Raw genomic sequence first — 57,671 nt, forward strand, 5'->3', positions numbered from 1 at the left:
GACCAGGCGCGCACCACCCTGGGCGACCGGCTGGTCACGGATGCGCCACGGCATCCGCGTGATGAGGGCGGCCAGGTTGCGCCCGTCAGCACGCGCTTCCGGGGCCGCGCGGTCAAGCAGGTCGATGACGTGTTCGGGGCGCACGCGATTCCAGCTGCAGATCGCCGAGGTCTCGCGCCCGGCGCGACCGAGCGCGAGGCTGTCGCAATGCGCCACAGCGGCGGCGCGGTCGAATCCGTAGAAATCCATTTCCATCTCCTTGTGGTCGATCTTCCGTGTGTCAGGCCACTTTGTACCTGAAATCGCCGTTGCGCCCGGCGGTGACCCTGATGCGGTTGATCTTACCGCCTTCGGCCATGCTTGCCAGTACCGTGTCGGCGATTTCCGGCAGCAGGGTGCCATTGAGGATGTGGTCGACGTTGCGGGCGCCCGAGTCCACCTCGGTGCAACGCTGCAGCACGGCCTCCACCAGCCCGTCGTCCCAATGGAAGCTGGACCTGTGGTTGGCCAGCACGCGATCGCGGATGCGCTGCAGCTTGAGGGCAATGATCGAGGCGAGCACCTCGTCGCTGATCGGGTAGTACGGCACCACCTTCAGCCGGCCAAGAAACGCGGGCTTGAAGTGCTTCATCAGCACCGGCCGCAGCGATTGCGTCAGCGCGTCGGCGGCCGGTACCTCTTCGGCCGGCTTGTTGAGGCAGGCCTGCATGATCTGCGGCGACCCGACGTTCGACGTCAGGATGATCAGCGTGTTGCGGAAGTCGATCTCGCGGCCTTCCGCATCGTCCATGGCGCCCTTGTCGAACACCTGGAAGAACATCTCCAGCACATCCGGGTGCGCCTTCTCCACCTCGTCGAGCAGCAGCACGCTGTAAGGATTGCGGCGCACCGCTTCGGTGAGCACGCCACCCTCGCCATACCCGACGTAGCCCGGCGGCGAACCCTTGAGCCCGGAGACGCTGTGGGCCTCCTGGTACTCGCTCATGTTGATGGTGACCAGCTTCCTCTCGCCGCCGTAGAGGATGTCGGCGAGTGCGAGCGCGGTCTCGGTCTTGCCCACGCCCGACGGGCCAACGAACAGGAAGACGCCGCGCGGCTTGTTCGGATCCTCGAGGCGCGCGGTCGCGGTGCGCACGCGTTGTGCGACCGCATCGAGCGCATGGTCCTGGCCGATGACACGCTCCGCCAGCAGCGGCTTCAGGTTGCGAACGGTACGGATCTCGTCCTTGACCATGCGCCCGAGCGGAATGCCCGTCCACGCGGAGACGATCTCGGCGACGACCATGCCGTCGACCTGCAACGGCACCATCGGCGAGTCCCCCTGCAGTTCGCGCAGTTGCGCCAGCAGGCTCTCGAGTTCGCTGGGCCGTTCCGCAACGGCAGCCCTGGATTTGCCGCGCGCGGTCTTGTGCCGCGTCGCGACTGCAATTCCGGCCTCTGCCACATCGGGCTGGCCGGCGTCCGCGAACTCCGCCGCGGCCTGACGTGACTCAAGCCCGGTACGCAGCGTCTGGATCCGTCCGGCCAGTTCCTGCTCCTGTCGCAACCTCGCTTCGAGCATTTCGAGCTGCGCCTTCATCTGCGCCTGCGCGAGCTCGAGCGCGGCGATGCGCTCGGCATGACCCGCCGCCCCACCGGCGGTTTCGCGCGAAAGCGCGGCGAGCTCCGCCGCCATGCGCTCGAGGTGACGCCGGGTGTCCTCGATGGCCGCGGGCGTCGCGCTCTGCCCCAGCGCCACCTTCGCGCATGCGGTATCGAGCACGCCGACCGCCTTGTCCGGCAACTGCCGTCCACTGATGTAGCGGTGCGACAGCCGCACTGCCTCGGTGACCGCCTCGTCGAGCACGCGGATGCCGAAGTGCCGCTCCATCAGCGGCACGATGCCGCGCAGCATCGCCGCCGCGATCGGCTCGCTCGGCTCTTCCACCTTGACCACCTGGAAGCGCCGCGCCAGCGCCGCATCCTTCTCGAAATACTTCTTGTATTCGCTCCAGGTCGTGGCTGCGATGGTGCGCAGCTCGCCGCGTGCCAGCGCCGGCTTGAGCAGGTTGGCCGCATCGTTCTGGCCGGCTGCACCACCGGCACCGATCATGGTGTGCGCTTCGTCGATGAACAGGATGATCGGATGCGGACTCTTCCTGACCTCGTCGATCACGTTCTTCAGGCGATTCTCGAACTCGCCCTTGACGCTGGCGCCGGCCTGCAGCAGGCCCATGTCGAGCACATGCAGCTCGACGCCATGCAGCACGGCGGGGACGTCCGCATTGGCGATGCGCAGCGCCAGGCCTTCGACCACCGCGGTCTTGCCCACCCCGGCCTCGCCAGTAAGGATCGGGTTGTTCTGGCGACGCCGCAGCAGGATGTCCACCAGCTGGCGGATCTCGCCATCACGGCCGATGACCGGATCGATATGGCCATCGCGTGCGCGCTGGGTGAGGTTGGTGGTGAACTGGTCCAGCGCCGGCGTTCTCGACAGGCCACCGTCCGCCGCCGGGGTATCGGCTGCGGCCGTGCCCCCATCCGTCGCACCCGCGAAGCGCACCCCTTCGCCGGCTTCCCGCGAGCCCTCCGCCAGTGCAGCGAAGTTGTGCTTGAGATCGTCACGCTTGAAACGCGCGAACTCCTTCGAGCCGCGCATCGCGAGCTGCGACAGGCCCGGCTCGGTCAGCAGCGCCAGCAGCAGGTGCCCGCTGCGGATGCGGGTGGTGCCGGAATCGAGCGATGCGATCAGCCACGCGTGCTCGAACAGCGTTGGCAGGTGCTGCGAGAACACCGGCGTGCGGGTATTGCCGCTGCGGAACCGGCCGATTTCCGCCTCAAGGTCGCGCTGCAGGATATCGGGCGAGATGCCGCTGCGGCGGGCGATCAGCACGAAGTCGCATTGCGGATGCTCCAGCAATGCGAGGAACAGGTGTTCGAGATCCACCTCGTAATGGCCCCGCGCCATGCACAGGTTGGCGGCGCGCTCGGCGGCCTGCCGACAGGTGGTGTCAAGCTTTCCGATCAGGGTCTTCAGGCTGATGCTCATTGGTGTGCGGTCCTTGCGCGACGCGTTCCGTGTCGTGGGTGAGTTGGCTAATGGACGGTATGAAGTTCGTAGTGGGTGTCATCGCGGGGCGCGGACGCCGGCCGCGTGCACAGGTAGCTGTCCCAGCCCAGCCGCACGCCGTCACCGCCGAGGCCTGTGCCGCGTACATCCTCGGCACGCAGCAGCAGGCGCACCTCGTACTCGAGCGAAGAGCCGAGCAGCAGCGTGAGCCACTTCGCCAGCGCCGTTGCAGCGGCGCGACCGGGCAGGAAGGTGTCAAAGCGGCGGCGGTCGAGTGGCCCCAGGCGCACGCGCATGCGCAGGTCGCGCTGCCAGACGCGGTCACCGGCGAGCGCGGTGGACCCGAGACGGGCGTTGCCCGCCCCAAGCAGGGTGCGCTGCGCAGCCGGCACCCGGTACCACGCACCGACGAATTGCTCGGCGCGCACGGGGATTCCGAAGTAATCGCCCAGGATCCTCTGCACGGTGATCGCCGACACCGGCCGCTGGCGGATCGCGCCGGCGTGGTATGCCACCGCCTGGTCGAAGACATCGCCTTCGCCGTCCACCATCCGCTCGCGCAGCCCTGGCAGGCCCAGTCCGGCCAGCGACAGCACCAACGGCAGGAAGCGCTCGCGGCGGTCCAGCTCGTACTGCAGTGCGAGCCGGTATTTCTTCCACGCGCCGTAATGCAGCGCGACCATGCGGGTGGTGAAGATGTCCAGGAACGCGCGGGCCGCGCGGTCGCGCCGATAGAGCTCGCGATCGGCGAGGGTTTCGGTGTAGTGCAACGGCAGCGCACCGGTGCTGCCGAGCAGGCCCATGAACGCCGGCGTGAGATGCACTTGGCCAACGCTCAATCCGGCCAGCGCCTGTTCAAGGGCTTCGCTGTCCTGCAGCTCGGCGCCATCGGCGTCGAACAGCGCCAGGTCTCCGAATTCGCTGGGCGGAAACCCCAGCGACAGCGAGTTGCGGAAGCGCACCCGCAGCGGCAGCGCATCACCGGCCCTGACGCCCTGGCGGTGGAACAGCTGCTCCAGCAGCCGCATCGCCTGGAAGAATCCGAAACGGTGCGGGTGCTCCGCCAGCTGCTGGATCAGACCAGGGTCGATTCGCCGCCGCGCGCGTCGCATCGCACCAGCTCCTCCCCGTTGCGGGCCGACAGCAACACCAGGCGGGTGAAGCTGTTGGCGTGGACATACAGACCGAAGAAGCGGTCGAGAACCTGGGCGAAGCCGGCGATGCCGCTGCCGACGAAGTCGCTCTCCTCGATGGTCAGGCGGATCTCGATGCCGCGCACCACGGAGGCGAAGTGCCGCCCCGGCATCCACTCCGTCGCGGCCGCATGCTCGATGGCGACGATGCCGTCGATCTGCCGCCGTGACACGTCGCTCGACGCGAGGTCATACAGGCGCAGCATTTCCTTGAGCGCCGGCAGGCCTGCCTGGGTCAGCGACAGGTGGTTCAGCGCCAGGTGCGAGATCAGCCGCCATTGCGCACCACGCCCGCGGCGGAACCGCAGCGGCGACGAGGGCTTGCGCAGCAGCGCGATGCCGCGGACCGGCGCGCCGCCTTCCATGCTGAGATCGCCGCCGGTGACGCCGAACGTCAGCTGCGTCGGCAGATCCCGGTTGCTGCATGTCAGCTCCACGCTGACCACGTCGGTCCGGGGCACGACCGGGTTGAAGTCCAGATCGACGAAGGACAACTCGGTCTCGTAACCCGGGCTCACGCGCTCGACGTCCTCGTTGCGCTGCGACACCCAGTAGTGCCCGCTGCGCTCCGGATCCTCGCCATGCTGCAGCGAGTAGAACGGACGGAACGCCTGCACCTGTTCGCCCTGGGGTGTCTGCCGGATGCGGACCACCGACTCGATCGCATGGACGTCATAGGCGAACGCACGCCGCGCATCGGCAAGGACCGGATAACTGTCGGTGCGCTGGGTGGCCCGGATCGGCTCGCCGCGCTGCCGGAACAGGTTGACCACCGGCGTGCAACCGGCGAGTAGATGTTCGGGTGCGAGGCCTTCCAGTGCCCGCGCGCCGGCATGTTCCGGGCCCGCACCACGCAGCACCAGATGCAGGGTGAAGCGCTGCCGGGCACCGGCCGACACGTCACGCAGCGGAAGATCGAAGAACCCGAACTTGTCGGGGAACGCGAAGAACTCGGTCAACAGGCGATACGCCGGATGTGAACGCGCCGGAAAATCGATCAGCGCCTCGGTCTCATCGAAGCCCGCCGGCTGCAACGGGTTCCGCTCCAGCCGCCGCCAACGCCCCGCCCCATCCGCTTCCACGTATGCGGCCATGACCTGCAGCGCCAATGCATCCCGGAGCGCGGCACGCAGCGAAGGCTCGCCATCGGCGAACAGGCGCAACACGGCGCCCTCGAGCTCGGCGAACGAGGCTTGCGCCGATGCGAGCTGGAAGGTCAGTGAGATCTGGGCGCCGCTGCCCTGCGGCAGGGCGACGGCAAGCGGCGCATCCGCCACGCCGCGATAGCGTGCGGACACCAGCGCCAGCGGCAACAGGTCGACATCGAAGGTGGTGCGAAACCTGCACGGCACGCCGCGCACCGGACGGGACTGCAGCATGCTGCCGCGGGGGATCCGCACCGGCGCGCTCATCCGGGCGGCACCGGGGCCTGCGTCGAAGTGGGCGATCGAACACGACGGAAAGCTGCGCAGGTAATGCGGGTACATCACCTCCAGCAGCGCATCGGTGAATTCCGGATAGTCGTCGTCGATCTTCTTGGAGACGCGCGCGCTCAATAAGGCGAACGATTCGATCAGACGCTCGACATGCGGGTCCTCGCTGCCCTCCGCCGACAGCAGCAGCCGGTTGGCGATCTTGGGATAGCGCTCGGCGAACTCGCGCCCGTAGCGGCGCAGGTAGCCGAGTTCGCGCTCGTAGAAGGGCAGCAGGTCCTGCACGGATCTTCCTCAGGCCGCCTGACGACGCAGGCGACTGACGGAGTACTGCAACGTCGTGGGTTGCAGCATGGCGTCGAAGCTCACCGGCTCGCGCGCAGGCTGCACGTCCAGCAGTGCGTGGATCGAGAAGTGCAGACCGGTGCCGGCGCGATTGCCGCTGTCGAGCTGCACCTGGACATGATGCAGGCGACGCTCATGGCGGGCGATCGCCTGCTCGAGCGAACGACAGATCGCCGCCCGGTCATAGGCATTGGCGAGGCTCTTCGCCGCGAAGTCGCACAGCCCGTAGGTCATCAGCGAGCGCTGGCACTCCGGAAACGCCGCCAGCGCCTCATCATCGAACGCGCAGCGGCTGTTGAGCAGCCCCTCCAGGTCGCGCGCCACCGATTCCTTGTACTGCTCGAGCGATACCGGGCGCACCACGCTCGCGATCGCGCTGCTACGCGGTGAATCATCGAAGAGCTTTTCCAGCAGGCTCGGCTCGAGTCCTTTCATGTCATGGCGTCCTGGCGCAGCAGTCGCTGCGCGTGTCCTGGCCGTCGGCAGGCGACGGAGCTGGCGGGCGCATCCGTGGCCCGCATGTCAAATGCGGTGGCACCTTCCGGCACCACCGCGAACCACCGCGGGTTACGCGGTGTAGTTGGGCACGTTCTTGATGGCGCTCCACTGCGCAACCGTCTTGCCGCCAACCCCGCCTTCCGGCTTCTGCTGGTTGTAGGTCCAACGGATGGCGCCGTAGCTCAACTGCACCACTTCCTGCGGCATGCCTTCGTCATCGACCGTGGTGGTCACGCGATGGACGAGAACATTGAGCAGTTCGACGGCGTAGTAGTTGATGGCATTGCCATCCTTGTCGGCACGCATGAACTCGATGCGGGCCTTGGGGAAGGTGGTGCCGTTGGCGCACGCCTGGTTGAGCGCGGTCGTGGAGAGATCGATCGATTTGACGACTTCGACCGGCGACAGGTTGACGCGCGCGGCGGTGGATCCACCGGACGTCGATGCCGTGGCCGAACGCGGCTGGAGCAGGTCCTGCGAGAAGGACTTGATCTCGATCCAGTCGCGGTGCTTGTCGTCGCGGGACTCGCCCTTGATCGTGTCGATGCTGAGGAACGCGTGTTGCATACCTGATTTCCTTGTTCCGTTCTTCCGTGAGTAGGACGCCGGGCGCGGCCCGACGCGTATCTGGCCGCCGCCCATGGGCAGACTGCGGCCTCACTGCGAAATCGGGATCTCCGCCCCTTGACGCATCAAAAACCGCTACGACTTCTTGGCGCTGGCAGGCAGCTCGGCCACCAGCCGCAGCGACACCGACAGCTCGTCGAGCTGGAAATGCGGCCTGATGAAGGCCACCGCGCGGTAGACACCGGGCTTGCCCGGCACTTCCGAAACCTGGATGGATGCCTCGCGCAATGGATACTGCGCCTTGGCCTCCTGGCTGGCGTTGTCGTCCAGCAGTACGTACTGGGCGATCCAGCGGTTGAGGAACTCCTCCACGTTGCCGACCGAAGCAAAGCTGCCGATCTTCTCCCGCATCATCGCCTTGAGGTAATGGGCGATGCGCGAGACCGCAAAGATGTACTGCAGCTGCGCGGACAGGATCGCGTTGGCGTTGGCCGCGTCGGTGTTGTACTTCTTCGCCTTCTGCACCGACTGGGCACCGAAGAACGCCGCGTAGTCGGTGTTCTTGCAGTGCACCAGCGGGATGAAGCCGAGATCGCTGAGCTCCTTCTCGCGTCGATCGGTGATGGCGATCTCGGTCGGGCACTTCAGCGCCACTTCGCCGTCATCGGTGCGGAAGGTGTGTGTTGGCAGGTCCTCGACCAGGCCACCGCCCTCCACGCCGCGGATCGCCGCGCACCAGCCGTAATCCTCGAACGCGCGGGTCAGGCGCGCGCCCATCGCGTAGGCGGTGTTGCACCACAGGTACTTGCTGTGGTCGCTGGCCTCGACTTCCTCGACGAAATTGAATCCCTCGACGGTGGTGCCGTCCTTCGGGTTGTACGGCAGCCGACCGAGGAAGCGCGGCAGGGTCAGGCCCACATAGCGGCTGTCCTCGGCATCGCGGAAGGACTTCCACTTGGCGTATTCGACGGTATCGAAGATCTTCGCCAGATCACGGGGCTTGCCGAGGTCAGTGAAGCTCTCGAGCCCGAACATGTCCTCCGACGCGGCGCTGATGAACGGCGCATGCGCTGCGGCCGCCACGTGCGACATCTGCTCGATGAAGTACATGTCCTCCGGCTGCCGCCCGATCGCGTAGTCGCCGATCAGGGCGCCGAACGGGGCGCCACCGAAGGTACCGAATTCCTCTTCGTAGACCTTCTTGAACAGCGCGCTCTGGTCGAAGTCGATCGCCGACTTGAAGTCACGCACGATGTCCTTCTTCGGCGCGTTGAGCACCTTGACCTTGATCATCGGGCCGGTGGAAGTCTGCTGGCAGAGGTAGTGCAGCCCGCGCCAGGTGCTCTCGAGCTGCTGGAACTCCGGTGCGTGCATCACAGCCGAGAGCTGTTCGGAGATCATGCGGTCGAGTTCGGCGACGCGTGCGTCCAGGGTCAGGCTGAGGTTCTCCGAGACCACCACGGTCCCTTCCATGACCTCGCGCGCGAGCTCCGAAATGATGTCCTTCGCCCGCCGGTGCTCCACGTCGGTCTTGGCGACCTTGCTCTGCTCGACGATCTGGTCGAGCAGCCCGTCGACCTCGATGGTAGGCGCCGCGGCCGACGCGGCAAGTGCCTCTGCGTTCATGCGTCCTGCTCCTGCGGGTTTTCGGCGCCCAGGCGGGCCAGCTGCTCGGTGTTGTTGAGCACATCGGTCAGGATGTCCTCGAGTTTCTCGTTGCCCGCCAGCTTGTTGCGCAGGTCGGCCAGCTTGGATCGCGATTCCAGCAGTCGACGCAGGGGCTCGACCTGCTGCACCACGGATTCGGGCCGGAAATCATCGATCGACTTGAAGTTCAACTCCACGCCGAATTCGCCGCCCTGGTCGCCGATTCTGTTCTGCACGCGATACGTGGCACGTGGCGCGACGCCTTCCATCACCTCGTCGAAATTGTCGAGGTCGACGTTGACGAACTTGCGGTCTTTCAGCCGCGGCAGTGGCTGCTCGGGATTGCCGCTGAAATCGCCCAGTACGCCGACGACGAACGGAAGCTCCTTCTGCTCGATGGCGTCGCCCTTCTCGACGTCATAGGTGAGCTGGACGCGCGGGGGCCGGATCTTCTGCAGCCGCTTCTGGACGCTATCCTTCTTGGACATGATTCGTCTCCTGACGATGTGAGGCGGTGGCTGCGGTCAGTTCCCGCCGATGTTCTTGAACGGGTCGGCGCCGCTGCGTGCCGGTGCAGGCGCTGCCGGTGCACGCTCCTCCTGCGCCGGCGCGCTTGTGGCGGGCTGGCTCCGCTGCGGGGTCCGTGCGTTGCGTCGGGATGCGCGCGCAGGCTCCGGCTCGGCCAGGATGGCCGGGCCCATGGTTTCGCGCAGGGTATTGGCGAGGGTCTCGGCTTCGCGGCGCGCCGTCTCCGACGCCAGTGCCCCGCGGCCCTGCAGGCGCTGCAACGCGTGGTTGGCGATGCGGAAGCCGCTCACGGTGAGGATGCCGTCGGCGACGATGTCGTCCGGATCGCGCTGCATCGCCTCCTCGGCGGCCACGATCGCTCGCGCGTAATGGGTGCGATCGAACTCGAGCTGCGCGGTGCGCACCCAGGGCTCTTTCTGCGTGGGATCCGCGGTCGCGGCGTCGCGGAATGCGATCAACGCGTTGTCGACCTGACCCCCCCGCACCGAACTCTCGGCCTGGCCCATCAGGGCCGCGTAGTCGGGGGTGTTCCTGTTCCCGGAGGTCGAGGCACAGGCGCCAAGCAGCGCCGCCAACACAACCACGGACAGGCCGCGCACGGCCTGCTTACCGTTCCATCTCGTCATCATGACCGTCCCAAATCAATCCTGATTCTTTCCTTGTGTACGCACATCCCGTGCGCCACGTGGTGTGGCCCGGCACGCCGGCTCCACTCCTTCTCCCCACCCGGGGAGCCGGTATAGTAGCCCGCAGACGGCGCGTCAATGCAAGCATCAATTTCGCCCCGCCGATCGGCGGGCAGGATGCCGGTGCGACCAGATCCCCACCATGGACGATGAGCTTTCGTATGGATACGAGCCTGCCTGCGCGGCTTCCACCCCGCTTCCTTCCGGCCCTAACTCTGCGTGCAGCGGCGGGTGCACTGTGCATCGCGCTTGCGGTGGGCGGTTGCGCCAGCAGCGGAGGCCTCGTCGACCGCACCCTGCAGACGGTCGGCCTCCGTGACACCGCGGCGCAAGGCCCGAAGCTGGTCGCGGTCGAGCTGATGGCCGGCGGCAACCTCAACGCCGGCAACGGCCCGCGGGGACTCGCACTGGTAGTGAAGACCTACCAGTTGCGCGACACCCGTCGTTTCGAACAGGCCCCCTTCGAGGCCTTTCTCGACGAAGCCCGCGAACGCGCCGCGCTGGGCGAGGATCTCGTCGCTGTAAACGAAGTCGTGCTCGCACCCGGGCAACGCGAGGTGTTGCAGGAGCGGCTGGTCGACGATGCCACGGTGCTGGGCGTGGTGGGCCTGTTCCAGGCACCTGCCGCCGGTCGCTGGCGGCTTGCGTTCGATCCGGAGGACCCGGGTGCGCGCCGCGACGGGATCCGCATCGGCCTGCATGCGTGCGCGATGACCACCTCCAGCACCGCGCTCACCACCCGGCTGCCCGGTGACGCCTCCAGCCTGGCGTCGGTGCGCTGCCAGCCATCCGGGCGCTGACCGGGATTGCCGACCCCCGACGGGCTGGTTACTCTGCAGCAGGCGCCGAGCGCGCCACCATGCATGCGTCCGGCATGCCGCACCGAAGGAACGGCGCGAAGACGCATGGAGTTTCACCCCGCCAAAGGATTGCAGCGTGTCGCATGTCAGCCGGATGTCGAAGGTGTTCTGGGGCGAGGGCCTGTTTCTCCGGCCGCAGCATTTCCAGCGTCAGGATGCGTACCACGAAGCCCGCATCCAGGATCTCGCACGCAGCCTGCACCCGTACCCGTGGGGCGTTCGCAGGCTGAGGTTCGATCCGCAGAGCCTGGCCAACGGCAGCGTACGTGCACTCGAGCTCTCCGCCGTGTTTGCCGACGGCGAAACCTATGACGCGCCCGCACACGACCAGTTGCCCGATGCGCTGTCGCTGTCCGGGCTGCCGGCGGGCGTGCAATCCACGACGATCCACCTCGGACTGCCGCTGTTGCGCGACCACGGCGGCAACTGCGGCAACGGCCAGGACGACACCCAGGCGCGTTCGCCGCGTTATCGGCAGGCGGACCGCGCCACGCCCGACCTCTATACCGACGCCGCCGAAGCCGAACTCGCCTATCTGCACAAGGTCGTGCGCCTGCTCACCGACGACCAGCCACGCGACGCCTACACCACCCTTCCGGTCGCGCGCGTGCGGCGTACGCCCACCGGTGGCTTCGAGTTCGACGACAGCTTCATGCCGCCGGCGTTGCACATGCAGGCCTCCGCGCCGCTCAACCTGCAACTGCGGCAGTTGCTGGATGCCCTGCAGGCGAAGGTGGACGCCCTCTACGGCCTGCATCGCGAACCATCGCAGAACATCATCGAGTTCCGCTCCGGCGACATCGCCTCGTTCTGGCTGCTGCACACCGCGTCGTCGGCGTATGCCGCGCTGTCGCACCTGTTCCGCAATGGCGACTTCCACCCCGAGCGACTGCACCAGGAGCTCCTTCGCCTCGCCGGCGCACTGCTGACCTTCACCAAGGCGTACGGTCTCGCCGACCTGCCGCACTACGACCACGCACGACCGGAAGACGGGTTCGGGCAGCTGTTCGCGATCATCCGTGAATTGCTCGACACGGTGATCTCCGCGCGCTATTTCCAGATCGCGCTGTCGGAGATCAAGCCGTCGTTCCACCTCGGCCGGATCGATTCGCAGCGCATCGACGACCATTCCACGTTCTACCTCGGCGTGGGCGCGGACATGCCGGGCCAGGAACTTGTGCAGACCGTGCCGGTGCGGTTCAAGGTCGGCGCTCCCGACGACGTCGAGAAATGCGTGCTCTCCGCGCTCCCGGGCGTGAAGCTCGTGCACGCCGCACAGGTGCCGGCCGCGATCCCGGTGCGGCCGGGTAACCACTACTTCACCGTCGAGGCACGCGGCCCGCTGTACGAGCGGATGCTCAAGGCGCAGTCGATGATGATCTACGTGCCCGCGGGCATCCAGGAGCTCAAGCTCGAACTGATTGCGGTGGCGCCATGAACACGCTTCCTCCGGTCCCCGGCGCGATGCCCTCGCTGACGCCGCAGCACGCGGCAACGACGTCGACCACCGCGTCGGCGACTCCGCGCAGCCTGCTCGACCTGATGTCGGACGGCTTCTACCTGCTGGTACTGATCAAGCGCGGGCAGTTGCCGCAGGACACCGAAGCGTTCGTGCAGTCCATCCAGCGCTTCCTTGCCCAGGTCGAACGCGGCGCGGCACGGCTCGGGATCGCTTCCGAGGACGTGTATGCGGCGAAGTACGCATTCTGCGCCGCGGTCGACGAGGCGGTGCTGTCGCAGCCTTCGACACTGCGCGACAGCTGGGAACTCAACCCGCTGCAGTTGCGCCTGTTCGGCGAGCACCTGGCCGGAGAGCACTTCTTCGACCGGCTGGACGAACTGCGTGCCCAGGGCGCAGTGCGGCTGCCCTCGCTTGAGGTCTACCACTACTGCCTGCTGCTCGGCTTCGAGGGCAAGTACCGGCTGGAGGGGCCCGAGAAGCTGGGCTACCTCACCGCCCGGCTCGGCGACGAAATCGTCTACCTCAAGGGCAAGCGCACCGGCTTCGCGCCGCACTGGCCGCCGCCCGACAACGTGCGCCACGCACTGCGCCGCGTGGTGCCGCTATGGGCTCCCGCCGTGGTGGTCGCGTGCTTCGGATTGATCGGCTGGTTCGGGTTGCGGGCATGGAACGGCCAGCAGACCGAGCAACGCCTTGCCGCGTACAACCAGGTCGTGCAGATGCCCGAGCGCACGGCCCACATCACCATCACCCTGCCGTGAGCCCCATATGGACATGCCCGCTCTGGCCCGGGAAGCGCTTGCCGCGCTCTCGGTACCGTCGCAACACGCCCGCCTTATCCAGCTGACCGCACCTGTCGACGGCCTGGTCGTCGAACGCTTCCATGGATCGGAAGCCGTGTGTGCTCCGTTCCGCTTCGAGGTGGACGTGCTCTCGACCTCGGCGTTCGTCGAACCCGGGGCACTGCTTGGCGAGACGATTTCGCTGCACCTGCGCCGTGCCGATGGCGGGATGCGCGACTGGCATGGACTGTGCGCGGAAGTCGCACCGCTGGGCGGCGATGGCGGCATGGCGCGATACCGCTTGACCCTTGTGCCATGGACCGAATGGTTGCGCCATCGCCGCAACGCACGCATCTTCCAGGACATGGACGTGCGCGCCGTCATCGAAGCGCTGCTTGGCGAAGTGTCGTGCGCGGCATGGCGCTTCGATGTCACCCGCAGGCTCCCGGTGCATGCGATCACAACACAGTACCGTGAGAGCGACTGGGACTTCCTCGTCCGCCTGCTCGCGGATTCCGGGCTTGCCTGGCGCTATGAACATGCGCAACGCGGGACCGACGCCGGCACCGACAGGAATGCCGGGCATACCCTGGTGATCTTCGATTCCGATGCGGAACTGCCGCGACCGCTGCGCTTGCGGTTCCACCGCGCCGATGCCAGCGAAGCGGAGGATTCGATCACCGCACTGGGCGAGCAACGCGAACTCGTCCCCAACCGGAGCGTGGTGGGAAGCTGGCACAGCGAGCGCGTGGAGGCCGTCAGTGGCGAGGCCACCGGTGCCCACAACGAAGCGACCCCCGCACTCGAGATCTTCGTGCAGCCGCGCGCCGGGCGCTTCGCCGACGCGGCGCATGCCAGCGACGAGGCGACGTTCCGGCTTGACGCCGCGCGTCTGCGTGGATGGAGGCTCGATGGGGCCGGCACCGCCCGGACACTCGCGGCCGGACATCCCATCACGATTGGCCAGCACCCTCGTCACGAGGGTGCCACGCTGACGCCGCTGGCGGTCGAGCATGTCGGCGCCAACAATCTCGGCTCGGGCATCACCGCCCTGCTCGCGCGACCCGATCTCGAGCAAGGAAGCTACCGCAACCGCTTCATCGCCACGCCCGTGGAGGTCCCTGTCGCGCCGCTGCCGGGCGACCGGCCGCGTGTCCACGGGCCGCAGACCGCACGCGTCGTCGGCCTGCCCGAGGCGGCGGTCACCCCGAACCGCGACCACCAGGTGCGCATCCAGTTCGCATGGCAACGCGGCGAGCGCCCGAACCCCGGCGGCCTGTCTGCAGAGTCGCACGCGCCCGGTGACCACACTTCGGGCACCTGGGTCCCCGTAGCCGAATGGCTGGCTGGTCCGAACTGGGGCAGCCACTTCCTGCCGCGAATCGGCGCCGAAGTGCTGGTCGAGTTCCTGCACGGCGACATCGACCAGCCGCGCATCACGGGCCAGCTCTACAACGGCGAAGCGGGACTGCCGTTCGCCGCCGGCATCGATGGCTCGACCAACCACCGGGGCACGCTGAGCGGCTTGCACACGCAGGGTCATGACGGCGATGGCACACAGCAGTGGGTGATCGACGACACCCCCGGGCAACTGCGTACCCGCCTGCACACCACGCTGGCCGACAGCCGGCTGGAACTCGGCTATCTGATCGCGCACGGCGATCAGCACCGCGGCGCGCTGCGGGGGCAAGGTGTGGAGCTGGCCACTGCAGGCTGGGGCAACGTGCACGCGGCGCAGGGGCTGCTGCTGTCCACCACAGCCCGCCCGGATGGCGCGTCAACCCAGATGGACATGGCCGAGTCAGTGACGCAACTGAAGGGCGCCGAGCGCACCGCCGAGGCCCTGCACGACACCATGTGCCAGCAGGAGGTGCCGGGGCTTGAGGCCAACGGACGGCTCGTCGCGATGCGCGAGGCCGTGGATCCCGAGGTCGACTGCGCCTATCGCGCCGACGTGGCCGGGCAATCCGCGATGAAACCCGCCGCGGGCGGCCGCGAACCCGGAGACGCGCCGGTGGAACGATTCGCCGATGCCAGAGTCATCGCGGAATCACCGGAATCGATTGCTTTCGTGACCCCGAAGAGCGCCATCGCGTACGCCGGTGGCGCAATGCACCTCACCGTGCAGGACGACGCCCACGTCGCCGCAGGCCACACCGTCTCCTGGGTCAGCGGCCAGCACACCGCGCTTTACGCGCATGCAGGCCCAATCCGGGCGATTGCCGCCAATGGACCGGTGAGCCTGCAGGCACACACCGGGGAACTCGAAGTACTGGCCGACCAGTCAGTCACCCTAACTGCGACCGACGATCGCATCGACGTCCTCGCGCAGCAGAAGATCGTGCTGCAGGCGGGGCATTCACGCGTGGTGCTGGAGGGCGGCGACATCACGTTCGAATGCCCCGGCGAGTTCACGGTGAAGGCGAGCCAGCATCCTTTTCGGGGTGGGGAAAGCGTCGCTCCGGGGATCGAATCCCTCCCTCAGGGGACCGTCAGCACAACGAGTCCAAGGAAGTTCTCTTTCTCGCGCTAAGGATCTGCGAATGCTCATCAGCCCGCCGTTTCTTCCACCTCGCGGCGCGACGCAAGACGATGCCGCCTATCTAAATGCCGCCATGCCCCTCGCGGACCACGGTCGCTTCCCCGTCAGCAACAAACTGTCCTGGCACGGCGGCTTGCACCTGCTGGCACCGCGGCGCGGCAATGGCCGGGAACCGGTGCGCGCCATCGCCGATGGCACCGTCGTCTACGCCCGTCAACCCACGGCACGTCCCCCAACCCGGAACAGGCCAACGCGCACGCACTTGGTTACAACGGCTGGAGCGACGATGGCTGCGTGGTCATCCGCCACGACACCACCATCGGCAGCAACGGCGATGCCGAAACCGAAGTGCGCTTCTACTCCATCTACATGCACCTCAACGACATCCGCAGTGCCAACGTCGTCGAAGGGCAGCTGATCCACCGCAAGACCGAACTTGGCACCGCAGGCATGTTCGAGGGCAGCGCCAACCTCATCCACTTCGAAATCGTCTGTGACGACGCCAACCTGCAACGGCTGATCGGCCGCAATGTCGGCGTTCTCGACCTCAATGCCGACGGACGCACCGACGCGGTGTTCGGCGAGATGTACTTCAGGCTTCCCGCAGGTGCCTTTATCTATTCCGACCGGCCCGCATTGAACCAGCCCACCGGCACCGGCGGCGAGGCATTGGGCGACGCCCTGCTCGTCGGAATCCGCTATGAGCGCGGCAATGCCCAAGTCACCACCTACCGCGCCGATGGCGCGCCATTGGGCGCATCGCTGACAGAAGACAATGCCGAGTACGACCTGTATCGCAACTCTGGTCGGATCGTCGAAGCCTATCGGGCAGCACGCGCACCGCAGGTGCCGGCGCACAGTGCCACGTACGAATTGCTGCGGTTCGGTCGCATCCTGGGCCCGGATGCGCTGACCCCGACCAATACCCCGCACTGGCGGCAGATTCGCACGCGCACCGGCCAGGGCTGGACCAACCTCAACGCGACAGGCGTGACCAAATACAGCGACGCCGACGCCCCGCACTGGGTTGGCTGGCATCTACTGCAGGACTACGATGACCACGACAGTCGCTGCGATGTTGCACCTGTCCGCCGCGTGCTGGACGAGGACGCCGATGGCATCAACACTCGTTCCGAAGCCGATCGGCGGCTGATGAATGCGGCCATCCAGCCGTTACTGCGTGGCCTCGTATGCAAATTCCCGACCGAATGGCAGCGCACCGGCCTAGCAGCCCGTTGGAACTGGCTGACCACGGAGGGTCCGAACGAGACCGGCGGCGGTCGACCCACTCTGGGAGGTAACACCCACTTGTCGCAGGCCGACTTCTCCGAGTTCCAGCGACATGCTGAAGCTTTGGCGTTCTGGGAAGACGCAAAGCTGGAAGGTATCGGGCCGACACACTGGCACTTCCATCCGATGAAATTCATCGAACATTTCAGGAAGTGCGGGTGGTTGAGCAGAAGTGATCTTGCAAGGATATACACAAGCACCAGCGAACGCATCCGCGAGACGTATCGTGTATCTCTAAACCGCGTCGCGAGGAAATACTTCTATTCAAGCAACCTTGTCAGGTTAAGCCACTTCATCGGTCAGGGCGCCATCGAGTCCACCTCTCTACGGTCGATGCAGGAAGCAAGTATGACCGGACGGATCGACGGTGAGAACTTCTACGGTCAGGCGATAAATCAGGATTCTCGCACCAGCGAAAATCAAGCCGGACATTGGTACGGCGCCATACCACCAGAAGACGACGCCTGGTTCCGCTCAACAAAATACAATAGCAGGGGACAGCGCATAGCCAGTTCTTACAACTGGCGCAACGGAAATCTGGGGGATCCGCACGCACAACAATATCGAGGGAGGGGATTCAAGCAGCTAACCGGCTTGATCAATTACTCCAGATACTGGATGTATCGAGGGTGGCTTGACCCGGAAAGCTTCGACAACCGTTGGTGGGAAGACCCACAGTATAGAGCTAGAGATGCGGCGAGAATGGCACTTCGCCCACCTCGCATAGATGATCCGCAAAGGGCTACTGAAACCGCGTATAACTGTATCGACACCGGCGGGTGGTATCTAGGGGCAGAACGTCCAGACACACTGAGAGAAGTTGACCTCGACAGCAATGACGTTGCATCTACCCCGGCAGAGCGAGCTACAGAACGAAACATTTCATACGCCGTAACGCGAGCCATCAACGGAGGGGGAATTCAACGGGATGATCGTCTTCGTGAAACCAGATCTGCAAAAGAGATCTTGTTATGAAAATATCACTAATCATATGCTGCATGCCTCTAATAGCATGCGGGCAAGCGCTCCCCACTGCAACAGATAGCGGAGCTGATCAAGAGCGGGAAAATTCGCCTCAATATTCAGTCGGAAAAGACCGAAAAAGCATCAATATTCTATACCAAGGAAATACGAGGAATTGCCGAGCTGACAGTGAAGTAGCAGGCGCGACGCCAAGCTTCGACGGATCCGCCATAATTGTCTCCCATGACGGCTACATCCCGGTTCACGATCTTTTCAGGTGCGGCCAAGATCCAGTATCTGTTAGGAGAACTCCAGCGGAAGCGGGGATCCTTTCGGATATCAACCTCAACTACAAAATATACATCGCGCTGCTTCCAGTAACGACCCAGCCAATCTCGTACTTGGCCACAGTATCAAATCTTGGTTCGGATAAGAATCTTGTTTCACTTCCTGGAGCATATATCGCAGACTCCTCCGTCACTGAGACGTCGCAGCGCGCATTCGTGTACTCCGATGATGGAGAGTCGCCTCCCAAGATATCCAGAGACGGGCGCTATGTTGCTGTGGATGGGCAAGTAGACTGTTCAGACGATGCATACCCAGGGGTTTGGGATATCCAAGAGAACAAGAAAGTAGAACGACAAGGCAATACACCAGAAGAAAGTTGCCTAGACCTTTTCTACGATACATTTTAGTGCAGACCATGGCCTCATCCATCCGATTACAGGGTGGGCGTCGCACATGACACGAGAAGGTCGGCAGAAACTTATCCTTCAATCGTGTTATTGGCGATGAACCCCAGGCCCGTCGTCACTCTTTCTGTCTTGGCCTTCCTTATCGCACTTCGCACTGTTTGCGCTTTGGACGACACTTTCGCCAGCTCATTTCGCGTCACAACTGATCATTTCTCCTATATTCGTGGCGGAGTGGATATTCACATTAGCCTTGAGTCTACGATGAGCATGTGGAGAGTGAACTGTGCTCGAACGAGAGCCGTAGTCTGGGGACGAGACTGGAGCAAGGTACAGCTGGGAGACCCACCCGTCTCAAGGGTTTATCTGATTGATCTTGTAGGCGACAAGATCGTAGACCAATTCACAGTTACCAGCGGTCCCTACGAAGCGGTCTTCAGCAAGGACCAAAAGCTTGCAAGGGTTGACCACACCGTTCTTGATCAAGCATCCGGTAGCAGGATCGGCATGACTGAAGACGTTTACTTTGAGGTCGAGTCGTGCCCCGCGTTTGCCGGCAAGCGGTCGGACTAGAAAAGCTGCCGCTGCCGGGCGAACACGTCGCGTTCAGTAGCCTCGGCACCGGCATCACCGCCCTGCTCGCCGTGTTCGAGCTTGAGCACGGCCGCTACGCAACCGCTGGGCGCCGTGTCGGCGGACGTGACGCTCATGCCGTGCCATGTAATGTCCCGCGGGTGCACGGGCGCGGACCGTGCGCGTGGAAGGCCTGTCGGATCCGGCAGTAAGCCGTAATAACCGTGCGCAACCGTCATGTGCGCGTCCAGTCCACTTCGGTGAGGCGCAGGCTTCCTGGGGTAAGTACAATGGGTGCTATCTCTGCTGCATTCATCTCTACCTCGCCTGACGTGATGTTCGACGTCGCAGATACGCGTTGGCCAACTCTTTAGCGCAACGATATGAATCAGATCACGAGCGCTGTCCTGTTCGTAGCGATACCTTCTTGTTTGCATGCGTGTGCTGGAGCGATGGCGACCGAGGTGCCGGCACCTTCTTGTCGCGACTTCATCGGAGAACTTGAAGCCACGGAACGACCAGCGCTGCTGGAATACGATATCGAGCATCTGCTCAGCTTGAAGCCAGAGAATTACACAGACGCCTACGGCGCCATCCAGCCCTTGATGTCGGGCTGCATCCCCGGGGACATTGATTCCGCACGTCCCGAGGACATCAAGGCCCCTTGGGGTGGGAGGCCCTACGTCGATGTGGCCGCGGGCGTCATGGATGACATCCCGTGGATACAGTTTGTCTATCCGGCAATCGGCGAAGCCGGCCCTGGATTGGCCTCGAGCATCGTGTTCTATGGGCAGGACGCGAAGCCACGCTCTACGCATCTCGTCAGCGCGTACTACGCGTGGGAGAACGCGACCACGCTGCGCTCCACTCTCTCGTCCGGCACCATCCAAGGCTGCACACAGCACATCGAGCATTTTTCGTACAACAAGAATGGCGATATGGCAGAGGCGCTGGACCGTCCGATCCGATCGGGGTGCGAGTCGTCGTCCTCGAGGTACCCGACAGACGACACCCGATAAATGTGATGTCACGACGTTGCCGCTGCAAAGCCGATCAGCACTCGTTACGGTCGCCCCAGCATGACTTTCGGATCACGGTGCATGACCGCCGCTGGATCTTCCGGCTCGACAGCAGCGGCGTCGCGGCGAAGGGTCAATCGATCCTGGACGTATCCGCAAAGCAGGTAGAGGCCGAACGGACAGCAAAGTCAGCGCACTATGACCAGGCGACAACCAGTCTGACAGGTCGATTTCGCCGCATTCACCAGGGGCTCGATGGGTATTACGCACCACGCGCCTACCTCGAGTTCACCCGTGTCGAAACCCGAAACTGGATCGAAAGCTGTCGCGCTCAATGCCGAGCTCCGGGTACGGGAAGAACTCCCATGCTGCCGGCCACCACCATCATCTCCATGTCGGCGGATACGCTCCGAATCTCGTCGAGACGAATAAATGAAATCGACTGCTCTTGTTCTCGCCACTCTGATACAGGCGTGTGCCGTAAGTGAATCGCCTGACGCTCCCTCGCCAGTCGCTTCGGATGCTTCAGTGACGTCGGGGCACGGCCGCTCAGACATCAGGTCGAAAGACCATCGTGGCGGGTCGTGTTTTTCGGCGCTCGCGGGCGCAGAGGATATCGACGAGGAACAGCGCTTGAGCGCATTCAGGACATTCAACAATTACCCGCCATCGCAAGGCAAGGCCGCACTGGATGATGTCGACCTTGCATCGATCCCTGCTCGAACACCTGGGTTAAGTTCTTGCCTTGAAGACTCGCACTTCTCGTTCAAGGTCCTTGTCGACGGCGTGCTGACTGAAGGAGCGCCATCGCAGATGCACCCGCTCACGGCGTGGAGAATCCATCAAGGCTACTTGGTGTTTTTTCTGCACAAGAATTATGAGGTCGTGGATGGCGAAGGCGAGACGGTAGAAATTTCTGCGCTCGCACTGGATGCTTCTGGCACATCCGTCCAGTCGCTTCCAGCCGTGTCATCCTGGTACGAGTATGAGGGTTCCATCAGAATCAGGGACTTCGCTTACTTGAATCATCGCTTCGTAACAACGGAAGAAATATTCGATCCACTCGAACGAGATGAATCCGGCATCGTCTTGACTTATCAAGAAGTACCACGGAATAAGCGCTTTTCCGGTTACGAAATCGACTTCGCCCAGAAACAATGAACAGTTGTTCCAAACGATCCGCTTCATGGGGCCGGTTCCAAATCATGGGCGAAAATCACGCATCTGCAGGCTACGCGACCATCGAATGGTTTGCCAGAGACTTGTGCGCCTCGCAAAAGAAATAACCCCAAGGCCTTTGTCAGTTTCATTGAATCCGACCGGCGCCTAAGCACATCAATCATCAACAAAGACTGGCTTAGTTTTACTCGAACGTACAACGGGCCCGCACAAAACGGCTGCGATGCAAAAATGGAGAGCAACTACAATGCCCTTATCAGCGAAAGGCGCTAAGCTCATCCTCATGTCATCCATGCTGGTTATCGGGTGCTCCCCCTCGACCAATCCTGTCGCAACCTCCGCATCGACCGACACAGACGCCGATGCCGATGCCGATACGGAAGTTACCAGCATCGCTACAGCTTGTCCGCAATTCGAAACGTTGTACTTCTCGTGCGAGACATCATCTGGCGGCCACGTGTCGATCTGTGGCAGGAACAAAGACAGCCTCCTCGATCTCACCTACCGGCATAATGAAGGCGGCCGCATCACGCTCGAGCACCATTGGAATTCAGCGGCGGGCCCGGACGGAAGGTTCACCCAAAACGCCTACCACCGCTACAGAACCGAGTACAACGAGATCGGATTCGCACTTTTGGACAAGGAGTACAAGATCTTCTCCCACTACGCCGCAGAGGACGGGCCTGAGATGGTCTCGAGAGGCGTTCGAATCCAGGACGTGGAATCGGGCGAAGAAATCCGGTCGCTCCAATGCATGGACACCCAAGTCGATGAAATCAGGAAGCTCATCCCGATCCTCGAATGCGACCCGGATAGCGCCCTGGGATGCGCTGACTGACTTTATCTACCGTTTATCAGCAATGAAGAGGCCACCACCCTCTTCCCGCTGGTAATTGCGCCACTGCTACCGGCATGCGCCGGAGAGACTGCGACCGAACCGCGAACGACGTCGCGCCTCACGTTCGTCGAAGATCTCACGAGCCACGAGCGTTGCAACCTGTTGGAGTTCGACATCGAGGGCTCATTCGGTCGCGGACCGGAGACGTCGACTTGACTAGGGGAGCTTACGAGATCACCAGCAATGAAATACGCCGCGCTCTTCAGAAGACATGGCTGGCACGGGCGCTGTCGCACCTCATCGTCAAGCACGAAAGCGAGTGATCTGGTCGATTGGCAAGTGGGAGCCATCGACGAGTTGACCCCGGAGAATCGGGAGAAGGATTGGGCGAACGAGGAGGAGCGCTTTGATGCCGAGAAGGATTTGCAGGTTTGGAGGCTTGATGCTGCTGGCGGCGCTGGCCGCTTGCGGTGATAGCACCCCGCCGGGGTCGGTGGGCCGGGCCCATTCCGTTCAGGACACCATGCAGGTCGAGGACATCGACGTGGCGTCGCCCGCGCTGCCGGCGGCGGCGCGCGACGCCGACCGTGCGCTCCGCTACACCGATGCCGCCGGCGACAACGTCCTGCTGCTGGGGCAGCACTTCACGACGCATAGCGACGACAACTGCGTCGTCGATCGCCTGACGCTGCATGTGACCCGCCACATCAGGACGCCGCACGGACCACAGCCATTCCAGGAAGCCTGGCAGCATACGGAGGTCGTCGAATGCGGCGGGTTGGACTTCGACGGCCGGTTCCTCGATGACGCACTGCTGGTCGAGGATCTCGACGGCGACGGATTCGCCGAGGCCCTTGTCGGGCTCAGCACGTTCTGCGGCGGCGGCATCGACCCAAGGCAGATCAAGCTGGTCCTGCACACGCGCGATCGCGACTTCGTGCTCGAAGGCGAATCCATCGTCCAGCTTCCCGAAGGTTCTTCCTTTGGTGGCAGTCATGCCATGACCCCGCATAAGGACAGTATTCCGCCGCCCTTCCGCGAGGCGCTGCTCGCCGCGTGGAAACGCGTACGCGGCGGTTAGTCACGGTCGCTACAGCGATTTGCGATCGGGCGACTTCCGATCGTTTGCCTCACCTCCAGCAGATGGTGTCCCTTGTTCCGATCCCCGCGTTTCCCACGCCACCTGCTGCTGCCATGGCTTCTCTTTCTTTCCGTCTTGCTTTCAGCGTGCAACGGCACACGGATTGGCAATGCGCCGGTCAGGACGGACCACCGGGACACGTCCATTTCGACGTTCGAGACGGCCACGCAGGGTTTTACGATTTGCCAGTTGGGCAGCCTGTTCATCGATGAATACACTCAAGTCACGCCCAACCCGTATCTCCAGGCGATCGAAGATCGCCGATGTGATACTTCGGACACACTTGTCACCTACTGCATCCAAGAGCGGTTCCACGGTCTCCCCGTGGCCGGACTTGCAATTCCGCGAACTACCCTGCCGGTCTTTGCTCTTTACTTCGACGTTCCGCTTGAAGCAGCCCGGTCCACTCTGATGGCGAGGCTGGGAAAAGACTTCCGCCAATCCCACGCCTCACTGCTTGGCGCCGAGCCGGAACTTGTCCGCGATCCCGCCGATGCGTTCGCCTCGATTCTCATCTGCACCAAGCACGACTGATCGGGCCAGCCCCCTCATTCCGAACCCTACGGTCGAACATGGAATCGGCCGCCGCGGCGGCCCCGTCAATCTCTGCGGTCCTCTGCGCCAATACTGCTGGGCCTGCGCGCATGAATTCAGTCAGAGCGGCGGCCTGGAAGTGCACCGACCGGCCACGGCCACCAGCCCTCCCCCGTTATCGCGTAGCGATCGGCCGCCCGCTCGAAGCGGTTGCGGACGCTGACGCCGCCGCAGGCGAAGTACAGCGGCAGGAACAGCGGGCCGAGTGCCATGTACTGGTAGACATGGGCGCGTTCGTGGTCGCCGATGCGGATGTGTGGATCCACGCAGAGGCCGGCGCGATGCGCGTACGTGGTGCAGGCGACGTCGAGGTCGATACCGGTCTGCAGGATCACGTTGCCCAGCGTCATCGCCCCTCCTGGGCCCCAGGGGTACCGCACGAACACCAGTGAGAGGTCGCGACGCGACCATGCAGGACGCGCACCAGCCAGAATCCCGGCCGTACCGGCAATCAGGCCCAGCAGCGTGTTCGGTAGCGTCCACGTCGCGCCCGCGAGCAGCGCGGACATGTGCAGAAGACGTCGCGCCCGGGTCACGGCAGGCCGGTCGAACTACACCAGCACGATGCCGGCGCGACCCTGGACCGCATGCTCAGTCGCCTTCCGGCAGGACCAGCCAGAGCACGAGATAGACGATCACGCCGGGAAAGGCCGCCGACAGCACCGACAGCACGATGTACCCCAGGCGCACTGCGGTCGAACTCCAGCCCATCCGTCGCGCGATGCCGCCGAGCACACCGGCGAGCACGCGGTCGTTGATCGAGCGGGACAACGTGGCTGCGGGGGTATGCGGTGTCATAGGGGTCGCCTCGGTCGGGGAGCTGGCTCAGTGCGAGCGCGCCTTCAGCCATTCGTGGATGGCGGTCGGCACTTCCTTCTGCGCACGCCCGGAGACGTAGATGCCGATATGGCCGCCGCGGAACGACAGCTCGGAATAGTCCCCGGTCCCCACCAGGTCGCGCATCGGTCGCGACGCCGATGGCGGCACCAGGTGATCCTGCTCGGCATAGATGTTGAGCACCGGCATTTCCACCAGGCCCAGGTGCACTTCCTGGTCACCGATGGTGACCCCGCCGTTGACGAAACCGTTGCCCTGGTAGAACTGCTTGACGAACTGGCGGAAGGCTTCGCCAGCCTGGTCGGGCGAATCGAAGATCCACTTCTCCATGCGCAGGAAGTCCTCGACCGCCTTGCGGTCGTCGAGGATGTCCACCAGCCCGACGTATTTCTGCACGAACAGCCGCCAGGGCTTCAGCGTGAGGTAGCAGAGGTTCATCATGTCGGCCGGGACGTTGCCGAGCGTGTCGACGAACAGGTCGACATCCATCTCGCGCGTCCAGTTCGAGAGCATGTTGTCGTCGGTATGGAAATCGACCGGCGTCACCATGGTAACCAGGTTGCGCACGCGCTCGGGGTGCAGCGCGGCGTAGCACAGGGAGAATGTGCCGCCCTGGCACACGCCGAGCAGGTTCACCGCATCGAGGCCATGGGCATCGCGGAGATGATCGATGGCGCCGCCCAGGAAACGCTCGATGTAATCCTCGAGGGTCAGGAAGCGGTCCGACCGGTCGGGATATCCCCAGTCGATGATGTAGACGTCCTGCCCCAACGCCAGCAGGTTGCGCACCATCGAACGGTCCGCCTGCAGGTCGACCATGTAGGGCCGGTTGACCAGTGCGTAGCAGATGAGCAATGGGGTCTTCGCGGTCGGCGCCTGCTCGCCGCGGAAGCGATACAGCACCACCTTGCCGTCGCGCCAGACCTCCTCGCGCGGGGTCGCGCCGAAGTCGGTGTCGCCAAGTTCGTGCAGCGTTCGCGCGCCAGCCGCAAGCTTCTGCTGGAACGACATCGCGTCCTGCATCACGGTGTCAAAGCCGATGTTCAGCGGACCGGTCATGTCAGCGCTTCCCCTTCTTCAACGGCCTGGGTGTTGCGGGCATGGCATGGCTTGGGGAGAACAGCGTGCGTTGCCCCTGCTGCGCCGGTGCCGCCGCGACTTCGCGCCTGGACCGCTTGACGACAGCGCTCTTGCGCGCGGCTGTCTTGCTGCGGGCGCCTGCCTTCGCCGCTGCTGCCGACCGTCCACCTTCGCCGCTCCCGGCGGGTGCCTTGCGACGTGTGCCTGCGGCCGCCCCGCCTCCGGCAGCCACCCTGGAGCCCCGTGGCACCGCGCCGCCGGTCGCAGGCCCTGCCGCGGCCTGGGCCTTGCTGGTCGCGCGGACAGGTGCCGCGGCACCGCGCTTCGACTGCGCGCGCGCTGGCGCACGCTTCGCCGGCGCTGATCCGCCGGAGGCCTTGCGTCGTGCCATCTCCGGGGCAGTGTCGTTGCCGTTGCCGTCTGCGGACGCACTGGTGCGGCGGCTCCCGTCGCTCATTTGAGCGACGGCATCACGCAGGCGGCGGACCTGTCGCTCCAGCTCCACGATCTTGCGGTGCGCGCCATCGAGCTCGCTGCGGGTCGGCATGTCGAACAGTTCGCAGGCGTGCTCGACCTCGCGCTGAACGCCCTGCCGCACCCGCATCTGCGCATTCACCAGTTCCGCATACACGTGGCGGAATTCCTCGCCCAGTGCCACCGGCGCGTAGGCCTCTTCGGCAGCGTCGATCCACAGATCGAACAGGGCACGCGGCGAATCGATCTGCAGACCGGGCGCCTCGCGATCGGCAAGCTTGCGCTCGAAGATCGCCAGCGCGTCCTGCATCACCCGCCCCATCAGCGCGTTGTAGGCCTCCAGCTTCTGCGTGAGACCGATCTGCGCCTGCGCAAGCGCCTGCCAGCGTTCCTGGTGTTCACGGGCGAAGCCGAAGGTCGGCGTCTGCAACAACTCGCCGGCACCCCCCTGCATCCGCTGCAGCCAGGGCGCCGCCTGCATCATCCAGGCCTGCGGTCCGAGCGAGCCGGCCTGCTGCTGCGCGTTGGAGAGGAGCTGCGCGAACGGGTTGTCACCGGCATTGGCCAGCATCTGTTTCCAGGCTTCGACCACGTCGCCAGCGCTGCCGTCATGCCCCGCGAAGCGCGCGGCCAGCTGCTGCATCTGTGCATACCACTGCCGCGCGAGACCGTCGAAGCGTGAGGCGGCATGCTGCGCAGCACCCGCCTGTGCGAGGTTGGCCCACCAGCCAGCAGGATCCGCTGGACCCGCGGGCCCGAACCCGGGCATGCCCAGGCCGCCCGATGCGAAGCCGGGGGTGCCATACCCGCCCGTTCCGAACCCGGGCTGGCCGAAGCCGTTGCCCTGGCCGGCGCCATGTCGCATCGCTTCGCCCCAGGTCCCCCAGAAGCGGCGTGCAAGGGTGTCGAATTCGGCGGCGGCTGCAGCGAACGCCTGCTGGGATGCATCGTGGGACATGTGACCTCCGGACGTCGGCCCGATCATAGCAACGGCAGGCACATCACCTGTTACCGCGCGCGTCGGTGTCGTTCCGCCACGGGAATCAGGGCTTCGGAATCCGCAGCGTCTTGCTGATCATCAGGGTGCCCGACAGCGCGAACATGAGCACCAGCGGATGCAGCTGCCATGGCCCGAGTTGCCACTGGCCCAGCCAGATGGCGTCGCCGATGCGCCCCTGCCACGCCGCCACTGCCAGCACGATCACCAGCAGCAGGCTGGTCGGGATCGGCGTGCCTTCGAAATGGCGCACCTTGCCCTCCTCGCCCGCGAGCTGCTCGGCGGTGACGTTGTAGCGTGCCAGCCGGCTCACACCACAGGCGACGAAGTAGCTCAGCACCACCCAGTCCCAGCCTCCCTGCAGGCCGCAGGCATAGGCGAGCGCCGCGGGTGCGACGCCGAACGAGATCACATCGGCAAGCGAATCGAGCTCACGACCGAGCGTCGACGCGACCTTGCGCCAGCGCGCGACGCGCCCGTCGAGCGCGTCGAACACGAAGGCCAGCGGGATCAGCGCCATGCCGATCATCAGGTCGCGGACCACGCCGTCCTGCAGGAAACGCATCGCGGCGAAGATCGCACCGGTACCGCAGAACGCATTGGCGAGGGTGAACCAGTCGGCGAGATGGAACTCGCGCAGCATCGAGAAATGGCGGGATCGCGGCATCGTCAGTCACTCGGCGGGTGGCCTACAGCCTGCCAGAAAGCCCTGTGAAGCGGGCGGTGGCGGCGCGGGCATGCGGGCGCCGCCGGACGTGCATGCCATCGAGTGGCAATCCGGGAGCCGCACGGGATCCGCCGGGATGCTGGACCTTCGGCCATGCACACCCGCGGCCTGCGCGATCGGGGAAGTCAACGCGTCGGGATCGCCAGTGCCGACGCATCCAGCGTGCCGCCCGGCCGGGTGTCGATAACCGCATCGGCAGGCAACGCATCCTGCCCGTCGAGATGCGCCTGCACGCGATCGAGGGCGGCGTAGACGTAGGGCAGCAGCGGCACGTAACGCGCGGCGTAGTCGGGCAATGCAAGGAAGCCGTCGAAATGCTGCGCGTTGCGCACCTCCCACAGGCGCACGTCGCGGCCGGCCGCACGCGCGGCGGACGCGTACGGGGTGCTGGTGAAGGCGATCGGAATCAGGCCGTCGTCGCGACCATGCACGAGCACCACCGGCAGACCGGCACGCGGAGGTGCCGAGGCAAGCTGCTGCACACCCGCGCGCACGCGCCGGGCATCACCGCCATCTCCCGTCCACAGCGCCCGCAGGCAGGCGAGACCGGCACCGGTGAGGTCGGGCGGCGCGAGTTGCGGATCGATGATGCCGACGCCGGCGCCGGGCGGGATGCCACTGGCATCGCTCCACCAGGCGGCACGTTCGGCCGCGGTGGTGGCGCGCGGGCTGAAGTCGGGGTTCTGCGCCGCGAAGGAATAGCCACAGGGATGCGCGCCCGCCGCGAAGCGGCCGTAGGCCGATGCATAGGTGACCGCCACGGCGCGGTAGAGATCGAAGTCCACCGACAGTGCAGCCGCGCGGATCGCCTCGTCAGTCCACCCCGCGGCCTGCAGGGCGGCAAGCGCCGAGCGTGCCTGCGTGGCAGTGTCGTCGCCTTCCAGCACGCCGGCCTTGCGCAGCGCCGCACACCGCGGCGCGCGCATCGTGGTGGCCAGCGCGGACAACGGCGACTGCGGCAGGCCATCCAGCGCGGCCAGCGCGCATGGCATCAGCAGCGCGGCCTCGGTGGTGTAGTCGTACAACGCGCGTGCGCCCGGCGCGTCGATCTGGACGTTGGGCTCGCCGGCGACCACGGCATCGAGCCAGTCACCATCTTCGGCAGCACGCAGTACCGCGCCGCCACCATTGGAGATACCCACCGCGATGAAACGGGTGTTGTCGAAAGTGAAGGGCGCCGCGTCCGGCAAGGCGTCGTTGAGCATGGCCAGGGCGAACTCGCCCGCCTGACGTACATGACGGCCCCAGTCCGCTTCCGGGTTGTCGCCGGAGTGCGCGTGCTTGAAGGCGATGCCGGTCGCCGGCGCAGCGTTGCCGGGATCGAACGCCAGCAGCTGGTCACGGCCGGCGACGCGACCGTCCACGCCGACCCCCATGCCGGCGTCGAGGTCGAAATAGTCGCTGCCCGCGCCCTTGTCGGTGTAGGCGACCGCACAACCCTGCGGCAGGCCCCACGCGCCTGCGACCGCGATCGCGCCGTAGATGCCGCGTGAGCCCGACGAGGCGGTGACCACCACGCAACGCCGTTCGGCGTCGAACGTATCCGGCAGCTGCAGCATCACCCGGTGCGGATGACGCGTGCCCGGCACCGTCGCGAACGCCTGGAACTCGCGACCCGGCACCGTGGTCAGGCTGCCGTACAACGTGCCGTAGCCTCCTTGCGGGCGCAGGTCGGCGATGCCGCGCCAGCTGCTCCACAGGGCGCGCCGACGCAGTTCGGCGGCGCTGGGCGCGTGTGCATCGGCGAACGCGGGTGCGGTCATGCCCCGCAGCCCGTCGAGGCCCAACCCGCCGCTCAGCAGGTCGTCGCCATCCCGGTGGACACTGCTGGTGACGGCGGTGAACACGGCAGCCTCCGTCCGCGATGCCGATGTCGGCGGGGTGGCTGCGCATGCCGCGAGGACGAGTGCGCTGGCGCATGCGAGCAACTGCAGGGGAGTCTGGTTCATGGCCGGACCTTAGCAGTGCCGGCCAGCTCGGGCATCGTACTTTGGTACCACCGGCGGCGGCGGATGCGCTGGCTACAATCGCGCCATGCCCACCCTGCTGATCGCCGACGACCACCCGCTGTTCCGCGCCGCCCTGCGTGGAGCCGCGGACGAGGCTGCCGACGATATCCAGACCTGCGAGGCGGGCACGCTGGACGAGGTGATGTCCACGCTGGAAGCACGCGCGGACGTCGACCTGGTGCTGCTCGACCTGCACATGCCGGGCAACCACGGGCTGGCCGGCCTGGCGGCGCTGCGTGCGCAATTCCCGGCGGTCGCGGTGGTGCTGGTGTCGGCGAACGAGGACCCGCAGATCGTGCGCCGCGCGCTCGACCACGGCGCCGCCGGCTACATCCCCAAGAGCGCGGGCCTCGACGAGATGCGCGATGCGATCCGCGCCGTGCTCGACTGCCAGCAATGGCTGCCACCCGCGTTGCGCGGCGCGGTATCGCGCGCAGAGTCGGCGCCGGGCGATGCCGACCTCGCCGCGCGGCTGGCCAGTCTCACGCCGCAGCAGTTCCGGGTGCTGGCGCTGGTGGCCGAAGGCCTGCTCAACAAGCAGATCGCCGACCGGCTCGACGTGCAGGAGCGCACCGTCAAGGCGCACCTGTCGGCGATCTTCGAAAAGCTCGGTGCGCGCAACCGCACCCAGGCCGGGGTGATCCTGCGCGGGCTGGAGATCAGCGACCCGGCGCGGCAGGTCGAGGCCTGACGGTCAGAACCGCGAGCACGACCACGACAGCATGCGGCCGTCGCGGTACGGCATCACCATGTGGAAGGCGCGCGGGTCGTCGTCGAACACCAGCGGCACGAAGTGGCGGTCGCCTTCCCACATCGGCAGGTCGAGCACGCGCTCGACGTCCACCCACTCCAGCGTGCCTTCCGCGTTGGACGCATGGGGCGTGCCGCTGTAGCGGGTGACCAGGAACACGAAACCGAACCAGTCCTCGCCGCCCTTGCCGAATCCGGGCCAGCTGATCGTGCCGCGCAGCCGCATCGCATCGCAGGTGATCCCGGCTTCCTCGAGGATCTCGCGGCGCATGCCGGCGGCGATGTCCTCGTCGGCCTCCAGCTTGCCACCGAGGCCGTTGTACTTGCCCAGGTGCTGGTCGTTGGCGCGCGCGTTGCGATGGATGAGCAGCACGCGACGGCCGTCGGGCGACAGCACGTAGCCGAGGGTGGCGAGGATCGGGGTATAGGGCATGCGCTGCGGAGTAGTGGCGTCGGGCGGCCATGGTAGCCGCGGGTGCGGTACCGACGGCGTGCTCAGCGCGCGCGCATCGCGCACAGCCGGTCGAGCGTGGACTTGAGCGCCAGCGGCCGCACCGGCTTCTGCAGCAGGCCCAGGCCGAGCTCGGCGACTTCGCGGCGTACGGCATCGGTCGCATCGGCGCTGAGGATCAGCGTGGCCCGCGCGCCATGCCGTTCGCACAGGCGATGTGCCACCGCAGTGCCGGTCTCGCCGTCGTCCAGGTGGTAGTCGAACAGCCACAGGTCGGCGGGGCGATGGACAAGCGCGGCATCGGCATCATCGCCGTTGCGCACCGCCGCCACGCTGCATCCCCACCCTTCCAGCAGGCGCTGCAGCGCCTCCAGCGCGCCGGGTTCGTTGTCGAGCAGCAGCACATGCGCACCCGACAGCCCCGCGTGCGTGCGGCCGTGGTGATCCTGCACCGGTGCAGCCACCTGCGGCAGATCGAGGCCGAACACGGTGCCATCCTGTTCGCGGCTGCGCAGCGAAATGCGGGCGCCGAGCAGATGCGCGATGCGGTCGGCGATCGCAAGACCCAGTCCGAGCCCCTGCCCTGCGCTGCCCTCACCGCGGCGGAATTCCTCGAAGATCAGTGCCTGCTGGGCGAGCGGGATGCCCGGGCCGGTGTCGTGCACTTCCACCCGCAGCCCGCCGCCCACGCGGCGCACGCCCAGCAGGATGCGGCCACGCGCCGTGTAGCGCACCGCATTGGCGAGGAAGTTCTGCAGCACGCGGCGCAGCAGTTGCGGATCGCTGCGTGTCCACGCGCGGGTGGGCACGAAGTGGAACGCCAGCCCGCGCTCGGCAGCCAGTGCACGGAACTCCGACGCCAGCGGTTCCAGCACATCCGACAGCGGGAATTCGCGCGGCTGCGGCACCAGCCCGCCCGCTTCCAGCCGCGCCATGTCGAACAGCCCGGTGAGCAGGTCGGTGGTGGAATCCAGCGCGCCGCGCAGCTGCCCGAGCAGGCGTGGTGCATTGCCGGGCGGCGTCGGTGCGAGCTGCTGCTGCAGGGCGTCGGTAAACAGCTGTGCCGCGTGCAGCGGCTGCAGCAGGTCGTGGCCCACCGCGGCGAGGAAACGGCTCTTGGCCTCGTTTGCGCGCTCCGCATCTCGGCGCGCGAGGTCGAGGCTGCGGGTGCGTTCGTCGACGCGCTGTTCGAGCGTCTCGTTGGCCATACGCAACGCACGCTCGGTGTTGCGGAACTCGGTGACGTCGGTGAACGTGGCGACGAAACCACCGCCCGGCATCGGGTTGCCGCGGATCTCGATGGTCTCGCCACCGGGGAAACGGCGCTCGGCCACGTACGGCGTGCCGGCGCGCATGTGCGCGGTGCGCTTCTCCACCTCCTCGGCCACCGCCACCGCGCCGATCAGGCCGCGGTCGAGATTGTGGCGCACCAGCTTGGCTACCGGCACACCCACCCGCAGCAACGGTGCCGGGTAGCCGAACAGCTGCGCGTAGCGCGAGTTCCACGCCACCAGTTGCAGGTCCGCATCCACCACGCTGATGCCCTGGCTCATGTTCTCCAGCGCCGCCTCCAGCACCCGCTGGTTGAAGCGCAGGTCCTGCGAGGCCTCGCCGACGATGCTGGCCACGGTGTCGAGATCGGGACCGGATTCGCGGCGTGCCGCATCCAGCAGCAGCCGTGTCGAGGCGCTGCCGAGCACCGCCGACAGTTCGCGTTCCAGCCGCGCCTCGATGGCGGTGGGCACCGGCCCGCTGCGTGGCGCGCCGCGCAACACCCGATCGACGAGACCCACGGGCAGGAAGCGGCGCCCCGCGCTGCGCAACGCGTCGAGGTCGGCACGCGCGGATGGCCGGCCACGTTCGCGACGATCGAGCATCGCGACCACGGTGATGACCGCGGTGCCGACGAACAGCGACGCGCCGAAGGCCCGGCCGAGCTGGCTCCAGCTGCTCAGGCCGAACAGTGCCTGCGGGCTGGTCCACGCCGGCAACTGCGGAGCGAGTGCCGCCGGCAGCAGCGCCGGCGCCAGCATCACCCAGGCCCACACCACGAAGGCCGCGACGATGCCGGCGATGGCCGCATGCGGCGGCGTCTGCGGGCGCCAGATGGCGAACGCCAGCGCCGGTGCCAGCGTCGCCAGCGCCGAGAACGACACCGCGCCGATGTCGGCCAGCATGCTGGCATCGCCCACCAGCCGCCCGTACGACCATGCGGCCAGCATGATGACCACGATGCCGCCACGCCGCAGCATCAGCAGGTCGCCGCGATGATCGTCGCGATCGCGGCGTGCCCACGCGCCGCGCAGCAGGCCCGGCGCGAACCAGTGGTTGCCGATCATCAGGCTCAGCGTGAGCGTGCTGATCACCACCATGCCGGTGGCCGCGCTCAGGCCTCCGAGGAATGCCACCAGCGCCACCGCCTCGCTGCCCTGCGACAGCGGCAGCGCGAGCGCATACATGTCCGACGGCACGCGCTCCCCCAGCAGGCCCATGCCCACATGCGCGAGCAACAGGCCGGGCGCGCCGATCAGCAGCAGGTACAGCGGGAACTGCCAGCGCGCCGCCCCGACCTCGCGCTCATCGCGGCATTCCACGACCGCGACGTGGAACTGGTGCGGCAACACGAACATCGCCAGTGCGCCCAGGAACACCAGCGGCATGAAGCCGCCGCGATCCTGCGCCGGCAGCGGTGGCAGCGAGGGCATGTCACTCGCGATGCGCCAGACGAACAGGCCGAGCACCAGCATCGCCACCAGCTTCAGCACCGACTCGAACGCCACCGCGAGCACCAGGCCGCGATTGTGTTCGGTGGCACTCGCACGCCGGGTGCCGAACAGCATCGCGAACAGCGCCATCGCAAGCGCGACGTACAGGCTGACGTCGCGCCACGGGGGAATTTCCGACAGCTCGGACGGCGCGATGGCCGTCAGCGCCGAGTAGCTCATCGCCACCGCCTTGAGCTGCAGCGCGATGTACGGCAACAGCCCGAGCACGGCGACCAGGGTGACCGTCGCCGCCAGCCAAGGGTCCTTGCCCAGCCGGGTGGCGATGAGGTCGGCGAGCGACGTGGCGTTGCTTTCGCGTGCCAGCCGCACCAGCCGCACCATGAAGCGCCAGGCCAGGAGGTAGAACAGGATCGCGCCGAGGAAGGTCGGCGGTAGCGGCCAGCCGTAGCGGGCGGCCTGGGTCACCGTGCCGTAGAAAGTCCAGGAAGTGCAGTGCACCGCCAGCGACAGTGCATAGACATGGCGCCAGTGGCGCGCCAGCAGCTGCGGGTGGCGTTCGCCGTAGATGCCGGCGAAGAACATCAGGCCCAGCCAGAGGACGGCCGCGGCCAGCACCACCCCCACGTTCAGCATGGGTACCTGCCCATGGACGGACGCGCGAGGGAGGTGTTGATAGGCATGGCGCGCGAGCATAACGCAGCACGTCGACGCGGCTCCCACGGCACAGGCCCCGGACATGCCGGGGCCTGTGCGCTACACGGCAATGCGGGTGCGATCAGAAGTTGCGGCGGACCGTCAGGTACCAGTTGCGCGGCGGCGCGTAGTACGCGGTCTGGATGTTGGCCACCGAGGAGAACTCCTGGCCCTCGATCTTGTACAGCTCGTCGGTCAGGTTGCGCACGCCGGCACGCACCTGCCACGCGTACTGCGGGGAATCCCAGGAGGTGAACAGGCCGGCCGTGGTGTAGGCCTCCTGCATCAGGCCCGGGCGGTTGTCGACCGACAGCCAGGTGTCGCCACGGTAGGCGACGTCACCGCCCACGGTGAGGGTGCCGTTGCCGCCGAGGTCGAACGCGTGCTGCAGGGCGATGCGCGCGGTCCAGTCCGGCGAGAACGGGACGTGCTCGTGCAACGTCGGGTCGTATGCCGGATTGGCCGGATCGGTCGTGCGCAGGTCCTCGAAGGACTTGTAGCTGGCGTCCATCCAGCTGACCTGGCCGCTGAGTTGGGTGGCGTCACCGAGCCGTGCCACGCCCTCGAACTCGAAGCCGTTGATCTCCATTTCCGCGGCGTTGAGCACCGGGAACGAGAAGGTCGGGGTCGGCGAATCCGGGTTCAGCACCTCGGAGACGCGAGCCTGGAAATCCTTGTAGCTGCTGTGGAACGCGGCCACGTTCGCGGTCAGTCGACCACTATCGGAACGCATCTTGACACCGGCTTCGTAGGTCCACACGAACTCGGGATCGAACACCGCGCGGGTGGTTTCCAGCGCCGAGTTGGCACGGCCGTTGAAGCCGCCGGACTTGAAGCCGCGGTTGGCCGAGACGTAGCCCATCAGGTTGTCGCTGAAGGCCTTCTGCAGGCTCAGCGACGGCGTCCACGCATCCCAGCTCTGGTTGCCCTCGAATGCCACGGTCTCATTGAGCGCGGCCAGCAGCGGGCCCCAGTAGGTGCTGGTGGTGCGCCAGTAATCCTTCTCGTCGCGCGAATAGCGCAGGCCGGCGGCCAGCGTCCAGGTCGGCATGAACTCCCAGTTGACGTGAGCGAATGCGGCGACGCTGGTGGTCTCGAGGTCGTCGTCGATGGTGCGCAGGAAGTCGATCGGCGTGCCGGCGAAGCCGAAGAAGTCGCCCGCATAGGCTTCCTGGTACGACGGCAGCGTCTCGTTCATGTAGTAGGCGCCGAAGATCGCCTGCAGGTTGCCGCCGTTGTCGTACTGCAGCTGCAGTTCCTGGCTCACCTGCTCCTGGTCAACCTCGACCAGCACGTCACCCAGCTCCCATTCGGATGCATCGATGTCGATGAACGAGCTGGTATCGAGCTTGCGCCACGCGCTGATGCTCTTGAGCGACCACTGTTCGCCAAGCTCCCACTGCAGGTTGGCACTGACGCCCCTGTGCGTCATCTCCTGACCCTGGCTGGGGCGGAACGACGTGCGGGTGCGGAAGTCGTAGTCTTCGGTGGATGGCTGTAAAAGCACCACCTGGCCGAGTGCCAGATCGGTGCGCCGCAGCGGTGCGGTCGGCTGGCCGAGCGTGAGCGCGTTGTCCTGGCGAGTGTAGTCGGCTGAGAGCGTCGCGCTGAAGGTGTCGCTGGGGCGCAACGCGAACTTGCCGCGCAGCGAAATCGTGTCCTCGCCGTTGTACTCCTCGCCGGTGACCGGATCCTCGACGTAGCCGTCGTTGGTGAGCCACGCGCCGGCGAGGCTGAAGGCCGCAGTGTCGCTCAGCTGTTCGCCGAGGTAGGCCCGGCCATCGATGCGGCCGAAGCTGCCGGTGCCGAACTCCACCGCCGCGCCCGTGTCATCGAGCGGGTTCTTGGTGGTGACCTTGATTGCACCGCCGGTGGAGTTCTTGCCGTACAGCGTACCCTGCGGCCCACGCAGCACTTCGACCTGCTGCACGTCGAACAGCGAGAACAACGCACCGTTGATACGCGAGTAATAGACGTCGTCAACGTACATGCCGACGCCGGGGTCGAAGGTCTGCAGCGAATCGGGCTGGCCAATGCCGCGGATGAAGACGTTGACGGTGTTCGACGAACCGCGGCCCTGCACGATATTGAGGTTGGGCACGGCACCCTGCAGGCCGTCGATGTTGTTGGCCTGCAGGTCACGCAGCTGCTCTTCCCCGAACGCACTCACGGCCACCGGCACGTCCTGGATGGACTCGGCGCGGCGGCGTGCGGTGACGACGATGCCGTCGAGGGTGGTCGCATCCGCGGCCCGGGCGGAAGCACCACTGGCGGGCTGCGCCGGGTCCTGCGCCTGTGCGGCAAACGTCGACAGGCCAAAGGCGATCGCCAGGGCGAGCCGGCTGCCCGACAGCTTGTTGTACTTCATGTGTCCCCTCCCACGGGTGTGTTTCCTGGTGGCACGCGCCGCTGCGCGCGCCCTGGCCGCATGGACCATGACGGCAAGCCTAGGCAGCGCCTTCCGGGGCGGCACTTGTACCTTCGGACAATGGGGCCATCATCCCGTGCTGACGACACTGGCGACCGTCGTCAATCCGGATCGATCCATGTCCCTGCTGATCGTGCTCGCCGCACTGGGCTTCCTGATGCTGGTCGCCTATCGCGGCCACAGCGTCATCCTGTTCGCGCCCGTCGCGGCGATGGGCGCGGTGCTGCTGACCGATCCATCGCTGGTGGCGCCGATGTTCACCGGCCTCTTCATGGACAAGATGGTCGGCTTCCTGAAACTGTATTTCCCGGTGTTCGTGCTGGGCGCGGTGTTCGGCAAGCTGATCGAGGTGTCGGGTTTCTCGCGGGCCATCGTCGCCGCGACCATCCGCGTGGTCGGCGCACAACGCGCGATCCTGTCGATCGTCGTCGTCTGCGCGCTGCTCACGTACGGCGGTGTGTCGCTGTTCGTGGTGGTGTTCGCGGTGTATCCGTTCGCCGCGGAACTGTTCCGCCAGGGCAACATCCCCAAGCGGCTGATCCCCGGCACCATCGCGCTGGGCGCCTTCACCTTCACCATGGATGCGCTGCCCGGCTCGCCGCAGATCCAGAACATCATTCCGACCGCGTTCTTCGGCACCGATACCTGGGCCGCGCCGATCCTCGGCACCCTCGGTGGCATCTTCATCCTTGCCGTCGGCATGAGCTGGCTGGAATGGCGGCGCCGCAAGGCGCTGCATGCCGGTGAAGGCTATGGCGACCCGGCGACGCTCGCCAACGAGCCCGCGGCGTTCACCGGCGACAGCCTCGCCCATCCGCTGATCGCGCTGTTGCCGCTGGTGATGGTGGGCGTGTCGAACCTGCTGCTCACGCAGTGGATCCCAGGCTGGTACGGCGCATCGCACAGCTTCGTGCCGGCGGTGGTGGGCGACCCGGCGCCGGTGGTGCAGGAAGTGGCGCGGATCTCGGCGATCTGGGCGGTGATGGGCGCGCTGCTGATCGGCATCCTCACCGTGCTGGCGTTCGCCTGGCGTACCGTCGCCGCACGCTTTGCCGAAGGCAGCAAGGCCGCGGTGGGCGGCGCACTGCTGGCGTCGATGAACACCGCATCGGAGTACGGTTTCGGTGCGGTGATCGCCGCATTGCCCGGCTTCCTGCTGGTGGCGAACGCGCTGTCCGCCATTCCCGATCCGCTGGTCAACGAGGCGGTCACCGTGACCGCGCTGGCCGGCATCACCGGCTCCGCCTCGGGCGGGCTGTCGATCGCGCTGGCAGCGATGGCGGAGAGCTTCATCGCCAACGCGCAGGCCGCCGGTATTCCGATGGAAGTGCTGCACCGCGTGGCCTCGATGGCATCCGGCGGCATGGACACCCTGCCCCACAACGGCGCGGTGATCACCCTGCTCGCCGTCACCGGCCTCACCCATCGGCAGGCCTACGGCGACATCTTCGCCATCACCATCATCAAGACGCTGGCGGTGTTCGTGGTGATCACGCTGTTCTATGTGACCGGGATCGTCTGAGCGATACGCGGGTCCGACCCCGATATCGAGCTACCGTCTTCTTACTCGCGTTGACGGAAAGACCTTCTGGTCCTCTCCGGATCGAGGGGCGCTCGTTGGGAGTCCGTGCAGCCCGCCACGGACACAGGGGGATGCCCAGCCGGATATCTCCGCGTCCTGCTACCACATCCGGCCGCCGGCCATCCATGGCCGGCTCTGGACATCCCCCTGCGTCCGGGGCGGGCTCCAGCCTGTCGTCGCGTCCGGGAGAAGGTCAACGGCTGAAGAATGCCAGACGCCTTCGGCTGAGCCGTTGTGGATCTCCATCCGAACCGTCTGATGCACGACCAGGATCGTTGCCACGACTTCGGCGGCACCGCTGCTGACTTCCATACCGAAGCCCACGAATCTCGAAGCTCGTCGCGTGCACCAGGGGGTGTGCTCCCAGCCGGCCATGGATGGCCGGCGGCCGGCCGTGGTAGCTGGACGCGGACTTCGGTCGGGAGTACATCCCCCGGTGCGCGCGACGGGCAGCGCGGAATCAAAACGGAGCACCCCACGGGCGCACGAACAGTCCCGCGATCTGCCAAGCCGGGAGTTGAAGAAGAACAAAAAAAGAGCGGGCCGAAGCCCGCTCTTTCGGTAACCCACCACCACGCGTCGACGACGCGTGGTGCGGGAATGCCGATTACTCGGCCGGCGTACCTTCGCCTTCCTCGACCGCCTTGATCGACAGGCGGATGCGGCCCTGCTTGTCGACTTCCAGCACCTTGACCTTGACGATGTCGCCTTCCTTCAGCTTGTCGCCGACCTTCTCGACGCGCTCGCTGGAGATCTGCGAGACGTGCACCAGGCCGTCCTTGCCGGGGGAGATGGTCACGAATGCACCGAAGTCCATGATCTTGACCACCTTGCCCTCGTAGATCCGGCCCGGCTCGACGTCGGAGGTGATCTGCTCGATGCGGTCCTTGGCGGCCTTGCCGGCGGCGGCGTCGACCGAGGCGATGGTGATCGTGCCATCGTCCTGGATGTCGATCTGGGTGCCGGTCTCCTTGGTGATTGCCTGGATGACCGAACCGCCCTTGCCGATGACCTCGCGGATCTTGTCGGGGTGGATCTTGATCGTGATCAGGCGCGGCGCGAACTCGGAGAGCTCCGAACGCGGCGTGCTGAGCGCCGCCTCCATCTCCTTGAGGATGTGCAGGCGGCCCTGCTTGGCCTGGGCCAGCGCGACCTTCATGATCTCTTCGGTGATGCCCTGGATCTTGATGTCCATCTGCAGGGCGGTGATGCCCTCGCTGGTGCCGGCCACCTTGAAGTCCATGTCGCCGAGGTGGTCCTCGTCACCGAGGATGTCGGACAGCACGACGAACTCGTCGCCTTCCTTCACCAGGCCCATCGCGATACCGGCGACCGGTGCCTTGATCGGCACGCCCGCGTCCATCAGCGCCAGCGACGAACCGCAGACCGACGCCATCGACGACGAACCGTTCGACTCGGTGATTTCCGAGACCACGCGGATCGTGTACGGGAACTCCTCCATCGTCGGCATCACGGCGAGCACGCCGCGCTTGGCCAGGCGGCCGTGGCCGATCTCGCGACGCTTCGGACCCATCATGCGGCCGGCTTCACCGACCGAATAGGGCGGGAAGTTGTAGTGGAACAGGAAGTGTTCCTTGTACTCGCCGGCCACGGCGTCGATGACCTGGCCGTCGCGGGCGGTGCCGAGGGTCACGGCGACGATCGCCTGCGTCTCGCCACGGGTGAACAGCGACGAGCCGTGCACGCGCGGCAGGATGCCGACCTTCGAGGCGATCGGGCGCACGGTGTCGAGCGCACGACCGTCGATGCGGACCTTGGTCCTGATGACCGAGTCGCGCATGGTCTGGTATTCCTGCTCGCTGAACTCCTTCGACAGCTCGCTCGACGTCCAGGCATTGGCCTCGGCATTGGGCGCGAGCGCCTCGAGGATCGCCTTGCGCACGCTGGAGATGGCGTCGCGGCGCTGCAGCTTGTCGCGCACCTGGAACGCCGCCGAAAGCTGTTCGCCAACGGCACTGCGGATCGCCGAGACGATGCCTTCGTTGGCGGCCGGTGCGGTCCACTCCCACTTCGGCTTGCCGGCCTCGGCAACCAGCTCGTTGATCGCCGAGATCGCGACCTGCATCTGCTGATGGCCGAACATCACCGCACCCAGCATCACGTCTTCGGACAGCACGTTGGCTTCGGACTCGACCATCAGCACCGCATTGGCGGTACCGGCGACGACGAGTTCGAGGTCGGACTCCTTGAGCTCCGACACGGTCGGGTTGAGGAGGTACTGGCCATCCTTGTAGCCGACCTTGGCGGCACCGATCGGGCCGTCGAACGGCGCACCCGACAGCGACAGCGCAGCCGACGCACCGATCAGCGCGAGGATGTCGCCGTCGATCTCCGGATTCATCGACATCACCGTGGCGATGATCTGGACCTCATTGCGGAAGCCATCCGGGAACAGCGGGCGGATCGGACGGTCGATCAACCGCGAGATCAGCGTTTCCTTCTCGGTCTGGCGGCCTTCGCGCTTGAAGAAGCCGCCCGGAATGCGGCCACCGGCGTAGAACTTTTCCTGGTAGTCGACCGTCAGCGGGAAGAAGTCCTGCCCTTCGCGGGCGGTCTTGTTGGCGACGGCGCTGACCAGCAGCACGGTGCCTTCGCACGACACCATGACCGCGCCACCCGCCTGGCGGGCGACCTCACCGGTTTCGAGCGTGACCTGGCGGCTGCCGTACTGGAAGTTCTTGGTAACTTTTGCCACGTTGTTGTGTCCTTTGACTCTTTCTTCGATGAACCGCCCGGGGCCCTTGCCCCGGCCGGGCGACCGCGTTGGGGCGGTCCTGGAGGGTGGCATCCGTCGTACGCATCCGGTGCGACGTTGCCGATGCAACAGCCCCGGCCGCGGCCGTGGATCCTGCATGTCACCGCATCCCTGCAGCGCGGTACTTTCGTGGAACCTGAAAACAAACGCGGCGCATCACTGCGCCGCGTGTGTGGTGCGATTTACCGACGCAGACCCAGTTTCTCGATCAGTGCCTTGTAGCGGTCGGCGTCCTTGCGGTGCAGGTAGTCCAGCAGGCTGCGGCGCTGGTTGACCATCTGCAGCAGGCCGCGCCGGCTGTGGTGATCCTTCTTGTGGGTCTTGAAGTGCTCGGTGAGGTGCACGATGCGCGCGGTCAGCAGCGCGACCTGCACTTCCGGCGAACCGGTATCGCCTTCGGCCCGCTTGTGTTCGTTGATGATGCTGTTGGTATCGATGGACATGGAAGCCTCGTGTCGCAAAGCCCGCAGAAGACGCGACGTGGGGACTGCGACACGGCCCGGAATGCGGCGTGGAACAGACCACGATCGACGCACCGCCAGGGCCCGCCATGGATGGAAGAATGTGAAACGCAAGCGCTTGAAAAAGCGCGCAAAATCTTACCGCGAACAGCGCCCGGCCACAACCACGCTCAACAGCGGACCACGCGACCGGGCTGGCTCACCGCCCAGCTGAACAGCCGTTGCGGATGCAGGCGGCCGTCCGCGTCGACCTCGCCCAGCCCCAATGCCCGTCCGTTCAGGTCGAACACGCCCACTTCCCCCTGCGGGTGGAATCCCCCGCTCACGGCCTGCCCGTACGACAGCGCCTGCACCTGCCGGGGATCGAGGCGGATTTCCGGCCACGCCGCCATGCCCGCCTCGATCGGCAGCAGACAGGCCTCCAGCGCTGCGCGGCCCCGCTCCGAAAGTGCCTGCAGCGCCTCGAGGGTCCACAGCCGCGGGTCGCGGAACGGGTCCACCCAGGTCCGCCGCAGTTCGGTGACATGCGCCCCGCAGCCCAGCGCCTCGCCAAGATCGCGGACCAGGCTGCGCACATAGGTGCCGGAACCACATTCGACGTGCAGTCGCAGCTGCGGCGGCACCCCCTGCAGGTCGTCCACCAGGTCGGCCGCGGACTGCAGCGCGAACAGGTGCACGTCCACCTCGCGCGGCTCGACTTCGACGTGCTCGCCGCGCCGGGCCTTGGCATACAGCGGCTCGCCGCCGCGCTTGAGCGCGGAGTAGATCGGCGGGCGCTGCATGATGCGGCCGGTCAGCGCCTGCAGTGCGGCATCGATCTCCGCCACCCGCAACGGCGGGACCGGACGCTCGCGCAGCGGCTGGCCATCGGCGTCGTCGGTGTCGGTGACCGTGCCCAGGCGGGCGACGGTGTCATAGGCCTTGCGCGCACCCAGCAGGCCACCAGCGATCTTGGTCGCCTCGCCCAGGCACACCGGCAGCAGGCCGGTGGCGAGCGGGTCGAGACTGCCGGTATGGCCGCCCTTCTCCGCCTCGAACAGCTTGCGCACCTGCTGCAGCGCCTGGTTGGAACTCAGGCCCCGTGGCTTGTCCAGCAGGAGGATGCCGTCGACCTTGCGGACACGTCTGCGCGGTTTGGACATGGGTTCGCGTCATCGCACATCGCGGCAATGCAGGGCATGCCGCGCTGCGCTTCAGTCGCCGCGCGTCCCGTCCGCGTCGTCATCGCCCTCGTCGGCGTCGACCGGCGCATCGGGAAGATCACGCAGCAGGTTGTCGATGCGCTCGCCGCGATCGACCGAATCGTCGTAGTGGAAATGCAGTTCCGGCACGTGGCGCAGCTTGACCAGCCGGGCGAGGCGGAAGCGGATTTCCCCTGCCAGCGCCTTGAGGCCGGCCATCGCCTCCTGCGAGCGCTCGGCCTGCAACGCGGTCACGAACACCTTGGCGTGCGCGAGGTCGCGGGTGACCTCGACGTCGGACACGCTGACCGACGGCAGCCCGTGCTCCGACACGGCCTGGCGGACCAGGGTGCCGAGCTCGCGACGCAGCTGGGCGGACACGCGATCGGTGCGATGGAAGGATTTGGTGGGCATGTGGAAGCTCCTGGTCAGCGGCGCGCGGACCGGCCCCGGAAGCCGCGGAACATGCGCGAACGGCACTGCCGTCGCGCTTCTTCCCGGACCTCCGGACACCGGCCCTGGCGGGCCGCGTCCGTTACAGCGTGCGCTGGACCTCGATGCGCTCGAAGCACTCGATCTGGTCGCCGGCCTTGACGTCGTTGTAGGCCTTCACGCCGATGCCGCACTCGGTATGGACGCGGACTTCGTCCACGTTCTCCTTGAAGCGGCGCAGCGATTCCAGCTCGCCCTCGAAGACCACCGTGTTGTCGCGCAGCACGCGGATCGGCTTGGAGCGCTTGACCACGCCCTCGATCACCATGCAGCCCGCAACGGCACCGAACTTCGAGCTGCGGAAGACGTCGCGGACCTCGGCGATACCGATGATCTCCTCGCGGATCTCCATGCCCAGGATGCCCGAGGCGACCTGCTTCACCTGGTCGATCACGTCATAGATGATCGAGAAGTAGCGCAGGTCGAGGCCGTTGGTTTCCACCACCCGGCGCGCGGAGGCATCCGCACGCACGTTGAAGCCGATGATCGTCGCCTTGGCGGTCGCCGCGGCGTTGGCGTCGGACTCGGTGATGCCACCCACGCCGGACACGATGATGTTGATGCGGATCTGGTCGTTCGACAGCGCGGTAAGCGCCTGCTTGAGCGCCTCCACCGAACCCTGCACGTCGGCCTTGACCACCAGGTTGAGCGACAGCTGCTGCTCGGCCTGGCCCATCTGCGCCATGATGTCTTCCATGCGGTTGCCCGCGGCCTGCACCAGGCGCGTCTCGCGACGCTTGGCCTCGCGCTGCTGGGCGACGTCCTTGGCCAGGCGCTCGTCGTCGACGACCACGAAGTCGTCGCCGGCATCGGGCACGCCCGACAGGCCGAGCACCTGCACCGGGATCGACGGACCCGCACCGTCCACGGCCTGGCCGTTCTCGTCGAACAGGGCACGCACGCGGCCGTACTGCACGCCGCACACCAGGTAGTCGCCGCGGTTGAGGCGGCCCTGCTGCACCAGCACGGTGGCGACCGGGCCGCGACCCTTGTCGAGCGAGGATTCGATGACCGTACCGGTGGCACGGCCGTCCTGCACCGCGCGCAGTTCCAGCACTTCGGCCTGCAGCGAGATCGCGTCGAGCAGGTCGTCGACGCCCATGCCGGTCTTGGCCGAAAGCTCGACCATCTGGGTCTCGCCGCCGAAGTCCTCGGCCACCACCTGGTGCTCGAGCAGTTCGTTCTTGATGCGGTTCGGATCGGCGGTCGACTTGTCGATCTTGTTGATCGCGACGATCAGCGGCACCTTCGCCGCACGTGCGTGCTGCACCGCCTCGACCGTCTGCGGCATGACGCCGTCATCGGCCGCGACCACCAGCACCACGATATCGGTGAGCTTTGCACCACGCGCGCGCATCGAAGTGAACGCGGCGTGGCCCGGGGTGTCGAGGAAGCTGATGACGCCCTTCGGGGTTTCCACGTGGTACGCGCCGATGTGCTGGGTGATGCCACCCGCTTCGCCGGTCGCGACCTTGGTCGTGCGGATGTAGTCCAGCAACGAGGTCTTGCCGTGGTCGACGTGGCCCATGATGGTGACCACCGGCGGACGCGTGGCCTGCTCGCCCTGTACCTCGGCGACATGTGCGACCAGCTCGCTCTCGGCATCGTCGGAATCGGCGCGCACGGCCTTGTGGCCCAGCTCTTCCACCACCAGCACCGCGGTGTCGTGGTCGATGGTCTGGGTGATGGTGGCCATGACGCCCATCTTGAACAGCGCCTTGACCACGTCGCCGCCCTTCAGCGCGAGCTTCTGCGCAAGGTCGGCCACGGTGATCGCCTCGCCCACGGCGATCTCGCGCACGACCGGCGCGGTCGGACGCTCGAAGCCATGCGGGCCGCCGGAGCCGCCACGCGACTGCTCGACGTTGCGGCGCGGTTTCGGCCGGCCACGTGCAGTACTGCGACGGGCACGGTCGGCCGCCGACAGATGCAGCTGGCCCGCGAACCGCGCGGTGCTGTCATCGTCCTCGACCCCGGCCACCATCGCGTGCGAACCGCGATGCGCCTTGGCCTTCTGGCCGGCGCGATCATCGCGCGCCGGTGCCGCCGGCTTGGCCGGCTGGCCATGGCCGTGCGTGGCACGACGCACCGCCGGTGCGGCATCGCCGGTCACGGTGGCGGCGGCCGCCGCGGCTTCCTTGCGCAGGCGGTCGGCTTCCGCGTCTTCCTGGCGCTTGCGCTCGGCGGCCTCGTCGGCGCGGCGCTTGTCGTCCTCGGCCAGGCGCTGCTGCTCGGAAAGGTTGCGCTGCCGCGACTCCTCCAGCTTGCGCAGGATCTCGGCGCGCTCGGCTTCCTCGCGCGACAGCCCGGACGCCGGATCGATGCCATCGCCCTTGCCGGACGGCGGGACCAGGGTCACCTTCTTGCGCACCACGACATCGACCGTCTGGCGGTTCTTGCCGCCACCGACGGTGAGTTCCTGCTTGCGGCTGCGATTGAGGGTGATCTTCTTCGGGCTGACCGCGTCCTCGACAGCCTTTTCGGACTTGCCGTGGGTGCGGCGCAGGAAGCCGAGAAGCTTCACCTTCTCGGTGCTGGTGACCACCTGGTCGGGGCTGCTGAACTTCATGCCGGCCTCGGCCAGCTGCTCCAGCAGTTTCTCGACCGGTGTATTCACCAGTGCGGCCAGCTTGCGGATGGTGGTTTGCTGCGACATTCGGTTTCCGTGTCCAATGCGGCGGCTCGGGGCCGGCGCGGATATGGGGATTCTAACGGCTCTGGCGCGTGAGGTCGGCGCGGGCCCGCCCAGCTGACTGACTGGGCGGCCTTGCGCGACCTGTCAGCCTTCCCGCTCCAGCCGCGCGATCTCCTCGGCGCGGGCCGCCAGGATCAGCACCGCGGCGCGCTCCTGGTCGAGGCCTTCGATTTCGAACTCCAGCACTTCGTCGGCACCCAGGTCGGACAGGTCCTCCGCGGTGCGCACGCCGTGCGAGGCCAGCGCATAGGCGATGGCGTCTTCCATGCCCGGCAGCTGCAGCAGGTCGTCGGACGGCGCGTTCTCGTCCAGCTCCTCCTCGACCGCCAGCGCGTCGTTGAGCAGCGCGTCGCGGGCGCGGGCGCGCAGTTCCTCGACGATGTCCTCGTCGAAGCCCTCCACCGCCAGCAGCTCGCCCATCGGCACGTAGGCGATTTCCTCGACCGTGCTGAAGCCTTCAGCCACCAGGATGCCGGCGATTTCCTCGTCGACCTCGAGCTTGTCCTGGAACAGCTGGCGGGCGGTGGCCTGCTCGGCCTCGCTCTTGGCCTGCACCTGCTCCGCGGTCATGACGTTGAGCTGCCAGCCGGTCATGCGGCTGGCCAGGCGCACGTTCTGGCCGCCCTTGCCGATCGCCTTGGCGAGGAAGTCCTCGGCCACGGCCAGGTCCATCGAATGCTTGTCCTCGTCGACCACGATCGACTGCACTTCCGCCGGCGCCATCGCGTTGATCACGAACTGCGCCGGGTTGTCCGACCACAGCACGATGTCGACGCGCTCGCCGTTGAGTTCGTTCGACACCGCCTGCACGCGCGAGCCGCGCATGCCGATGCAGGCGCCGATCGGATCGGTGCGGTTGTCATGCGCGAGCACCGCGATCTTGGCGCGATCGCCCGGGTCGCGGGCGCAGGCCATGATCGACACCAGGCCCTGGCCCACTTCCGGCACCTCGAGCTTGAACAGCTCGATCATGAATTCCGGGGCGGCGCGGCTGATGAACAGCTGCGGGCCGCGGGGTTCGCTGCGCACGTCGTACAGGTAACCGCGGATGCGGTCGCCGGCGCGCACGACGTCGCGCGGGATCGCCTTGTCCTTGGGGATGAAGGCCTCGGCGTTGCCGCCGAGATCGACGTACACGTTGCCGCGCTCCACGCGCTTGACCACGCCGGTGACCAGCTCGCCCACGCGATCCTTCCAGGCATCCACCACCTGCTGGCGCTCGGCCTCGCGCACGCGCTGCACGATCACCTGCTTGGCGGCCTGCGCGGCGATGCGCCCGAACTCGGCGTTGTCGATCTGCTCTTCGATGTAGTCGCCGACCTCGACGCCCTCGGCCTCGTCGATCGCGTCCATCAGGCGGATCTGGCGGTCGGGCGACTCCATCACCACGTCATCGGCAACCACTTCCCAGCGGCGGAAAGTGTCGTACGTACCGTCCTTGGAATCGATCGCCACGCGCGTGAGCACGTCCTGGTCGACGTAGCGCTTCTTGGCCGCAGTGGCCAGCGCCGCTTCGATCGCCTCGAGGATGACGGACTCCGGCACGCCCTTCTCGTTGGCGACCGCGTCGACGACCATCAACAGTTCCTTGCTCATTCTGTTACGCCTCTGAGATGTCTTGGATTCGTCTTCGGAGACCGGAGGTCGAGCCCCGAAGCTCCGCCAGTCCGTTCCGGACTGCCTGCCCCGTCAAGGGGCCAATGTCTGTTGTGATGCCCCGTCGCCTCAGGCGGCAGGACCGTCGCTACGCTTCTTCGCGCCACTCTTGCCGGGGCGTGCGTCGCGTCCGGACGCCTCGTCCTTCGCCGGGGCCAGCCCGAGGGCCACCCAGTCCGGCACCAGCCGCGCCTTTTCGATGTTGTCGGCCACCACTTCGAAGGGCTGCCCATCGATGTCGAACGTGATCCGCTCGTCATCCACGGACACGATGCGCCCGGTCAGCCGACGGCGGCCATTCTGCGGCAGCTTCAGCACGACCTTCGCGGTCTCGCCATTGAAGCGCGCGAACTGCGCCGCCGAGAACAGCGGCCGGTCGATCCCGGGCGACGACACTTCGAGCGTGTAGTGGCTCGTGATCGGATCCTCGACGTCGAGCTGGGCCGAGACCTCGCGACTGACCGCCTCGCAATCCTCGATCGTCACGCCGGGGCCGACGGCATCGCCTTCGCTGCCGGGACGGTCGATATACAGCCGCAGCAGCGCACTGCCCGGATTGGGCAGATACTCCGCGCCCAGCAGTTCCAGCCCGAGGGCTTCCACCGTGGGCTTCAGCAGTTCGATGATTCGGGTTGCATTGTCAGCCACGAATGCTCCGGCTCCTTTCGATCCGGTAAACGAAAATCCGCCCCTGAAACAGCCAAGGGGCCCGATGGGCCCCTTGTCCGATGACGCTGGATTTCGGTGCCGGCACACGGAGCAACGTGTACCGACTCAGCCCGATCGCGACCGGTACCGCCGGAATGCCTCCCTTGAGGACATTCCACCGACCGCGAAAAGCTGGTAGCGGGGGCAGGATTTGAACCTGCGACCTTCGGGTTATGAGCCCGACGAGCTGCCAGACTGCTCCACCCCGCAGCAGAGAAGTGAATTATGACGATCGACCGGTTTGATTGCAACCCCGGATGATCGTTTCGATGGATATATCGCGATACATCCATCACCGCGGCGCGCACCATCGATGCGGCGCCGCGGGTATTGCGGCTTACAGCGTGGCGAACGCCTGCTGGCACCAGTCCATCACCGGACTCCAGGCCAGCCCCAGCACCAGCAGTGCAAGCGCATTGACCGTGAACACCACGCGCAATGCCGTGCCGCGTCGCGGCGATGCCGGCTCGCCGACCGGCTCGTCGAAGTACATCACCTTGATCACGCGCAGGTAGTAGAACGCGCCGATCACCGCGAACACGATGGCCACGATCGCAAGCCACAGCATGTCGGCCTCGACCACCGCGCGCAGCACCGCAACCTTGGCCCAGAAGCCCAGGAACGGCGGCACACCGGCCAGCGAAGCCATGGTGATCAACACCAGGAAGGCCATCCACGGACTGCGTGCATTGAGTCCACGGAAATCGTCGATGCGATCCGCTTCGAACCCCTGGCGCGACAGCATGACGATGGCGCCGAACGCGGCCGCCGACATGATCGCGTAGCTGATCGTGTAGAACATCGCCGCGGCGAAACCGTCGGTGCCACCACCGGCAATGCCGAGGAACAGGAAGCCGACGTGGGAGACCGTGGAATACGCGAGCATGCGCTTGAGGTTGGTCTGCGCGAGCGCCACCACGTTGCCCACCGCCAGCGACGCTGCCGCGAGCACCCCCACCAGCAGCTGCCAGTATTCCTGCATCGGGCCGAGGCCGCCTTCGAACAGACGGAAGGCCATGCCGAATGCGGCGAGCTTGGGTGCCGAGCCGATGAAGATCGTGATCGGCGTGGGCGCACCGTGGTAGGTGTCCGGCAGCCACATGTGGAACGGCGCGGCACCGAACTTGAACGCCACGCCGACCACCACGAACACCATCCCGGTGAGCAGCAGCGTGTGGTCTTCCCCGGAGACGCTGGCCGCGGCCTCGCGGATTCCGTCCAGCGCCAGCGTGCCGGTGGCGCCATAGACCAGCGACAGGCCGTACAGCAGCAGTCCGGACGCAAGCGAACCCAGCACGAAGTACTTCATGCCCGCTTCCGAGGCCTGCGGGCTGTCACGATCGGTGACCACCAGCGCGTAGGAGCACAGCGCCAGCAGCTCGAGGCCGAGGTAGAGCATGGTCAGGTTGCCGGCCGAGACCAGCAGCATCATGCCGACCGTGGCGAACAGCATCAGCACCATCATCTCGCCGCGGTACAACCCCCGCTCGCGCATATACGACCAGCTGTACGACGCGGCCAGCGCGGCCACCACCAGGATGGTGAACTTGAGGACGTCCGAGACCGTGTCACGGATGAAGACGCCTTCCATCACTTCGCCCTGCCCGCCGATGCCGAGCGCGACGGTGAGGGCCGCGACCAGCAGCGTGGCGATGCCGAGGGACTGGGTGACGATGCGCTGGCGGTCCGACAGGAACAGGTCGAGCATCAGCAGGGCGAAGGCGCCGAACACCACCACCAGCTCGGGAGCCAATGGCGCGAACTCGGCGAAGGTGCGGACGGGAGGCGTCATGGTGGCGACGGTCATCGCGGGTCTTTCCTCAAAGCTTGGTGGCGGTGAGCAGGTCCGCCAGTTGCGCGATGGACGGCTCCATCAGGTCGGTGAGCGGCTTGGGGTACACGCCGATCGCCAGCACGAAGATGGCGAACACGCCGAGCACCAGCGCTTCGCGCTTGTTGATATCGGTCAGCGCGGCGACATGCGCGTTGGCGACTTCGCCATACAGCGTGCGCCGCACCAGCCACAGGCTGTAGGCCGCACCGATGATCAGGGTCAGCGCCGCGGTGAAGGCGATCAGCGGATGCGCCTGGAACGAGGCCATCACCACCATGAACTCGCCGACGAAGCCCGACGTGCCCGGCAGGCCGGAGTTGGCCATCGCGAAGAACACCATGAACGCCGCGAACCACGGCATCACGCTGGCGACGCCGCCGTAGTCACGGATCATGCGCGTGTGCATGCGGTCGTAGACCACGCCGACGCAGGAGAACATCGCGCCGGAAATGAAGCCGTGCGAGATCATCTGCACCATCGCGCCCTGCAGGCCCAGACGTGCCGCATCCGGGTTGCCGGTGTCGCGGATCAGGGTGAAGGCGATGAAGATGCCCAGCGTCACGAAGCCCATGTGCGAGATCGACGAATAGGCGATCAGCTTCTTCATGTCCGCCTGCACCAGCGCGACCATGCCGACATAGACGATCGCGATCAGGCTCGCCGCGATCACCAGCCAGGCCCACTCATGGCCCGCGTCGGGCGTGATCGGCAGGCTGAAGCGCAGGAAGCCGTAGCCGCCGATCTTCAGCATGATCGCCGCTAGGATCACCGAACCACCGGTGGGCGCCTCGACGTGGGCGTCCGGCAACCAGGTGTGCACCGGGAACATCGGCACCTTGACCGCGAACGCGATCAGGAAGGCGAAGAACAGCCACATCTGCTCGGTGGCGTTGAGCGGCAGCGCATACAGGTCGGGCAGCTGCCAGCTGCCGCCCTTGAGGTACAGGTACACCAGGCCGACCAGCATGAAGACCGAGCCGAGGAACGTGTACAGGAAGAACTTCATCGCCGCGTACACCCGGCGCGGGCCGCCCCAGATGCCGATGATGATGAACATCGGGATCAGCATGCCTTCGAAGAACACATAGAACAGCAGCGCGTCGACGGCGGCGAACACGCCGATCATCATGCCCTCGAGGATCATGAACGCCGCGAAGTAATGCGCGACGCGCTTGTCGATCGAGCCCCACGCGCCGATCAGCACCAGCACCGTGGTGATCGTGGTCAGCACGATCAGGGCGATCGAGATGCCGTCCGCGCCAAGGTGGTAGCGGATGTCGTAGGCGGGAATCCACTCCCGGTGCTCGACGAACTGCAGTCCGGCTGCTGCGCCGTCGAAGCCGGACAGCAACAGCAGGCTGGCCGCGAGCGTGAGCACGGCGAAACCGAGCGCCACCCAGCGGGCGGTGTTCGGGCGCGCGTTGCCGCACAGCAGGGTCAACACGCCGCCGAGGATCGGCAGCCAGATCAGAAGGCTGAGGAGGGGCCAGTTCGCCACGTTTCTTTATTCCGTATGGTGTTGCGTCAGCGCCAGTGGAAGATCAGCACGGCCAGCAGAGCAATCAGGCCGAGAATCATCGCGAAGGCGTAGTGGTAGAGATAGCCGGACTGCAGGCGACGGGTCACGCTGGCGACCAGGTCGACCACGCGCGCGGCGCCATTGACGAACAGGCCGTCGATCAGCTTCTCGTCGATCTTGCGCGAACCCTGGCCGAGCACCAGACCGCCGCCGGCGAACCCGTCGATCCACAGGTCGTCGGCCCAGTACTTCTTCTCCAGCACCCGGATCGGCAACGCGAACATCCGCGCGGCCCTAGCCGGGAGATCGGTGCGCCAGACGTACATCAGGGTCGCGAGCAGGAAGCCCGCCAGCATCAGCCAGAAGGTCGGGACCTTGAAGCCATGCACGGCGTAGGCGACCGGCCCGTGCCAGAGGGTGTCCTTGAGCTGCAGCACGGTGTCACGCGCAGGCGCCAGGTCGATCGCACCGAGGAAGAACGGCAGCTGCTCCGTGTGGCCACTCCAGTCGGTCCCGAACAGCATCGGGCCGACGGTGAAGAAACCGATCGCGATCGACGGGATCGCCAGCAGCACCAGCGGCAGCGTCACCACCCACGGCGATTCGTGCGGCTCATGCGGGCCATGGTGATCGTGATGGCCGTGGCCGTCATCGTGCAGCGGCTCGTGCAGGGTCTGCTGGCCGTGCTCGTCCTTCGCGGCCACCGGATGCGACGGCGTGGCGTGGCGGAAGCGCTCCTCGCCGAAGAAGGTCATGTACAGCAGGCGGAAGCTGTAGAAGCTGGTGACGAAGGCGCCCAGCAGCACCGCCCAGTAGCCGTAGGTGCCGACCCAGCCCATGCGCTCGGCGGCGTGGCCGGCGGCCTCGATGATGGTGTCCTTCGAGTAGAAGCCCGACAGGAACGGCGTGCCGACGAGCGCGAGCGTGCCGATCACGCTGGTCCAGAAGGTGACCGGCATGTACTTGCGCAGGCCGCCCATCTTGCGCATGTCCTGCTCGTGGTGCATGCCGATGATCACCGAACCCGCGGCGAGGAACAGCAGCGCCTTGAAGAACGCATGGGTCATCAGGTGGAAGACCGCGGCGGAATACGCCGACACGCCCAGCGCCACCGTCATGTAGCCCAGCTGCGACAGCGTCGAATAGGCGACGACGCGCTTGATGTCGTTCTGCACGATGCCGATCAGGCCGGTGAAGAAGGCCGTGGTCGCACCGATGAAGAGGATGAAGGCCAGCGCGGTATCGCTGAGTTCGAACAGCGGCGACATGCGCGCCACCATGAAGATGCCCGCGGTGACCATCGTCGCGGCGTGGATCAGCGCGGAGATCGGGGTCGGGCCTTCCATCGAGTCCGGCAGCCACACATGCAGCGGCACCTGCGCCGACTTGCCCATCGCGCCGATGAACAGGCAGATGCAGATCAACGTTGCCACCGACCATGGATAGCCCGCGAAGACCTCCACCACCTGGCCGCCACCGACGCGATCGGTGGCGTTGGCGAACACGGTGGCGTAGTCGAGCGTGCCGAACCAGTACAGCACGCCGGCGATGCCGAGCAGGAAGCCGAAGTCACCGACGCGGTTGACCAGGAACGCCTTCATGTTGGCGAACACCGCGCTCGGTTTCTTGAACCAGAAGCCGATCAGCAGGTACGACACCAGGCCCACCGCTTCCCAGCCGAAGAACAGCTGCAGGAAGTTGTTGCTCATCACCAGCATGAGCATCGAGAAGGTGAACAGCGAGATGTAGCTGAAGAACCGCTGGTAGCCCGGATCCTCGTGCATGTAGCCGATGGTGTAGATGTGCACCAGCAGCGACACGAAGGTCACCACCACCATCATCATCGCGGTGAGGCGGTCGATCATGAAGCCCACGTGCGCCGAATAGCTGGCCACGTCGAACACCGTGTAGATGTTCTCGTTGTACGGCGCGGCGCCCTGCAGGAGCTGCCAGAGCACGTAGCACGACAGCACGCAGCTCGTGGCGACGCCGAGGATCGTCACGCTGTGCGCGCCGGCACGGCCGACCTGCCGCCCGAACAGGCCGGCGATGATCGAGCCGAGCAGCGGCGCGAGCACGATGATCAGCAGGTGGGTTGTCGAAATTGCCATCTGGATATCCATTGACCGGGTCGCGCCGGGGCGGACCGTTACAGCCGTTCGGGTGACATGCGTCGCCGTGTGTCACCGCGTCGAAAATCGCGTGTGGTGCGTGCCATCCATGGCGGTACTGCGCGGGCTCCGGAGAGTCCGGCCCGGCCATCCATGACCGGGCGTTGGCGGCAGCGCGAGCCCAGGCTCGCAAGCGCTGCCGCTTACCCCTTCAGCGTGTCGATATCGGCCACGTTGATGGTGTTGCGGTTGCGGAACAGCGTGACCAGGATCGCGAGGCCGATCGCGGCCTCCGCCGCCGCGACCGTGAGGATGAAGAACACGAAGACCTGGCCGCTGGCATCGCCGAAGTGCCGCGAGAACCCGATGAAGTTGACGTTCACCGCCAGCAGCATCAGCTCGATCGACATCAGCAGCACGATCACGTTCTTCCGGTTGAGGAAGATGCCGGCCACGCTGATGCAGAACAGCACCGCGCCGAGTGCGAGGTAATGGCCCAGCGCCAGCCCTTCTCCGAACAGACTCATGCCTGGCCCTCCCCGTCCTGACCCTGGGTCACGGCAGGCGCCTGCGGACGCACCGCGTCCATCTTGATGATCCGCACGCGGTCCGAGGCGCGTACCGCGGCCTGCTCGGCCGGGTTCTGCCTCTTCACGCCGACGCGTGCGCGCAGGGTCAGCATCACCGCGGCCACCACCGCAACGGTCAGGATCAGCGCCGCGATCTCGAACGGCAGCAGGTAGTCACGGAACAGCGTGTGCGCGACCCAGGCGGTATTGCCCAGCCCCGCCGCTTCCGCTGGATCGACGCCGAACGGGGTCACCCGCGAGCCGATGCCGATCAGCGTGAGCACCTCGGCCAGCATGACCACCGCCACCACCAGCCCGATCGGCAGGTAGCGCACATAGCCCTGGCGCAGGGTGGTGATGTCGATGTCGAGCATCATCACCACGAACAGGAACAGCACCATGACCGCGCCGACGTAGACCACCAGCAGCGCCACGCCAAGGAACTCGGCGCCGGCGAGGATCCAGGTACCGGCCGCGCTGAAGAAGGTCAACACCAGGAACAGCGCGGCGTGGACCGGGTTGCGGACACTGATCACCGCCACCGCCGACATCACGGTGATCGCGGCAAAGCCCAGGAACGCGAGAAGAATGAAATCCATGGCTTACCTGTAGGCGGCGTCGGTGGCGCGGCGCTCGGCGATTTCCGCCTCGAGCCGGTCACCCAGTGCGAGCAGCTGCGGCTTGCTGACGATGTTCTCGCCGCGGTTCTCGAAGTGGTACTCGTGGATGTGCGTCTCGACGATCGAATCGACCGGGCAGGATTCCTCGCAGAACCCGCAGTAGATGCACTTGAACAGGTCGATGTCGTAGCGCGTGGTGCGGCGGGTGCCGTCCTCGCGCTGCGCCGAGTCGATGGTGATCGCCAGCGCCGGGCACACCGCCTCGCACAGCTTGCAGGCGATGCAGCGCTCCTCGCCATTGGGATACCGGCGCAGTGCATGCAACCCGCGGAAGCGCGGCGACTGCGGCGTCTTCTCCATCGGGTACATCAGCGTGTACTTGTCGCGCCAGAGGTACTTGAAGGTCAGCCTCATGCCGCCCAGGAGTTCCAGCAGCAGCAGGCTGCGGAAGAAATTGCCAACGCGGCTCATCGCTGTACGCCCTCCAGCACCCCGAAATACGCCATCAGCGCAGTGACCACGATCCAGGCGATGCTGACCGGGATGAAGACCTTCCAGCCCAGACGCATGATCTGGTCGTAGCGGTAACGCGGGAACGACGCGCGGAACCAGATGAAGCAGCTGGCGAAGAAGAACATCTTGGCGAACAGCCACCACCAGCCATCGCCGAGGATCGTCGACAGCACCGGCACGTCGGGGATCCACGCCGCCGGGATCGGCGACAGCCAGCCGCCCAGGAAGAACAGCGTCGTCAGGATGCTGACGAGGATCATGTTCGCGTACTCGGCCAGGAAGAACAGCGCGAACGCCGAACCCGAGTACTCCACCATGTGGCCGGCCACGATCTCCGACTCGCCTTCCACCACGTCGAACGGCGAACGGTTGGTCTCGGCCACGCCGGACACGAAATAGATCACGAACAGCGGCAGCAGCGGCAGCCAGAACCAGCCGAAGAGGCCGTTGCCGGTGGACTGCGCCATCACGATATCGGTGAGGTTGAGGCTGCCGGCCGCGATCAGCACGCCGACCAGCGCGAAGCCCATCGCGATCTCGTAGCTCACCATCTGCGCGGCCGCGCGCATCGCGCCGAGGAAGGCGTACTTCGAGTTGGTGGCCCAGCCGGCGAGGATGATGCCGTACACGCCCAGCGAGGTCATCGCCAGCAGGTAGAGCAGGCCCGCGTTGGCGTTGGACAGCACCAGCTGGTAGTCGAACGGCACCACCGCCCACGCCGCGAACGCAGGCGCGAGGGTGATCAGCGGTGCCAGCACGTACAACGCGCGATGTGCGTTGGTCGGCTGGATGACTTCCTTGAACAGCAGCTTGAAGACGTCGGCGAACGCCTGGAACACGCCCATGCCGACATACATCGGCCCGTGGCGCACGTGCATCCAGCCGATCAGCTTGCGCTCCCACACCACGTAGAAGGCCACCGCGATGATCACCGGCATGGCGATCGCGAGGACCTTCAGCACGATCCACAGCACCGTGCCGATCGCGCCCAGCGAGAACAGCGCCTCGCGCAGCGGACCGAACACCTGCTGGAGCAACTCTGCCGTCGTCATGCCGGCACCACCTGTACGTTGCCGGCCGTCAGCGCTGCAGTGGCGCCATAGCCGCTTTCGACGAAGACCGCGCCGGGTGCGACCTGGTCGCTGACCGTGACCTGCAGGGTCGCGGTGCCGGCATGGTTGGAGACCCTGGCCATCGCGCCGTCACCGACGCCCAGCGCGCCGGCATCGGCCGGATGCACCACGATGCGCGGGCCGAGCGTCAACGGATGGGCCTGCAGCGCCGGTGCACGCCGGACCATCGCGTCGCTGCGGTAGATCGCCGGTGCGACCGCGAGTTCGAGGCCACCGTCCACCTGTGGGGCCTGCCCCGACTGCACGGCGACCTGGCGCGGCTGCATCGACGCACGCAACGGCGCGATGTCGATGAATTCGAAACCTTCGAGTCCAAGCTCGCCGCCGAGCGCGCGCAGCACGCGCCATCCGGCACGCGCCTCGCCCGGCAGCCGGCCGGCGGGAACCGCCCGCTGGTCGATGCCTTCAAGGTTGGTCAGCGTGGCCTCGATCTCGGGCAGCGCTCCAATCGGCAGGATCACGTCGGCGACGGCACGCGTGGAGGCGCAGGCGAACTGGCTGAACGCCACCACCTGTGCACCCTTGAGCGCCTTCAGCGCGAGCGCCTGGTCGGCGAAGTCCAGCCCCGGCTCGATGCCGTACAGCACGTACGCGGAGCGTGTGTCGCGCAGCATCGCCTGGGCATCGCGCGAGGTTGGCAGTACGCCGTGGCGGCCCAGGCCCAGCGCATTCGCGCCCTGCGGGATGCGGCACAGCGCAGCGCCATGGGCGCTCGCGAAGCGTTCCGCAGCGGAACGGATCGCGCCTGCGTGCGCACCGGCCTCGGCC

The 57,671-nt window shown here is 66.2% G+C and carries 49 protein-coding genes and 1 tRNA gene (2 of these 50 running past the window's edge); 15 read left to right on the forward strand and 35 right to left on the reverse strand.

The genetic code is table 11. The annotated features are described in order from the left end of the window. From E5843_RS08560 to E5843_RS08600, 9 genes are all read right to left on the reverse strand, one after another. Positions 1 to 249, reverse strand: partial view of a hypothetical protein gene (locus E5843_RS08560; RefSeq protein WP_136412407.1) — the 5' portion only. 99 nt of this gene lie to the left of the window's left edge; 249 of the gene's 348 nt are visible here — the first part of the coding sequence; its start codon is at positions 247 to 249; its stop codon lies off the left edge, out of view. Between the two features lie 31 nt (positions 250 to 280). Further along, positions 281 to 3,028 (reverse strand): type VI secretion system ATPase TssH, encoded by a 2,748-nt coding sequence (gene tssH, locus E5843_RS08565; protein ID WP_141065912.1) that lies wholly within the window; start codon positions 3,026 to 3,028, stop codon positions 281 to 283. Positions 3,029 to 3,075: 47 nt separating this feature from the next. Continuing rightward, positions 3,076 to 4,161: a type VI secretion system baseplate subunit TssG gene (tssG, locus tag E5843_RS08570; protein ID WP_136412408.1), complete on the reverse strand. Its 1,086-nt coding sequence runs from the start codon at positions 4,159 to 4,161 to the stop codon at positions 3,076 to 3,078. Beyond that, a complete protein-coding gene (gene tssF, locus E5843_RS08575; RefSeq protein WP_141065913.1) occupies positions 4,125 to 5,960 on the reverse strand; it encodes a type VI secretion system baseplate subunit TssF in 1,836 nt (611 codons plus the stop codon). The genes tssG and tssF overlap by 37 nt, the downstream gene beginning before the upstream one ends. 9 nt (positions 5,961 to 5,969) lie before the next feature. Next, positions 5,970 to 6,455, reverse strand: a complete 486-nt coding sequence (gene tssE / locus E5843_RS08580; RefSeq protein ID WP_136412410.1) for a type VI secretion system baseplate subunit TssE — start codon at positions 6,453 to 6,455, stop codon at positions 5,970 to 5,972. A gap of 132 nt (positions 6,456 to 6,587) precedes the next feature. Next, the gene (locus E5843_RS08585) at positions 6,588 to 7,160 is read right to left on the reverse strand and encodes an Hcp family type VI secretion system effector (RefSeq protein WP_141065914.1); all 573 of its coding nucleotides are present in this window, start codon (positions 7,158 to 7,160) and stop codon (positions 6,588 to 6,590) included. A gap of 60 nt (positions 7,161 to 7,220) precedes the next feature. Beyond that, the gene (tssC, locus tag E5843_RS08590) at positions 7,221 to 8,711 is read right to left on the reverse strand and encodes a type VI secretion system contractile sheath large subunit (RefSeq protein ID WP_136412411.1); all 1,491 of its coding nucleotides are present in this window, start codon (positions 8,709 to 8,711) and stop codon (positions 7,221 to 7,223) included. Continuing rightward, the gene (gene tssB / locus E5843_RS08595) at positions 8,708 to 9,220 is read right to left on the reverse strand and encodes a type VI secretion system contractile sheath small subunit (protein WP_136412412.1); all 513 of its coding nucleotides are present in this window, start codon (positions 9,218 to 9,220) and stop codon (positions 8,708 to 8,710) included. Before tssB ends, tssC begins: the two co-directional genes overlap by 4 nt. A 36-nt stretch (positions 9,221 to 9,256) precedes the next feature. After that, positions 9,257 to 9,766 (reverse strand): tetratricopeptide repeat protein, encoded by a 510-nt coding sequence (locus E5843_RS08600; RefSeq protein WP_136412413.1) that lies wholly within the window; start codon positions 9,764 to 9,766, stop codon positions 9,257 to 9,259. A 341-nt stretch (positions 9,767 to 10,107) separates the two neighbouring features. On the opposite strand from E5843_RS08600, the gene tssJ reads away from it, so the two are divergent. The 5 genes from tssJ (at position 10,108) to E5843_RS08625 (ending at position 17,857) form a co-directional block, all read left to right on the forward strand. Further along, entirely contained in the window at positions 10,108 to 10,746 is a 639-nt protein-coding gene (gene tssJ, locus E5843_RS08605; RefSeq protein WP_136412414.1) for a type VI secretion system lipoprotein TssJ, read from the forward strand. Positions 10,747 to 10,900: 154 nt separating this feature from the next. Further along, positions 10,901 to 12,244 (forward strand): type VI secretion system baseplate subunit TssK, encoded by a 1,344-nt coding sequence (tssK, locus tag E5843_RS08610; RefSeq protein WP_141066155.1) that lies wholly within the window; start codon positions 10,901 to 10,903, stop codon positions 12,242 to 12,244. Beyond that, entirely contained in the window at positions 12,241 to 13,029 is a 789-nt protein-coding gene (gene icmH / locus E5843_RS08615; protein WP_136412415.1) for a type IVB secretion system protein IcmH/DotU, read from the forward strand. Before tssK ends, icmH begins: the two co-directional genes overlap by 4 nt. 7 nt (positions 13,030 to 13,036) lie before the next feature. Then, positions 13,037 to 15,583: a type VI secretion system Vgr family protein gene (locus tag E5843_RS08620; protein WP_141065915.1), complete on the forward strand. Its 2,547-nt coding sequence runs from the start codon at positions 13,037 to 13,039 to the stop codon at positions 15,581 to 15,583. A gap of 303 nt (positions 15,584 to 15,886) precedes the next feature. Continuing rightward, positions 15,887 to 17,857, forward strand: a complete 1,971-nt coding sequence (locus E5843_RS08625; RefSeq protein WP_141065916.1) for a hydroxyethylthiazole kinase — start codon at positions 15,887 to 15,889, stop codon at positions 17,855 to 17,857. Between the two features lie 1,249 nt (positions 17,858 to 19,106). On the opposite strand, the gene E5843_RS14145 is transcribed toward E5843_RS08625, so the two are convergent. Continuing rightward, positions 19,107 to 19,247, reverse strand: coding sequence for a hypothetical protein (locus E5843_RS14145; RefSeq protein WP_166815956.1), 141 nt, complete (start codon positions 19,245 to 19,247; stop codon positions 19,107 to 19,109). Positions 19,248 to 19,493: 246 nt separating this feature from the next. On the opposite strand from E5843_RS14145, the gene E5843_RS08630 reads away from it, so the two are divergent. From E5843_RS08630 to E5843_RS08665, 8 genes are all read left to right on the forward strand, one after another. Next, positions 19,494 to 20,129 carry a hypothetical protein gene (locus E5843_RS08630; protein WP_166815958.1) on the forward strand — a complete coding sequence of 212 codons (636 nt, stop codon included), beginning with the start codon at positions 19,494 to 19,496 and terminating at the stop codon, positions 20,127 to 20,129. 432 nt (positions 20,130 to 20,561) lie between these two features. Continuing rightward, positions 20,562 to 21,290 carry a hypothetical protein gene (locus tag E5843_RS08635; protein WP_141065917.1) on the forward strand — a complete coding sequence of 243 codons (729 nt, stop codon included), beginning with the start codon at positions 20,562 to 20,564 and terminating at the stop codon, positions 21,288 to 21,290. Then, positions 21,287 to 21,415 carry an N-acetylmuramidase domain-containing protein gene (locus E5843_RS14590; protein WP_136412419.1) on the forward strand — a complete coding sequence of 43 codons (129 nt, stop codon included), beginning with the start codon at positions 21,287 to 21,289 and terminating at the stop codon, positions 21,413 to 21,415. Before E5843_RS08635 ends, E5843_RS14590 begins: the two co-directional genes overlap by 4 nt. Next, a complete protein-coding gene (locus E5843_RS14595) occupies positions 21,381 to 21,581 on the forward strand; it encodes an N-acetylmuramidase domain-containing protein (protein ID WP_166815960.1) in 201 nt (66 codons plus the stop codon). Before E5843_RS14590 ends, E5843_RS14595 begins: the two co-directional genes overlap by 35 nt. Before the next feature lie 10 nt (positions 21,582 to 21,591). Then, positions 21,592 to 22,146: a hypothetical protein gene (locus tag E5843_RS08650; protein WP_136412420.1), complete on the forward strand. Its 555-nt coding sequence runs from the start codon at positions 21,592 to 21,594 to the stop codon at positions 22,144 to 22,146. Positions 22,147 to 22,389: 243 nt separating this feature from the next. Beyond that, complete coding sequence (locus tag E5843_RS08655) at positions 22,390 to 22,620, forward strand: hypothetical protein (RefSeq protein WP_136412421.1); 231 nt, start codon at positions 22,390 to 22,392, stop codon at positions 22,618 to 22,620. Then, a complete protein-coding gene (locus tag E5843_RS08660) occupies positions 22,589 to 23,227 on the forward strand; it encodes a M949_RS01915 family surface polysaccharide biosynthesis protein (protein WP_141065918.1) in 639 nt (212 codons plus the stop codon). Before E5843_RS08655 ends, E5843_RS08660 begins: the two co-directional genes overlap by 32 nt. Before the next feature lie 249 nt (positions 23,228 to 23,476). Next, on the forward strand, positions 23,477 to 23,821 hold the full coding sequence (locus E5843_RS08665; RefSeq protein WP_136412423.1) for a hypothetical protein: 345 nt from the start codon (positions 23,477 to 23,479) through the stop codon (positions 23,819 to 23,821). Between the two features lie 116 nt (positions 23,822 to 23,937). On the opposite strand, the gene E5843_RS08670 is transcribed toward E5843_RS08665, so the two are convergent. From E5843_RS08670 to E5843_RS08695, 6 genes are all read right to left on the reverse strand, one after another. Beyond that, the gene (locus E5843_RS08670) at positions 23,938 to 24,390 is read right to left on the reverse strand and encodes a hypothetical protein (protein ID WP_136412424.1); all 453 of its coding nucleotides are present in this window, start codon (positions 24,388 to 24,390) and stop codon (positions 23,938 to 23,940) included. Positions 24,391 to 24,472: 82 nt separating this feature from the next. Then, the gene (locus E5843_RS08675) at positions 24,473 to 24,679 is read right to left on the reverse strand and encodes a PspC domain-containing protein (protein WP_136412425.1); all 207 of its coding nucleotides are present in this window, start codon (positions 24,677 to 24,679) and stop codon (positions 24,473 to 24,475) included. A gap of 27 nt (positions 24,680 to 24,706) precedes the next feature. Beyond that, on the reverse strand, positions 24,707 to 25,777 hold the full coding sequence (locus tag E5843_RS08680; RefSeq protein ID WP_136412426.1) for a class III poly(R)-hydroxyalkanoic acid synthase subunit PhaC: 1,071 nt from the start codon (positions 25,775 to 25,777) through the stop codon (positions 24,707 to 24,709). Between the two features lies 1 nt (position 25,778). After that, on the reverse strand, positions 25,779 to 27,230 hold the full coding sequence (gene phaE / locus E5843_RS08685) for a class III poly(R)-hydroxyalkanoic acid synthase subunit PhaE (RefSeq protein WP_166815962.1): 1,452 nt from the start codon (positions 27,228 to 27,230) through the stop codon (positions 25,779 to 25,781). Between the two features lie 85 nt (positions 27,231 to 27,315). Next, positions 27,316 to 27,936, reverse strand: coding sequence for a CDP-diacylglycerol--serine O-phosphatidyltransferase (gene pssA / locus E5843_RS08690; protein ID WP_136412428.1), 621 nt, complete (start codon positions 27,934 to 27,936; stop codon positions 27,316 to 27,318). A 185-nt stretch (positions 27,937 to 28,121) separates the two neighbouring features. Then, a complete protein-coding gene (locus E5843_RS08695; RefSeq protein WP_141065920.1) occupies positions 28,122 to 29,945 on the reverse strand; it encodes a 3-hydroxybutyrate oligomer hydrolase family protein in 1,824 nt (607 codons plus the stop codon). A gap of 85 nt (positions 29,946 to 30,030) precedes the next feature. Here E5843_RS08695 and E5843_RS08700 point away from each other — a divergent pair, with 85 nt between their 5' ends. After that, on the forward strand, positions 30,031 to 30,696 hold the full coding sequence (locus E5843_RS08700) for a response regulator transcription factor (RefSeq protein ID WP_134673606.1): 666 nt from the start codon (positions 30,031 to 30,033) through the stop codon (positions 30,694 to 30,696). A 3-nt stretch (positions 30,697 to 30,699) separates the two neighbouring features. On the opposite strand, the gene E5843_RS08705 is transcribed toward E5843_RS08700, so the two are convergent. The 3 genes from E5843_RS08705 to E5843_RS08715 form a co-directional block, all read right to left on the reverse strand. Then, positions 30,700 to 31,188, reverse strand: a complete 489-nt coding sequence (locus E5843_RS08705) for an NUDIX hydrolase (RefSeq protein ID WP_134673607.1) — start codon at positions 31,186 to 31,188, stop codon at positions 30,700 to 30,702. Positions 31,189 to 31,250: 62 nt separating this feature from the next. After that, positions 31,251 to 34,565, reverse strand: a complete 3,315-nt coding sequence (locus E5843_RS08710) for a hybrid sensor histidine kinase/response regulator (RefSeq protein WP_136412431.1) — start codon at positions 34,563 to 34,565, stop codon at positions 31,251 to 31,253. A gap of 142 nt (positions 34,566 to 34,707) precedes the next feature. Further along, entirely contained in the window at positions 34,708 to 36,993 is a 2,286-nt protein-coding gene (locus E5843_RS08715; RefSeq protein WP_136412432.1) for a TonB-dependent receptor, read from the reverse strand. A gap of 178 nt (positions 36,994 to 37,171) precedes the next feature. Between E5843_RS08715 and E5843_RS08720 the strand changes: the two genes are divergently transcribed. Further along, positions 37,172 to 38,575 (forward strand): GntP family permease, encoded by a 1,404-nt coding sequence (locus tag E5843_RS08720; protein ID WP_141065921.1) that lies wholly within the window; start codon positions 37,172 to 37,174, stop codon positions 38,573 to 38,575. A 667-nt stretch (positions 38,576 to 39,242) separates the two neighbouring features. Here the strand turns inward: E5843_RS08720 and pnp are convergent. From pnp to nuoG, 16 genes are all read right to left on the reverse strand, one after another. Continuing rightward, positions 39,243 to 41,351, reverse strand: coding sequence for a polyribonucleotide nucleotidyltransferase (gene pnp / locus E5843_RS08725; RefSeq protein ID WP_141065922.1), 2,109 nt, complete (start codon positions 41,349 to 41,351; stop codon positions 39,243 to 39,245). 242 nt (positions 41,352 to 41,593) lie between these two features. Beyond that, the gene (gene rpsO / locus E5843_RS08730) at positions 41,594 to 41,854 is read right to left on the reverse strand and encodes a 30S ribosomal protein S15 (RefSeq protein WP_134673612.1); all 261 of its coding nucleotides are present in this window, start codon (positions 41,852 to 41,854) and stop codon (positions 41,594 to 41,596) included. A gap of 188 nt (positions 41,855 to 42,042) precedes the next feature. Then, positions 42,043 to 43,014 (reverse strand): tRNA pseudouridine(55) synthase TruB, encoded by a 972-nt coding sequence (gene truB / locus E5843_RS08735; RefSeq protein ID WP_136412434.1) that lies wholly within the window; start codon positions 43,012 to 43,014, stop codon positions 42,043 to 42,045. 51 nt (positions 43,015 to 43,065) lie between these two features. Next, positions 43,066 to 43,467 (reverse strand): 30S ribosome-binding factor RbfA, encoded by a 402-nt coding sequence (rbfA, locus tag E5843_RS08740; protein WP_136412435.1) that lies wholly within the window; start codon positions 43,465 to 43,467, stop codon positions 43,066 to 43,068. 121 nt (positions 43,468 to 43,588) lie between these two features. Then, entirely contained in the window at positions 43,589 to 46,201 is a 2,613-nt protein-coding gene (infB, locus tag E5843_RS08745) for a translation initiation factor IF-2 (RefSeq protein WP_134673615.1), read from the reverse strand. Positions 46,202 to 46,324: 123 nt separating this feature from the next. Then, positions 46,325 to 47,836, reverse strand: a complete 1,512-nt coding sequence (gene nusA, locus E5843_RS08750) for a transcription termination factor NusA (RefSeq protein WP_134673616.1) — start codon at positions 47,834 to 47,836, stop codon at positions 46,325 to 46,327. A 129-nt stretch (positions 47,837 to 47,965) separates the two neighbouring features. Beyond that, a complete protein-coding gene (gene rimP, locus E5843_RS08755) occupies positions 47,966 to 48,544 on the reverse strand; it encodes a ribosome maturation factor RimP (RefSeq protein ID WP_136412437.1) in 579 nt (192 codons plus the stop codon). A 193-nt stretch (positions 48,545 to 48,737) separates the two neighbouring features. Continuing rightward, a tRNA-Met gene (locus E5843_RS08760) sits at positions 48,738 to 48,814 on the reverse strand. A 127-nt stretch (positions 48,815 to 48,941) separates the two neighbouring features. Continuing rightward, positions 48,942 to 50,411: an NADH-quinone oxidoreductase subunit NuoN gene (gene nuoN, locus E5843_RS08765; RefSeq protein WP_134673618.1), complete on the reverse strand. Its 1,470-nt coding sequence runs from the start codon at positions 50,409 to 50,411 to the stop codon at positions 48,942 to 48,944. A gap of 13 nt (positions 50,412 to 50,424) precedes the next feature. Then, positions 50,425 to 51,936, reverse strand: coding sequence for an NADH-quinone oxidoreductase subunit M (locus tag E5843_RS08770; protein ID WP_134673619.1), 1,512 nt, complete (start codon positions 51,934 to 51,936; stop codon positions 50,425 to 50,427). Positions 51,937 to 51,962: 26 nt separating this feature from the next. Further along, positions 51,963 to 54,068 carry an NADH-quinone oxidoreductase subunit L gene (gene nuoL, locus E5843_RS08775; RefSeq protein ID WP_425478386.1) on the reverse strand — a complete coding sequence of 702 codons (2,106 nt, stop codon included), beginning with the start codon at positions 54,066 to 54,068 and terminating at the stop codon, positions 51,963 to 51,965. Between the two features lie 203 nt (positions 54,069 to 54,271). Next, positions 54,272 to 54,595 (reverse strand): NADH-quinone oxidoreductase subunit NuoK, encoded by a 324-nt coding sequence (gene nuoK, locus E5843_RS08780; protein ID WP_100322423.1) that lies wholly within the window; start codon positions 54,593 to 54,595, stop codon positions 54,272 to 54,274. Next, positions 54,592 to 55,236, reverse strand: a complete 645-nt coding sequence (locus E5843_RS08785) for an NADH-quinone oxidoreductase subunit J (RefSeq protein WP_141065923.1) — start codon at positions 55,234 to 55,236, stop codon at positions 54,592 to 54,594. The genes nuoK and E5843_RS08785 overlap by 4 nt, the downstream gene beginning before the upstream one ends. Positions 55,237 to 55,239: 3 nt before the next feature. Beyond that, the gene (nuoI, locus tag E5843_RS08790; protein ID WP_134673621.1) at positions 55,240 to 55,728 is read right to left on the reverse strand and encodes an NADH-quinone oxidoreductase subunit NuoI; all 489 of its coding nucleotides are present in this window, start codon (positions 55,726 to 55,728) and stop codon (positions 55,240 to 55,242) included. Next, positions 55,725 to 56,822 carry an NADH-quinone oxidoreductase subunit NuoH gene (nuoH, locus tag E5843_RS08795; protein WP_136412439.1) on the reverse strand — a complete coding sequence of 366 codons (1,098 nt, stop codon included), beginning with the start codon at positions 56,820 to 56,822 and terminating at the stop codon, positions 55,725 to 55,727. Before nuoH ends, nuoI begins: the two co-directional genes overlap by 4 nt. Next, positions 56,819 to 57,671, reverse strand: the 3' portion of a protein-coding gene (nuoG, locus tag E5843_RS08800; protein WP_141065924.1) for an NADH-quinone oxidoreductase subunit NuoG. The gene runs 1,376 nt beyond the window's last position; only the last 853 of its 2,229 coding nucleotides appear in the window; its start codon lies beyond the right edge, outside the window; it ends in the stop codon at positions 56,819 to 56,821. Before nuoG ends, nuoH begins: the two co-directional genes overlap by 4 nt.

This window comes from Luteimonas yindakuii (genome assembly GCF_004803715.2).
Taxonomy (GTDB): Bacteria; Pseudomonadota; Gammaproteobacteria; order Xanthomonadales; family Xanthomonadaceae; genus Luteimonas; species Luteimonas yindakuii.

Bases quoted from the DNA above. Each gene is read 5' to 3' on its own strand.
- tssJ (WP_136412414.1), top strand. From the start codon at position 10,108: ATGGATACGAGCCTGCCTGCGCGGCTTCCACCCCGCTTCCTTCCGGCC.
- E5843_RS08695 (WP_141065920.1), bottom strand. From the start codon at position 29,945: ATGAACCAGACTCCCCTGCAGTTGCTCGCATGCGCCAGCGCACTCGTC.
- E5843_RS08650 (WP_136412420.1), top strand. From the start codon at position 21,592: ATGTCATCCATGCTGGTTATCGGGTGCTCCCCCTCGACCAATCCTGTC.
- E5843_RS14590 (WP_136412419.1), top strand. From the start codon at position 21,287: ATGAACAGTTGTTCCAAACGATCCGCTTCATGGGGCCGGTTCCAAATC.
- infB (WP_134673615.1), bottom strand. From the start codon at position 46,201: ATGTCGCAGCAAACCACCATCCGCAAGCTGGCCGCACTGGTGAATACA.
- E5843_RS08655 (WP_136412421.1), top strand. From the start codon at position 22,390: ATGAAATACGCCGCGCTCTTCAGAAGACATGGCTGGCACGGGCGCTGT.
- E5843_RS08700 (WP_134673606.1), top strand. From the start codon at position 30,031: ATGCCCACCCTGCTGATCGCCGACGACCACCCGCTGTTCCGCGCCGCC.
- nuoN (WP_134673618.1), bottom strand. From the start codon at position 50,411: ATGACCGTCGCCACCATGACGCCTCCCGTCCGCACCTTCGCCGAGTTC.
- E5843_RS08715 (WP_136412432.1), bottom strand. From the start codon at position 36,993: ATGAAGTACAACAAGCTGTCGGGCAGCCGGCTCGCCCTGGCGATCGCC.
- E5843_RS08785 (WP_141065923.1), bottom strand. From the start codon at position 55,236: ATGGATTTCATTCTTCTCGCGTTCCTGGGCTTTGCCGCGATCACCGTG.
- pssA (WP_136412428.1), bottom strand. From the start codon at position 27,936: ATGCCGCGATCCCGCCATTTCTCGATGCTGCGCGAGTTCCATCTCGCC.
- tssH (WP_141065912.1), bottom strand. From the start codon at position 3,028: ATGAGCATCAGCCTGAAGACCCTGATCGGAAAGCTTGACACCACCTGT.
- E5843_RS08585 (WP_141065914.1), bottom strand. From the start codon at position 7,160: ATGGGCGGCGGCCAGATACGCGTCGGGCCGCGCCCGGCGTCCTACTCA.
- tssB (WP_136412412.1), bottom strand. From the start codon at position 9,220: ATGTCCAAGAAGGATAGCGTCCAGAAGCGGCTGCAGAAGATCCGGCCC.
- icmH (WP_136412415.1), top strand. From the start codon at position 12,241: ATGAACACGCTTCCTCCGGTCCCCGGCGCGATGCCCTCGCTGACGCCG.
- E5843_RS08675 (WP_136412425.1), bottom strand. From the start codon at position 24,679: ATGACACCGCATACCCCCGCAGCCACGTTGTCCCGCTCGATCAACGAC.
- tssC (WP_136412411.1), bottom strand. From the start codon at position 8,711: ATGAACGCAGAGGCACTTGCCGCGTCGGCCGCGGCGCCTACCATCGAG.
- E5843_RS08720 (WP_141065921.1), top strand. From the start codon at position 37,172: ATGTCCCTGCTGATCGTGCTCGCCGCACTGGGCTTCCTGATGCTGGTC.
- E5843_RS08600 (WP_136412413.1), bottom strand. From the start codon at position 9,766: ATGGGCCAGGCCGAGAGTTCGGTGCGGGGGGGTCAGGTCGACAACGCG.
- E5843_RS08630 (WP_166815958.1), top strand. From the start codon at position 19,494: ATGAATCAGATCACGAGCGCTGTCCTGTTCGTAGCGATACCTTCTTGT.
- tssG (WP_136412408.1), bottom strand. From the start codon at position 4,161: ATGCGACGCGCGCGGCGGCGAATCGACCCTGGTCTGATCCAGCAGCTG.
- nuoK (WP_100322423.1), bottom strand. From the start codon at position 54,595: ATGAGTCTGTTCGGAGAAGGGCTGGCGCTGGGCCATTACCTCGCACTC.
- truB (WP_136412434.1), bottom strand. From the start codon at position 43,014: ATGTCCAAACCGCGCAGACGTGTCCGCAAGGTCGACGGCATCCTCCTG.
- tssE (WP_136412410.1), bottom strand. From the start codon at position 6,455: ATGAAAGGACTCGAGCCGAGCCTGCTGGAAAAGCTCTTCGATGATTCA.
- tssK (WP_141066155.1), top strand. From the start codon at position 10,901: ATGTCGAAGGTGTTCTGGGGCGAGGGCCTGTTTCTCCGGCCGCAGCAT.
- E5843_RS08680 (WP_136412426.1), bottom strand. From the start codon at position 25,777: ATGACCGGTCCGCTGAACATCGGCTTTGACACCGTGATGCAGGACGCG.
- nuoI (WP_134673621.1), bottom strand. From the start codon at position 55,728: ATGAGCCGCGTTGGCAATTTCTTCCGCAGCCTGCTGCTGCTGGAACTC.
- phaE (WP_166815962.1), bottom strand. From the start codon at position 27,230: ATGTCCCACGATGCATCCCAGCAGGCGTTCGCTGCAGCCGCCGCCGAA.
- E5843_RS08620 (WP_141065915.1), top strand. From the start codon at position 13,037: ATGGACATGCCCGCTCTGGCCCGGGAAGCGCTTGCCGCGCTCTCGGTA.
- E5843_RS08660 (WP_141065918.1), top strand. From the start codon at position 22,589: ATGCTGCTGGCGGCGCTGGCCGCTTGCGGTGATAGCACCCCGCCGGGG.
- nuoL (WP_425478386.1), bottom strand. From the start codon at position 54,068: ATGGCAATTTCGACAACCCACCTGCTGATCATCGTGCTCGCGCCGCTG.
- E5843_RS08635 (WP_141065917.1), top strand. From the start codon at position 20,562: ATGAAATCGACTGCTCTTGTTCTCGCCACTCTGATACAGGCGTGTGCC.
- rpsO (WP_134673612.1), bottom strand. From the start codon at position 41,854: ATGTCCATCGATACCAACAGCATCATCAACGAACACAAGCGGGCCGAA.
- nuoH (WP_136412439.1), bottom strand. From the start codon at position 56,822: ATGACGACGGCAGAGTTGCTCCAGCAGGTGTTCGGTCCGCTGCGCGAG.
- E5843_RS08710 (WP_136412431.1), bottom strand. From the start codon at position 34,565: ATGCTGAACGTGGGGGTGGTGCTGGCCGCGGCCGTCCTCTGGCTGGGC.
- E5843_RS08705 (WP_134673607.1), bottom strand. From the start codon at position 31,188: ATGCCCTATACCCCGATCCTCGCCACCCTCGGCTACGTGCTGTCGCCC.
- nusA (WP_134673616.1), bottom strand. From the start codon at position 47,836: ATGAGCAAGGAACTGTTGATGGTCGTCGACGCGGTCGCCAACGAGAAG.
- E5843_RS14145 (WP_166815956.1), bottom strand. From the start codon at position 19,247: ATGAGCGTCACGTCCGCCGACACGGCGCCCAGCGGTTGCGTAGCGGCC.
- rbfA (WP_136412435.1), bottom strand. From the start codon at position 43,467: ATGCCCACCAAATCCTTCCATCGCACCGATCGCGTGTCCGCCCAGCTG.
- E5843_RS08670 (WP_136412424.1), bottom strand. From the start codon at position 24,390: ATGTCCGCGCTGCTCGCGGGCGCGACGTGGACGCTACCGAACACGCTG.